General features: G+C 64.0%; 55 protein-coding genes and 2 pseudogenes (1 of these 57 running past the window's edge). 27 read left to right on the plus strand and 30 right to left on the minus strand.

What is annotated here, in order from left to right:
• The 3 genes and pseudogenes from F6X37_RS25805 to F6X37_RS25815 form a co-directional block, all read right to left on the minus strand.
• Window positions 1-211 (minus strand): annotated as a pseudogene (locus F6X37_RS25805) (RND transporter); the annotation flags it as partial.
• A gap of 2 nt (window positions 212-213) precedes the next feature.
• Entirely contained in the window at window positions 214-3387 is a 3174-nt protein-coding gene (locus F6X37_RS25810; protein ID WP_187613253.1) for an efflux RND transporter permease subunit, read from the minus strand.
• Window positions 3384-4472 (minus strand): efflux RND transporter periplasmic adaptor subunit, encoded by a 1089-nt coding sequence (locus tag F6X37_RS25815; protein WP_187613254.1) that lies wholly within the window; start codon window positions 4470-4472, stop codon window positions 3384-3386. Before F6X37_RS25815 ends, F6X37_RS25810 begins: the two co-directional genes overlap by 4 nt.
• 512 nt (window positions 4473-4984) lie before the next feature.
• On the opposite strand from F6X37_RS25815, the gene F6X37_RS25820 reads away from it, so the two are divergent.
• Window positions 4985-5740, plus strand: a complete 756-nt coding sequence (locus tag F6X37_RS25820) for a TetR/AcrR family transcriptional regulator (protein ID WP_187613255.1) — start codon at window positions 4985-4987, stop codon at window positions 5738-5740.
• 118 nt (window positions 5741-5858) lie between these two features.
• Here F6X37_RS25820 and F6X37_RS25825 read toward each other — a convergent pair whose 3' ends face one another.
• Complete coding sequence (locus F6X37_RS25825) at window positions 5859-6914, minus strand: AI-2E family transporter (protein ID WP_187613305.1); 1056 nt, start codon at window positions 6912-6914, stop codon at window positions 5859-5861.
• Between the two features lie 241 nt (window positions 6915-7155).
• Between F6X37_RS25825 and F6X37_RS25830 the strand changes: the two genes are divergently transcribed.
• The 3 genes from F6X37_RS25830 (at window position 7156) to F6X37_RS25840 (ending at window position 8985) form a co-directional block, all read left to right on the plus strand.
• Complete coding sequence (locus tag F6X37_RS25830) at window positions 7156-7659, plus strand: hypothetical protein (protein WP_187613256.1); 504 nt, start codon at window positions 7156-7158, stop codon at window positions 7657-7659.
• Between the two features lie 644 nt (window positions 7660-8303).
• The gene (locus tag F6X37_RS25835) at window positions 8304-8660 is read left to right on the plus strand and encodes a hypothetical protein (RefSeq protein ID WP_187613257.1); all 357 of its coding nucleotides are present in this window, start codon (window positions 8304-8306) and stop codon (window positions 8658-8660) included.
• A gap of 58 nt (window positions 8661-8718) precedes the next feature.
• Window positions 8719-8985: a hypothetical protein gene (locus F6X37_RS25840; protein WP_187613258.1), complete on the plus strand. Its 267-nt coding sequence runs from the start codon at window positions 8719-8721 to the stop codon at window positions 8983-8985.
• A 664-nt stretch (window positions 8986-9649) separates the two neighbouring features.
• On the opposite strand, the gene F6X37_RS25845 is transcribed toward F6X37_RS25840, so the two are convergent.
• Complete coding sequence (locus F6X37_RS25845) at window positions 9650-11941, minus strand: FdhF/YdeP family oxidoreductase (RefSeq protein WP_187613259.1); 2292 nt, start codon at window positions 11939-11941, stop codon at window positions 9650-9652.
• A 137-nt stretch (window positions 11942-12078) separates the two neighbouring features.
• On the opposite strand from F6X37_RS25845, the gene F6X37_RS25850 reads away from it, so the two are divergent.
• Both F6X37_RS25850 and F6X37_RS25855 read left to right on the plus strand, forming a co-directional pair.
• Window positions 12079-12249 (plus strand): hypothetical protein, encoded by a 171-nt coding sequence (locus tag F6X37_RS25850; RefSeq protein WP_187613260.1) that lies wholly within the window; start codon window positions 12079-12081, stop codon window positions 12247-12249.
• 146 nt (window positions 12250-12395) lie between these two features.
• Entirely contained in the window at window positions 12396-12911 is a 516-nt protein-coding gene (locus F6X37_RS25855; RefSeq protein ID WP_187613261.1) for a hypothetical protein, read from the plus strand.
• A gap of 199 nt (window positions 12912-13110) precedes the next feature.
• On the opposite strand, the gene F6X37_RS25860 is transcribed toward F6X37_RS25855, so the two are convergent.
• On the minus strand, window positions 13111-13974 hold the full coding sequence (locus F6X37_RS25860) for an MBL fold metallo-hydrolase (protein ID WP_090811807.1): 864 nt from the start codon (window positions 13972-13974) through the stop codon (window positions 13111-13113).
• A 104-nt stretch (window positions 13975-14078) separates the two neighbouring features.
• Window positions 14079-14603 (minus strand): annotated as a pseudogene (locus tag F6X37_RS25865) (globin domain-containing protein); the annotation flags it as partial.
• A gap of 959 nt (window positions 14604-15562) precedes the next feature.
• Here F6X37_RS25865 and F6X37_RS25870 point away from each other — a divergent pair.
• From F6X37_RS25870 to F6X37_RS25880, 3 genes are all read left to right on the plus strand, one after another.
• Window positions 15563-15814 carry a hypothetical protein gene (locus F6X37_RS25870; RefSeq protein WP_187613262.1) on the plus strand — a complete coding sequence of 84 codons (252 nt, stop codon included), beginning with the start codon at window positions 15563-15565 and terminating at the stop codon, window positions 15812-15814.
• On the plus strand, window positions 15801-16226 hold the full coding sequence (locus tag F6X37_RS25875; protein WP_262420023.1) for a hypothetical protein: 426 nt from the start codon (window positions 15801-15803) through the stop codon (window positions 16224-16226). Before F6X37_RS25870 ends, F6X37_RS25875 begins: the two co-directional genes overlap by 14 nt.
• Before the next feature lie 66 nt (window positions 16227-16292).
• Window positions 16293-16892 carry a hemerythrin domain-containing protein gene (locus F6X37_RS25880; protein WP_187613263.1) on the plus strand — a complete coding sequence of 200 codons (600 nt, stop codon included), beginning with the start codon at window positions 16293-16295 and terminating at the stop codon, window positions 16890-16892.
• Window positions 16893-16934: 42 nt separating this feature from the next.
• Here the strand turns inward: F6X37_RS25880 and F6X37_RS25885 are convergent, their stop codons facing one another.
• Window positions 16935-17276, minus strand: coding sequence for a hypothetical protein (locus F6X37_RS25885; RefSeq protein ID WP_262420024.1), 342 nt, complete (start codon window positions 17274-17276; stop codon window positions 16935-16937).
• A 232-nt stretch (window positions 17277-17508) separates the two neighbouring features.
• Window positions 17509-18495 (minus strand): hypothetical protein, encoded by a 987-nt coding sequence (locus F6X37_RS25890; RefSeq protein WP_187613307.1) that lies wholly within the window; start codon window positions 18493-18495, stop codon window positions 17509-17511.
• 348 nt (window positions 18496-18843) lie between these two features.
• On the opposite strand from F6X37_RS25890, the gene F6X37_RS25895 reads away from it, so the two are divergent.
• The 3 genes from F6X37_RS25895 (at window position 18844) to F6X37_RS25905 (ending at window position 20612) form a co-directional block, all read left to right on the plus strand.
• Entirely contained in the window at window positions 18844-19248 is a 405-nt protein-coding gene (locus tag F6X37_RS25895; RefSeq protein WP_184059155.1) for a DUF427 domain-containing protein, read from the plus strand.
• 398 nt (window positions 19249-19646) lie between these two features.
• Window positions 19647-19838: a hypothetical protein gene (locus F6X37_RS25900; RefSeq protein WP_187613264.1), complete on the plus strand. Its 192-nt coding sequence runs from the start codon at window positions 19647-19649 to the stop codon at window positions 19836-19838.
• Window positions 19839-20111: 273 nt separating this feature from the next.
• Window positions 20112-20612 carry a LysE family translocator gene (locus F6X37_RS25905; protein WP_187613265.1) on the plus strand — a complete coding sequence of 167 codons (501 nt, stop codon included), beginning with the start codon at window positions 20112-20114 and terminating at the stop codon, window positions 20610-20612.
• Window positions 20613-20651: 39 nt separating this feature from the next.
• Here F6X37_RS25905 and F6X37_RS25910 read toward each other — a convergent pair whose 3' ends face one another.
• Window positions 20652-21071, minus strand: coding sequence for a PPC domain-containing DNA-binding protein (locus F6X37_RS25910; protein WP_184023491.1), 420 nt, complete (start codon window positions 21069-21071; stop codon window positions 20652-20654).
• Window positions 21072-21227: 156 nt separating this feature from the next.
• On the opposite strand from F6X37_RS25910, the gene F6X37_RS25915 reads away from it, so the two are divergent.
• The 5 genes from F6X37_RS25915 (at window position 21228) to F6X37_RS25935 (ending at window position 23604) form a co-directional block, all read left to right on the plus strand.
• Window positions 21228-21680: a MarR family winged helix-turn-helix transcriptional regulator gene (locus F6X37_RS25915; protein ID WP_184068532.1), complete on the plus strand. Its 453-nt coding sequence runs from the start codon at window positions 21228-21230 to the stop codon at window positions 21678-21680.
• An 87-nt stretch (window positions 21681-21767) separates the two neighbouring features.
• A complete protein-coding gene (locus F6X37_RS25920; protein WP_187613266.1) occupies window positions 21768-22097 on the plus strand; it encodes a hypothetical protein in 330 nt (109 codons plus the stop codon).
• A 122-nt stretch (window positions 22098-22219) separates the two neighbouring features.
• Window positions 22220-22555, plus strand: coding sequence for an ArsR/SmtB family transcription factor (locus F6X37_RS25925; protein WP_184045227.1), 336 nt, complete (start codon window positions 22220-22222; stop codon window positions 22553-22555).
• Window positions 22548-23027, plus strand: a complete 480-nt coding sequence (locus F6X37_RS25930) for an SRPBCC family protein (protein ID WP_090810571.1) — start codon at window positions 22548-22550, stop codon at window positions 23025-23027. The genes F6X37_RS25925 and F6X37_RS25930 overlap by 8 nt, the downstream gene beginning before the upstream one ends.
• Window positions 23028-23175: 148 nt before the next feature.
• Window positions 23176-23604 carry a VOC family protein gene (locus F6X37_RS25935; protein WP_184045223.1) on the plus strand — a complete coding sequence of 143 codons (429 nt, stop codon included), beginning with the start codon at window positions 23176-23178 and terminating at the stop codon, window positions 23602-23604.
• Between the two features lie 205 nt (window positions 23605-23809).
• On the opposite strand, the gene F6X37_RS25940 is transcribed toward F6X37_RS25935, so the two are convergent.
• The 3 genes from F6X37_RS25940 to F6X37_RS25950 form a co-directional block, all read right to left on the minus strand.
• On the minus strand, window positions 23810-24094 hold the full coding sequence (locus tag F6X37_RS25940; protein WP_187613267.1) for a hypothetical protein: 285 nt from the start codon (window positions 24092-24094) through the stop codon (window positions 23810-23812).
• 236 nt (window positions 24095-24330) lie between these two features.
• Entirely contained in the window at window positions 24331-24657 is a 327-nt protein-coding gene (locus F6X37_RS25945; RefSeq protein WP_090811812.1) for a DUF190 domain-containing protein, read from the minus strand.
• 253 nt (window positions 24658-24910) lie between these two features.
• Window positions 24911-25693, minus strand: a complete 783-nt coding sequence (locus F6X37_RS25950) for an ABC transporter substrate-binding protein (protein ID WP_184023501.1) — start codon at window positions 25691-25693, stop codon at window positions 24911-24913.
• A 461-nt stretch (window positions 25694-26154) separates the two neighbouring features.
• Between F6X37_RS25950 and F6X37_RS25955 the strand changes: the two genes are divergently transcribed.
• The 7 genes from F6X37_RS25955 to F6X37_RS25985 are packed head-to-tail and all read left to right on the plus strand — an operon-like array spanning window position 26155 to window position 31710.
• Window positions 26155-26682 (plus strand): Na+/H+ antiporter subunit E, encoded by a 528-nt coding sequence (locus F6X37_RS25955; protein ID WP_187613268.1) that lies wholly within the window; start codon window positions 26155-26157, stop codon window positions 26680-26682.
• On the plus strand, window positions 26675-26935 hold the full coding sequence (locus F6X37_RS25960) for a monovalent cation/H+ antiporter complex subunit F (protein WP_018422733.1): 261 nt from the start codon (window positions 26675-26677) through the stop codon (window positions 26933-26935). The genes F6X37_RS25955 and F6X37_RS25960 overlap by 8 nt, the downstream gene beginning before the upstream one ends.
• 3 nt (window positions 26936-26938) lie before the next feature.
• A complete protein-coding gene (locus tag F6X37_RS25965) occupies window positions 26939-27181 on the plus strand; it encodes a hydrogenase subunit MbhD domain-containing protein (protein ID WP_018422732.1) in 243 nt (80 codons plus the stop codon).
• A gap of 3 nt (window positions 27182-27184) precedes the next feature.
• On the plus strand, window positions 27185-27529 hold the full coding sequence (gene mnhG, locus F6X37_RS25970; RefSeq protein ID WP_187613269.1) for a monovalent cation/H(+) antiporter subunit G: 345 nt from the start codon (window positions 27185-27187) through the stop codon (window positions 27527-27529).
• Complete coding sequence (locus F6X37_RS25975; RefSeq protein WP_184059171.1) at window positions 27526-28230, plus strand: Na(+)/H(+) antiporter subunit B; 705 nt, start codon at window positions 27526-27528, stop codon at window positions 28228-28230. The genes mnhG and F6X37_RS25975 overlap by 4 nt, the downstream gene beginning before the upstream one ends.
• Window positions 28231-28246: 16 nt before the next feature.
• On the plus strand, window positions 28247-28621 hold the full coding sequence (locus F6X37_RS25980) for a sodium:proton antiporter (RefSeq protein ID WP_184023510.1): 375 nt from the start codon (window positions 28247-28249) through the stop codon (window positions 28619-28621).
• Entirely contained in the window at window positions 28615-31710 is a 3096-nt protein-coding gene (locus tag F6X37_RS25985; RefSeq protein WP_187613270.1) for a complex I subunit 5 family protein, read from the plus strand. Before F6X37_RS25980 ends, F6X37_RS25985 begins: the two co-directional genes overlap by 7 nt.
• 87 nt (window positions 31711-31797) lie before the next feature.
• Here F6X37_RS25985 and F6X37_RS25990 read toward each other — a convergent pair whose 3' ends face one another.
• The 5 genes from F6X37_RS25990 to F6X37_RS26010 form a co-directional block, all read right to left on the minus strand.
• Complete coding sequence (locus F6X37_RS25990; protein ID WP_187613271.1) at window positions 31798-32469, minus strand: hypothetical protein; 672 nt, start codon at window positions 32467-32469, stop codon at window positions 31798-31800.
• Between the two features lie 27 nt (window positions 32470-32496).
• The gene (locus tag F6X37_RS25995; protein WP_187613272.1) at window positions 32497-33987 is read right to left on the minus strand and encodes a cytochrome-c peroxidase; all 1491 of its coding nucleotides are present in this window, start codon (window positions 33985-33987) and stop codon (window positions 32497-32499) included.
• Window positions 33988-34110: 123 nt separating this feature from the next.
• The gene (locus F6X37_RS26000) at window positions 34111-36507 is read right to left on the minus strand and encodes an alkaline phosphatase family protein (protein WP_262420025.1); all 2397 of its coding nucleotides are present in this window, start codon (window positions 36505-36507) and stop codon (window positions 34111-34113) included.
• 630 nt (window positions 36508-37137) lie between these two features.
• Window positions 37138-37812 (minus strand): glutamine cyclotransferase, encoded by a 675-nt coding sequence (locus tag F6X37_RS26005; protein ID WP_187613274.1) that lies wholly within the window; start codon window positions 37810-37812, stop codon window positions 37138-37140.
• A gap of 14 nt (window positions 37813-37826) precedes the next feature.
• Window positions 37827-39056: a helix-turn-helix domain-containing protein gene (locus tag F6X37_RS26010; protein WP_187613275.1), complete on the minus strand. Its 1230-nt coding sequence runs from the start codon at window positions 39054-39056 to the stop codon at window positions 37827-37829.
• Window positions 39057-39223: 167 nt separating this feature from the next.
• Here F6X37_RS26010 and F6X37_RS26015 point away from each other — a divergent pair, with 167 nt between their 5' ends.
• From F6X37_RS26015 to F6X37_RS26025, 3 genes are all read left to right on the plus strand, one after another.
• Window positions 39224-39988: a DUF899 domain-containing protein gene (locus F6X37_RS26015; RefSeq protein WP_187613276.1), complete on the plus strand. Its 765-nt coding sequence runs from the start codon at window positions 39224-39226 to the stop codon at window positions 39986-39988.
• A complete protein-coding gene (locus F6X37_RS26020; protein ID WP_187613277.1) occupies window positions 39985-40818 on the plus strand; it encodes a DUF2182 domain-containing protein in 834 nt (277 codons plus the stop codon). Before F6X37_RS26015 ends, F6X37_RS26020 begins: the two co-directional genes overlap by 4 nt.
• A 198-nt stretch (window positions 40819-41016) precedes the next feature.
• Window positions 41017-41283: a DUF4148 domain-containing protein gene (locus F6X37_RS26025; protein ID WP_090810603.1), complete on the plus strand. Its 267-nt coding sequence runs from the start codon at window positions 41017-41019 to the stop codon at window positions 41281-41283.
• A 151-nt stretch (window positions 41284-41434) separates the two neighbouring features.
• Here the strand turns inward: F6X37_RS26025 and F6X37_RS26030 are convergent, their stop codons facing one another.
• From F6X37_RS26030 to F6X37_RS26085, 12 genes are all read right to left on the minus strand, one after another.
• A complete protein-coding gene (locus tag F6X37_RS26030; protein ID WP_187613278.1) occupies window positions 41435-42877 on the minus strand; it encodes an aldehyde dehydrogenase family protein in 1443 nt (480 codons plus the stop codon).
• A 39-nt stretch (window positions 42878-42916) separates the two neighbouring features.
• Window positions 42917-44104 carry a fumarylacetoacetate hydrolase family protein gene (locus F6X37_RS26035; protein ID WP_187613279.1) on the minus strand — a complete coding sequence of 396 codons (1188 nt, stop codon included), beginning with the start codon at window positions 44102-44104 and terminating at the stop codon, window positions 42917-42919.
• An 84-nt stretch (window positions 44105-44188) separates the two neighbouring features.
• A complete protein-coding gene (locus F6X37_RS26040) occupies window positions 44189-45973 on the minus strand; it encodes an IlvD/Edd family dehydratase (protein ID WP_187613280.1) in 1785 nt (594 codons plus the stop codon).
• 32 nt (window positions 45974-46005) lie between these two features.
• Entirely contained in the window at window positions 46006-47412 is a 1407-nt protein-coding gene (locus tag F6X37_RS26045) for an MFS transporter (RefSeq protein ID WP_187613281.1), read from the minus strand.
• A gap of 181 nt (window positions 47413-47593) precedes the next feature.
• Window positions 47594-48589, minus strand: a complete 996-nt coding sequence (locus F6X37_RS26050) for a LacI family DNA-binding transcriptional regulator (RefSeq protein ID WP_187613282.1) — start codon at window positions 48587-48589, stop codon at window positions 47594-47596.
• A 156-nt stretch (window positions 48590-48745) separates the two neighbouring features.
• A complete protein-coding gene (locus F6X37_RS26055) occupies window positions 48746-49630 on the minus strand; it encodes an SMP-30/gluconolactonase/LRE family protein (protein ID WP_187613283.1) in 885 nt (294 codons plus the stop codon).
• Window positions 49627-50394 (minus strand): SDR family NAD(P)-dependent oxidoreductase, encoded by a 768-nt coding sequence (locus F6X37_RS26060; RefSeq protein ID WP_187613284.1) that lies wholly within the window; start codon window positions 50392-50394, stop codon window positions 49627-49629. Before F6X37_RS26060 ends, F6X37_RS26055 begins: the two co-directional genes overlap by 4 nt.
• Before the next feature lie 65 nt (window positions 50395-50459).
• Entirely contained in the window at window positions 50460-52865 is a 2406-nt protein-coding gene (locus F6X37_RS26065; RefSeq protein ID WP_187613285.1) for a glycoside hydrolase family 3 N-terminal domain-containing protein, read from the minus strand.
• Window positions 52866-53143: 278 nt separating this feature from the next.
• The gene (locus tag F6X37_RS26070) at window positions 53144-54274 is read right to left on the minus strand and encodes an ABC transporter ATP-binding protein (protein WP_187613286.1); all 1131 of its coding nucleotides are present in this window, start codon (window positions 54272-54274) and stop codon (window positions 53144-53146) included.
• Window positions 54275-54343: 69 nt separating this feature from the next.
• Entirely contained in the window at window positions 54344-55174 is an 831-nt protein-coding gene (locus tag F6X37_RS26075) for a carbohydrate ABC transporter permease (RefSeq protein ID WP_187613287.1), read from the minus strand.
• 3 nt (window positions 55175-55177) lie between these two features.
• On the minus strand, window positions 55178-56095 hold the full coding sequence (locus F6X37_RS26080; RefSeq protein ID WP_244144714.1) for a carbohydrate ABC transporter permease: 918 nt from the start codon (window positions 56093-56095) through the stop codon (window positions 55178-55180).
• Between the two features lie 60 nt (window positions 56096-56155).
• Window positions 56156-56387, minus strand: partial view of an extracellular solute-binding protein gene (locus F6X37_RS26085; RefSeq protein WP_187613288.1) — the end only. Its footprint extends 1064 nt past the window's final position; the window shows 232 of its 1296 coding nt (coding positions 1065-1296); its start codon lies beyond the right edge, outside the window; its stop codon occupies window positions 56156-56158.

A 56387-nucleotide genomic window follows, 5' to 3' on the forward strand; every position in this document is an offset into this window, starting at 1 on the left:
AAAGCTGCCACCATTGCGGAACGCCCACTGCGCCGATATCGAACTGCTGCGCCACGCCGCCCGCTGCGACGGTCTTCGCCGGCTGTGCCTCGGCACCGTAGTGCGCAGGCGAAGGCATCGCCGGGGGTGCGCCGTTCGGGCCGAACGTGCAGGCCGTCAGTGCGATGGCCACAGCCACGGCCATCACGGATGTCTTGTAGTCGAAGCTCATCATCAAACCTCCGAATGCTCGGCGACGACCGGTTGCATTCCGCGCTCGTCGTGCCGGACCCTGAAGCACGCCGCGTACAGCGCGGGCAGGAAGAACACGGTCAGTACCGTGGCGATCGTGATACCGCCCATCAGTGCGGTCGCCATCGGACCGAAGAAGCCCGAGCGCAGCAGCGGAATCAGCGCGAGGACGGCGGCGGCGGCGGTCAGCATGATCGGCCTGAAACGCCTTATCGTTGCGCCGATAATCGCGTCGAAGCGCGGCTGCCCTGCCGCGATATCCTGATCGATCTGATCGACCAGAATCACGGAGTTGCGCATGATGATGCCGAACATGGCAATCACGCCCAGCAACGCGACGAAGCCGAAGGGCTTGCCGAACAGCAGCAGCGCGGCCACGACGCCAATCAGGCCGAGCGGTGCCGTCAGCACGACAATGAAGGTCCGCGCGAAGTTCTTGAGCTGGATCATCAGCAACAGCAGCACGGCGATGATCATCAACGGCATTTCGGCATTGATCGACGTCTGGCCCTTCACGCTTTCTTCGACCGCGCCGCCCACCTGAATGCGATAGCCGACCGGCAGCCTGGCGGTTTCCGCCGCGAGCGCACGTTCGATGTCGTGGGTCACGTCGATGCCCTGCGCGTCGCCGCGCACGTCCGCCTGCACCGTGATGGTCGGCTGACGGTCGCGTTGCCAGATGACGCCGTACTCGAGCGTATTGCGCACGTGGCCGAGCGAACCGAGCGGCACCGGGCCGTTGGGCGTCGGAATCGCGAGGCTCGTGAGCTGCGCCGGATTGACACGTTCGCTCTTGGGCGCACGCAGATCGACGTTGATCAGCTTGTCGCGCTCGCGGTACTGCGTCACCGTGTAGCCCGATAGCGTCATCGCGAGGAAGTTCGACACGTCTTCCGACGTGACACCAAGCTGGCGCGCGCGGTTCTGATCGATCTCGAACGAGATCGAGCGCTCCGCCGGCTCGTCCCAGTCGAACTGGACGTTGCGCGTGCGGGGATCGGCGCGGACCTTGTCCGACACCGTCTGCGCAATCGATCGGACGGTCGCGATATCGTCGCCGCTCACGCGGAATTTGATCGGGAAGCCGACCGGCGGACCATTCTCGAGCCGGGAGACGCGCGCTCGCACGCCGGAGAAATCCTTCTCGAGCTTGCCGTCGAGCCAACGCATCAGTTCCTCGCGGTTTTCCACGCTTTTTGCGGTAATCACGAACTGCGCGAAATTCGGCTGTTGAAGCTGCTGGTCGAGCGTCAGGTAAAAACGCGGCGCGCCGGTGCCGACGAAGTCGACGAAGTGGTCGATCCCGGCTTTGCCGTCGAGCACCTTTTCCAGGCGCTTCGCTTCACGCAGCGTCGCCTCGAACGAGGCGCCTTCCGGCAATCGCAGATCGACCAGCAGTTCCGGCCGTTCCGAGTTCGGGAAGAACTGCTGCGGCACGCGCGTGAAGGCCAGCATGGAAATCGCGAAAAGCACGACGGTGACGCCGAGCACGACCCATCGACGCTCGACGCACCACGCAACCCATCCCGACAGGTGCCGGTAGAAGCCGGTGTTGCCGATTTCATGCGGATCATGGTGTGCACCGCCGGGTTCAGGCTTGCGTTCCGGCAGCAGGTGATAACCCAGCAACGGCACCAGCACGACGGCCGCGAACCACGAAACGATCAGCGCGATGGCCGACACTTCGAAGATCGAACGCGTGTATTCGCCCGTGCTCGATTTGGCGAGCGCAATCGGCAGGAAGCCGCATACGGTGACGAGCGTGCCTGTGAGCATCGGAAATGCCGTGCTGGTATACGCGAACGCTGCCGAGCGCGCCCGGCTCCAGCCTTGCTCCAGCTTCACCGCCATCATTTCGACGGCGATGATCGCGTCGTCGACGAGCAGGCCTAGCGCGAGCACGAGCGTACCGAGCGAAACCTTGTCCAACCCGATATTGAACATGTGCATGCAAAGCGCCGTCACCGCCAGCACGATCGGAATCGTGATCACGACGACCATACCGGTGCGCAAGCCGAGCGAGACGAGGCTCACGACCAGCACGATCGCCACCGCTTCGCCAACCGATCTCACGAACTCATCCACCGAGTGCTTGACCGCGTGCGGCATGCTCGAAACCGCCGCGAGTTTCAGACCCGCCGGCAGCGTGGCCTGCAGTTCGGCGGCTTTTGCGTCGAGCGCCTTGCCGAGGTCGATCACGTCGCCGCCCTTTTGCATCGTCACGCCGATGCCGAGCACCGCCTGGCCGCCGACGCGCATCTGGGTCGCCGGCGGGTCGTCATAACCGCGTGTGATCTTCGCGATGTCGCCCAGCCGGAACGTGCGCTTGTTGATGGTGATCAGCATGTCGGAGAGCGCCTGCACATCCTTGAGCGCGCCGCTCGGCCGCACGAACACGCGGTCGTCCGCGGTCGTGATGGTGCCGACTGGCGCCACGGCATTCTGTGCGTCGATCGCCTGCGCGAGCTGTTGCGGCGTGATCGAAAGCCGCGTGAGCTGCGCATTCGATATCTCGACGAAGATGTGCTGATCGGGGTCGCCAAAATAGTCGACCTTCGCCACACCGGGTACGCGCAGCAGGACTGTGCGCAGCTTGTCAGCGTAGTCGTGCAGTTGCGCCGGCGAAAAGCCGTCGCCTTCAAGCGCATAGATGTTGGTGTAGACGTCACCGAATTCGTCGTTGAAAAACGGGCCGACGGTTCCCTTCGGCAGCGTCGCGGCAATGTCGCCGACCTTCTTGCGCACCTGATACCAGGTGTCCGGCACTTCCTTGACGGGCGCGGAGTCCTTCATGGCGAAGAAGATCATCGACTCGCCAGGCCGCGAGTAGCTCTTGATGTTGTCGATGTTCGGCGCGGCCTGTAGCTGGCGGCCGATCCGGTCCGTGATCTGTTCCTGCACCTCGCGCGCACTCGCACCAGGCCAATAAGTCTTGATCACCATCGTGCGGAAGGTGAACGGCGGATCCTCCGACTGCGCGAGTTTCGTATAGCCGATCACGCCGAAAAGCGTGGCGAGCCCGATCAGAAAGATCACGAGCTGCTGATGACGCAGCGCCCAGGCGGAAAGATTGAAGCTGCCTTCGCCAGATTTGTCTGCACCGGAAGACGGGACAGGCGCGCTCTCGCGCACCGGTTCTTGGTCACGGGAGTTCATGACGGGAAATCCTCCCCATGCAGGGGCGCCACCACCTGCACGTGCTGGCCCGTGCTAACGGCGTGTACGCCCTGCACCACGACGCGGTCGCCGTCGCGGAGGCCCGATGCGATGGAGACCGTGCGCTCGTCGTATCGCTGCACCGTCACAGGACGCAGCTCGAGTGTGTCGGTGCCGGTACGCACCACCCAGACAGCAGGTTTCTCGCCCTGATGAAAGAGCGCCGTCACCGGCACAGTGAACGGCTGTGCGCCCGACGCGTCACCGACGACATCGAACGCAACGGTGGCCGTCATGCCGAGGCGCACTGCAGGGCTGGGCGCGTTCAGGGTGAGCTTGACGCGCCAGGTGCGGCTTTGCGGATCAGCGCTAGGCGACACCTCGCGCACGCGGGCCTCGAAGGTCTTGCCGGGTAGCGCGGGCAGCGTTACGCGCGCCATGCTGCCGACTGTCAGCGAGCTCAGCGTGCGCTCGGGCGCGTCGCAGACGATGTCTACGTCGCCCGTCCAGTCGAGGTGATAGATGGATTGGGTTGCCTGAACATTCTGGCCCGTGTCGGCGTCCTCCGAGGTAATCACGCCGTCGTGATCCGCAGTCAGCGTCGCGTAGCGCAGATTGTCCGAGGCGAGCGCCATCTGGGCGTGCGCCGAGTCGCGCTGCGCAACAGCGGAGGCGTACGCGTCCTGCGTCTGTTCGAGCTGCGCCGGTGCAATCAGGTTTGCCTGCGCCTGCGCCTGATCGCGATCGAGCTGCTGCTTCGCGTAGACGAACCGGTGTTCGGCGGCATCGAGCTGCGCTCGCGCGTTGGCCAGGTTACTGCGGAGATCGGTCGGGTCGAGCAGCGCAACAACCTGTCCCGCCTTGACGGCGTCGCCGAGGCGAACGCGCCGTTCGGTGATCTTGCCGCCCACTCTGAACGAAAGCGCCGTGGAGTAGCGCGCCTGCACCTGAGCCGGCAGCGACGCACTTGCCGTGCGCCCGTCAGCGTGGACGGCCAGGGCGACCACGGGCTTCGGCTCTGGAGCGGCGGCTTCGCGCTGGTGGCATGCCGCGAGCATGACCGCGCAGCAAGCCGCAAGCACCATGCGTGCGCACTGCGGAGATTGGACGAGGGAAGGTAAAAAGCGACGCGCAGGCGCCTGCGCGATAGGGCCGGAATGTTTCACGATGTTCACAAGACGGGTGATAACCCTGGTAAGAAAGTTTCCCGATGCCGTGCAAACCCGAGTGCCAGCAAGCACGGTTCGCTATCAGCGCGGACGCATAAAACAAGCTTCGTTGATACGTTAGTGCTACTTATCGACGTGCATGTCGGTACTTGCCAGCTCGATGTGCCTCCACGCAACCAGTACGTGGGGCAGCACCCGTTCATGCCTACCGCCCGGTGATCTGCTGGTCTGTCTGGTCTGTCAGTTCCGGCCGAGGACTTGCGATCGACCGCTAACGGATTCTTTTCGCTCCGTCGGCATCGTTGGGTCCTTCGTACGTCCGGTTGTCGGCGGCTCGGGTGACATTAGACCCAATACTGAGTATCTTGTCAACTATGACATATATATCTAGAATCAGGATATCGAATAACCACGACTACGGAGCCGACATGCCACAAGCCCCCCAACCGCGCGCGAGCCGCGGACGCTCTCTCAAGGCGCCAAGTGCGTCCCGCGACGCGATCAATCGAAGCTATCCGCGCGGTGCTCGTCGCAAACGCGAGACGCGCGCGCGCCTGCTCGACGCTGCGCTGAAACTGGTGGCGGCCAAGGGTTTGAGCTCCGTCACGATTAACGAAATCACCGAGACAGCCGACGTCGGGTTCGGCTCCTTCTATAACCACTTCGAATCCAAGGAAGGCATCTTCACGGCGCTCATCGAATGGCTGTTCGAGGAATTTGCGGATACGCTCGATCGCCTCGCCGCGGGGTTGTCCGATCCAGCGGAAGTGATCGCCGTCTCAGTCCGTCACACGCTCCTGCGGGCCTACCGCGAGCCAGTTTGGGGGCAGCTTCTCATTCGCGAAGGTTTGTCGCCGCGCCTGCTCAGCAGGGGTCTCGGCCTGCGCCTGCTGCGCGATAGCGAGAAGGGCATTTCAGAAAGGCGCTTTGTGATCGCGGACCGGCTCATGTCCGTTATCACCGTGATTGGCACGGTGCTCGCGGGAATTGCCGCCGAACTGCAACTGGCCATCTCGTCGAAGCGGACCGTTCGTGCGCGAAAGGTGCTTCGCTCGAAGGAGGAGAAGTTTGCCCAGCGAACCGCCGCCATTGTGTTGCAGGCGTTCGGTCTCACACGTGTAGAGGCCGAGCGGATCGCGCGACGTCCACTGCCCCCCGTTCCCGATGCTCCGACCTTGCCGTGACAGTGCAACTAGCGCGGCGTTTCCGCACCGTCGCAGGTGCGGCCGCCTGGTGCGCTGTCGGGTTGGTGGGTAGGCGGGGCGGGTGCCCGGACATCGAATCGGGCGATCGCGATGCAGGTCAGCCCTGGTAAAGCGCACTCGCGAGATAGCGGTGGCGCAGTTCCCGCAAGGCCGATGCGAGGATGGCGCTGACCGGCAACGCGAGCAGCACGCCGAAGAATCCGAACAGCCGCCCAAAAGCCAGCAACGCAAAGATGACCGCGAGCGGATGAAGACCGATGCGCTCGCCAACCAGTCTCGGCGTCAGCACAAAGCTTTCAAGAATCTGGCCGACGCCATACACCGCGACCACCACGGCGAGGCCATACCAGTCACCGAATTGCAGCAGCGCCGCGAGGAGCGCGAACGCGAGGCCGGTCGCAAAGCCGATGTAGGGAACGAATACGGCAAGCGCGCTAAACAGGCCGACGGGCACCGCCAGATCCAACCCTGCAATCGTCAGCACAGTCGGGTAGAACACCGCGAGCACTGCAATCACCAGCAGTTGCCCGCGCAGGTACTGCGACATCATGCAATCGATCTCTCCGACGAATTCCCGTGTCTTGCCGAGCCAGCGCCGCGGCACGAAGCTCGCCATGCGCTCGAACGCCTCGTGCCTGTCGTAGAGCAGATAGAACAGGACGAGTGGCATCAGCACCGCATTGCTCACGACATTGATCATCACGTTGCTGCTGGTGCGCAGGTACTGCCATACGGCAAGCATCGCGCCCTGCCCGTCCGCTTTGAGACGGGCCGCCAGCACCTCGCGGATATTCGTCACATCGAGCGAATAATCCAGCCCCAGAAAAGCCAGACGCGGCTTCAGCCATCCATCGAGTTTTGCGACGATAAATGGAATTTGCCTGATGAGTTCCGGCCCTTCCTTCTGGATAACTACGCACATGAGCAGCATGACGAGTGCGACGGACAGAGCAAACAAAGACATCATCACCAGCGCCGCAAGGCCGCGCGGAACGCGATGGCGTACCAGCCACTCCACGCCCGGCTGCAAAATGTATGCGACGAGCGCACCGAGCAGAAACGGCGTGAGAACGGCACGCAGGTTCCATAGCAACACGCCGGCCGCTAGCGCAACGGCGCCCCAAAACAGAGATTGACGATGGTATACAGTCATAAGCGCCCCCACTGGGCGAGTGATCGAGTGGCTTTCGTCGTTGAGCCGAAGCATCGGCGGAAGTGTCCGTCTTAACCGCAGGAGCCGGCGACGCCGGGTCGCCGCGCGGCGCATCCGTCAGATCGGCGTCGCGCCGCTAGCCGCGCTGTGGGTACGCCTGTCGTCACCGTGCTGGCGCGACGGGTCTTGCGGCGTCGCCGGTTTGCTGGTGCCTGTCTGCGATTGGCCACCGGGTTGCCCGGTGACTTCGATCCACAATGGACGCGCCATCGGATCGGGCGGCGACATCATTGCTGGTGCTGGCATCGCGGGAACGACAATCGCGATGACGCGCGGCGTGGGCATCACGGTCGTGGAACAACCGCAGACCGTCGCAACAAGCGGGAACGAGCACAGCAAGGCGAAAAAGAAGCGCGGTCGGCGCGTCATTCCTGCCGCCGATGCAGCGAATCGTTCAGGTCTGGTTGAGCAGTCATGGGTGACATCTCCACGGTTGATTCAGCGTGCGCTGGCATTGCGGCGACTCGCCTACAGCAACTTCGGGGACGGGCCACTATGTGATAATATTATCACATTCGCGCGCCCAGTCAATATTGATTCAAAAGATCGAACCGCGCTGCATCCGCCATCGGCGGTACGCCGTGCGCTGCGCTGCCGGTCCGACTCCCGGCCAGTTCGCAGACGCGCAGCGGGCTCAGTGCGTCAGGACGCTCGGGTGCGCGGCGAGGCGCTCGACCTCGAGTAGCGCCTGACCAAGCACATCGATAGCTCCATTCGTGGTGGAGGCCGTAGCAGCGCTGCGCAACGCCTGCTGAACGATGTCGTGAATGACGTCCGTGTTCGATGAACCGGCGTGGAGCGTAAGTTGGTGTGCCATAAGTATTCCTGCGTAAAAACGAAGCCTGTTTCGTGTGGACGCAGTATAAGCAAAGCGCGCCGCCATTCGACGCGCGCAATTATGAGTTGCGAGATCTTCAATACACGGTTTGCGTGAATCGCGAATCGCTGACATAAGAACAGCAAGCGGACGTATTCCGATACTCACGTAGCGTCTTGTCGACGAACGGCGATGGAAGCGCGCATGCTCGACGGCTGATCTCGTTTGTGCAACGACCAGCGGATACCGTCGAAGCGAATTGCTGCGTGTCATTCAGACAGTCCGCACCGCCCTTGCCTCCGGACACACTAAAGAAGCACACACTGCTTCAGCGCAATCGGCTACAAGCTTGCAGCGACGGCAACTATCCGTTGCCCCGTAGATGCTTGTAAGCCGACCGTAAATGACTAGACTGGCACCAACGAACTGGCAAACAGCACTCATGCCTCGCCAGACCGTTGTTCCCCAAACACCGCGTCTCCTGAATCCGACGCTCGATATTGAGTCTGATCATGCCAAAGTCGAAGACCTTCATCCCCGTCCCTGTTGTCGCGTCGATCTTGTCCTTCTCGACCGCCGCATTCGCTAGCAGCAGCGGTCCCCAGACCTATGAGCAAGCGGCTGTGCAACCGGTTCAGCGTCAAACGGTCAGCTACCATGACCACACGGGCGCCAATACACAACATGCAATGGACTTTCAGGCGGTGTTAGCCCGCGTGGAAGCCCAGCGGCAAGCGTTCAACAACTACGGCGGGGTGACTAGTTCGTCGGCTTTCCTCCCGTCAGGCAACGTAGCGTCGGGTAGCCCCGTCGACTTCAGTACCGCAACAGCGTCCTGGCGTTACAAGGCAACCTTGGCCGCGCGTTGATACGGCTCGCCGCTGCTAATCGCATCAAAATCAAGACAATCAACTGTAGAGAATTGAAATGAAAAAGAGCTTCCTTGTACTGTTCGCCTTCCTTACCAGCACATCCGTGCTTGCGCAAAGCAATCTGCCGCAGCAATTGCCGTCGCAGCAGCCAGCGTCCGCCGGGCAACCGTCCACGAAGCAGCTTTCACAGGGTGGGCCGCAGCTTCCGCAACCTCCACAGCTTCCGCAGATTCCGCAACTTCCGACACAAGCGTCGACGCAACTTCCGAACCAGTTCCCGACACAAGCGTCGACGCAAGTCCCGACCCAGCTTTCGAAATAACCCCGTATGGCTGCGCAACCCGCGCAGCCATACCTGGGAGACCGGCGATTGTCGCGGCTACCCGGATTCTGTTCCTCGCCGTAGGCGCATGTGATGCAAGACGGCGTTTGCCGGCGATTCGTTCATGACGTCGGCAAATCGCTGGCCGCGAGACCCCGGTTGGGTGAACAATAGACTGCTCTCAACCCTTCCTCAGCAATTCGATGAGGCGCGCGCACAGGTCGCGGACATCGCGCATGGACTGCGTGTCGCGTGCGGGGGCTGCCGACGCGATGAAACGGACGATGCCGGGTTGCCGGCAAATCGAACCGCAGCCCGGAGGCAGCGATGGAATGCCATGAACGCTTCTGGAGAAACGCTGTCCCCGAATCCGTAGGCGACGTCGCAGTATCCGAACACTATGTGGCGTCGTGCGCTGTCCTTCAATGCCGGGTAACGCCACAGCCGGTGCGAAACTTTTGGTTCTCGTCCTTTGCCAGCTTGCTGGTTCGGCTCTGTACGCAACTCATGCATTACCAACACCCTGCGCGCCCGTTAAGGGCCGCTGTCCCGACTATGATGGAGATGGGCACGCGCTTATCATGCCCTTCACGCGCTGCCCGGGTGTAATTCAGCGGCCGGCACCGGTAACGATGCCGGCCTCTTTGTATCTACGAAGCACTGATCACCGCGTGGCCGCCAGTACGCGCACCGGAATCGACTTCGCGCCCGGCACCTTGCTCTCTTTCGCGTAGTGCCATAGCGGCAGCAGCGGATTGCATTCCGGGTAATAGCCGCCGATGCATCCCTGCGGCACGTCGAACGGCACGACGGTCAGTCCGTCGACGTGCCGCTCGACGCCGTCGTCCGCGATCGTCTCGAGGCAGATGCGGTCGCCGTGCGCGAGTCCGCGCTTCTCCATGTCGGCCCGATTCATCAGAATCACCATGCGCGAACCCTTGATGCCTCTGAAGCGGTCGTCGAGGCCATAGATGGTCGTGTTGAACTGGCTGTCGCTGCGCAAGGTCATCAACCGCAGCGAATCGGGCTCACGCGCGGGCATGTCCGGATCTTCGCCGATCGAAGTCGGCACCATGAATTCGGCCTTGCCGCTTTTGGTCTTCCACTTGCGCTCCCGCGCCGGCAGCGGCCGGATCACGCCGCCGGGTGTCCACATGCGCGCCTCGAAATCACCGAACATCTCGGGCCATGTCTTCGACATCTCCAGACGCACGCGCGAATAGTCGTCGCGCCATGCATCCCAGTCGACGCTCGAGCGCTCGCCGAGCGTCGCCTTCGCGATGCCCGCGACGATGAACGGCTCCGAGCGGATCGTCGGCGCGGCCGGTTCGGCCATGCCACGCGAGCCATGAAAGTGCGCCGTGCTGTCTTCCACCGACACCGCCTGCGCGCCGCCCGCCTGCCGGTCGATCTCGATGCGGCTCAGACACGGCAGCAGATACGAGCGCTGGCCGTGCACCAGGTGGCTGCGATTGAGCTTGGTCGCCACGTTGACGGTCAACCCGAGCGCGGCCCACGCCGGTTCGGTGCGCACCCGGTCGGGCACCGAGCGCACGAGGTTGCCGCCGAGGTTGATCATCGCGTTGACCTTGCCGTCGAGCATCGCCTCGAAGGCCTCGACGATGTTCATGCCTTTCTCGCGCGGCGGCTCGAACGAAAACTGTCTGGCCAGTTGATCGAGCGGCGCGAGCTCCGGCTTTTCGGTAATGCCGACCGTGCGCTGCCCCTGCACGTTCGAATGCCCGCGCACCGGCGACGGCCCCGCGCCCGGCTTGCCGATATTGCCGCGCAGCAGCAGCAGATTGCACAGCATGCGCACGTTCTGCACGCCCATCCGATGCTGTGTGAGACCCATGCCGTAATGGATGATCACCGCGTTCGCCTTCATGTACTCGTCGGCGGCTGCCTGGAGCGCGTCGCGCGGCAATCCGCTCACTCGCTCGATGTCGTCCCAGTTCGCGTCGCGCGCGTACTGAGCGAATTGCTCGTAGCCGTTCGTATGCTCGCGGATGAAATCGACGTCGACGACGCGCGCGTCGCCCGTGCTCACCGCGCGATCGTCCGCTTCGATGACGAGCTTGCAGATGCCGAGGATCGCGGCGGTATCGCCACCCGTCTTCACCTGGTGGTATTGCGTGCTGATCTGCGTATCGGTGGGTGTGAGCATCTGCAACGCTGACTGCGGGTTTGCGAAATGCAGCAGCCCCGGCTCGCGTAGCGGATTGAACGTGATGATCGGCACGCCGCGTTTGCGCGCGTCCTGCAACTGATGCAGCATGCGCGGGCTATTGGTGCCGACGTTCTGGCCGAAGAAAAACATCAGGTCGGTCTTCTCGAAGTCGTCGAGCGAGACCGTACCGACGCCCACGCCAATCGCTTCCTTGAGGCCGACGCTGGTGCTTTCGTGGCACATGTTCGAGCTGTCGGGCAGATTGTTCGTGCCGTACATGCGCGCGAAAAGCTGCAGCATGTACGAGGTTTCCAGTGAAGCGCGGCCCGACGTGTAGAACACCACGCTGGCCGGGTCCAGCGTGCGCAGCTCGGCGCCGATCGCATCGAATGCTTGCTGCCACGGCACCGGCACGTAGCGGTCGGTAGCCGGGTCGTAGCGCAGCGGCTCGGTCAACCGCCCCGCTTCCTCGAGATCGTGGTCGTGCCATTTGGCGAGCTCGCCGACCGTGTGGACCTCGAAGAAATCGGGCGTTACGCGTTTGGCCGTCAGATCCCACGCGGTCGCTTTCGCACCGCTTTCGCAAAACTCGAACGTATGCGGATCGGCCGGCTTCGCCCACGAGCAGCTGACACACATGAAACCGTCGGGCTTGTTCTGATGCATCAGAACCTGGCTATCCTTCAGCGGTGCTTTTTCCTGCAGCAGGATTGTCGCCACCGCCTTGACCGACCCCCATCCGCCCGACGCGTAGGGATACGCGTCGCTTTTGTCTTCCTTGTTCACGAGTCCACCCATTTGGCCATAAATGTCACGTCATGACGTATGAGCACATCGCGTTCCCGGCTGCGGCGCCGCGTCGCGGTACGATGTTTGCTGCGTCGCAGGCTGACTCGCCGTGCCGCAAGCCAACCGCCAACTTCATGACCGACACCTCCATCCCGCGCGACACGTCCGCCCGTCTGAACGCGATGCGCAGTACGTTGCGCGAAGTGTTCGGGATCAGCCGGCTGCGCCCCGGCCAACGGGACATCATCCGCAGCGTCATTGCGGGCGCGTTCCCGGCAACGCATCGAACTCGTCGTCGTCGATGAAGCGCACTGCGTATCGCAGTGGGGCCACGATTTTCGGCCGGCATTCCTGCGCATCGTCCGCGCGGAACGCGCCAGGCTGCTCCTCGCGCGTACCGCTGTCCGCGATCATGGGGCGTGCGTTTGCGCGCCCGAACCGGAGCCCTGCCATGAAAACGCTCGAGTACAAAATCGGTTCTCCGTGGTATCAGGCCACCCGTGCGACGCTACGCCGAGCCGTCCCATCGGGGCTGTTGGCCGGCTGCATGTCGGCGGCAACAGCCGCGGCGGCATCCACGGACGCATCGGGCAGCCCGCTCGCGCCGATCAATGCCGTCACCCACTGCCTGTGGCCGCAACGCGCGCTGCGTGAACGCGGCTTCAGCATCCGGCATACGGTGACCGGCTTCGCGATCCATCAGGCAGCCGCGATCTTCTGGGCAATGATGTTCGAGCAACTGGTTGACCGGATGGCTGGCCCCGACCCGTCACGACGGCCCGGCGCGACCGCGGTGGCCGCGGCCACGACCGTGGCGAGCGCGTATGTGGTCGACTACAAGGTGGTGCCCAACAGGCTCACCCCTGGATTCGAGGCGCACCTGTCGCGCCGCTCGCTCGGGAACGTCTACGTGGCGCTCGGCGCGGGCCTGCTCGCGGCCGCGCTGCTGCGGCGGCCGGATCGATGAAATGCACTCGCGCAAAAAAGAGCCACCAGCCTTCAACCGGCATGGTCGCCGCAAGCGCATTTGAGAACGATGTCCCCTGGAGACCAAACGGAGGACAAAGGCAGTATAGGAAACGCGCCCCGCCGCGCACGATGCCTGGGCCAGGCGCAAGACGTGAGCGATCCGCGAAGCACCGGGCGCGCTCGCAAGCCTGCGAGCATCACGCCATCTGCTCCGCCGGCACCGCCACCGAACGGCCCGCGAGCCGCTCGAATTCGTCGACGTCGTGGCTGCAAAAAATCGTCAACGCGGGGCTCGCCCGCTTCGCCAGATCACGCAGGCGGCGCTGGTTGTACAATCGCGCCGCGCGATCCTTTTCGAGCATCCACTGATAGAAGCGCAAACCGGGTGCGCAATGCGGACGCACCGGGTCGAGCTCGCCGCTGTCGAAATAGGCGTCGCCCGCGAGCAGCAACCAGCCGCCATCACCGTGTACCGCGACGCCCGCGTGACCATAGGTATGGCCTCGCAACGGCACGAGCGCGATCTCGCTCGCGAGTTCTTCGATCGGATGGACCTTGGCGAAGCCCTCCCAACGCTCGGTGTACTGCGGCGAATGCACGCGCCACATGTTCTGATACGACCACTGCTGCGGCCTGAAGCGCTGCCGGTCCAGCCACGTCTTCTGCTGCGCCGCGTATTGGCGCTCGCTCGCGAGCATGTGCACCGTCGCGTGCGGAAAGTCGTCGAGCCCGCCCGCATGGTCGGAATCGAGGTGCGTCATCACGATGTGGCGCACGTCGGCCGGGTCGAAACCGAGCCGCTCGATCTGCCTGATCGCCGTCATTTCATTTCGGAACTCAGGCTTCAGCAGCCTCAGGAAGAATTTGCCGAGGCGCGAATAGGGATCGGCGACATCGCGCAAACCGAAACCGGTATCGACGAGCACGAGCCCCGCCGGACTTTCGACGAGCAGACAATGGCAGGTCAGATGCCCGCGGCGGATCAACGAATCGGGGTGGCCGTTGAACAGCTTGCCGCACAGCGGGCAAGTCGAAATGCAGTTCAGATGGTGCACTTTCATGCCGCACTCCCGGTCACGGTGACTGCATTCCTGCTTGTCGCTTCCGGGGCAGCCGTCGCGCGGCACGACCGTATGCGTCATTCAGCGAACAGATCCAGTCCGAACACCTCGACGTCATCGTGCAACAGCGCCGACACATAGCCCGGCGGCCGCCCGGCCTCGCCGCTCTCGCGCTTGACCGAAATTCGATAGCTATGGCCGTTCGGCACGTCGGACAAGCTGTATTGCCGGATCTGCTGCAGGCCGAGCGCGGGCACATCGACCGCAATGCCGATGTACTGGCCCGGCTCTAAGTTCGCGACCGGCTGTTCGTCCTTCGGTTCGCCAGGCAAATGTTCGCCGACGATCGGATAGTGCTCCGCCTTCACGTCGAGGCTCGCGTGCTTGTTGGCGATATTGCGCAGCACCGCGGCGAGACTGCCCGGATCCTCGATGTTCTCGGCGTACGCGTACACGGCGCGGGCGAGCGCTTCCTGCTGTTGCCCCTGCTCCTGGTGCGCCATGTTGAACACGTTCTTCAGTTCGGGATGCGCCTCGAAGAGCCGTCTGCAGAAAAGTTGAATGATCGTATAGCCGTGCGCGGTCAGAACCGGGGCCTTGACGATGTCCTTGGTTTTCTGCGTCAGCATTTCTTTCCTCCTGCAATAGGACGACTGGTTGCCTCGCTCGTGCGCGTAAATGGTGGGGTGGAATTGTCCGACCGCGCATACCCCTTCAAGCGTATCCAGGCGACCATGCTCCTCCAACCGATGCTCGCTGTCCACAAGCTGAAGGCCATGGACACGCCCGAGCAAACGCGCGCGCCGCGACACGTCCAACATCGGTCGTCCGATTGCAGACGAACGCGGGCCGGTCAGGAACGTGCCGTGCGCGCCGACACGCGCTGGGAGCGTTTCCGTCAAGGTCCGAAAAACGTGTTGCAGAATTTGCCGGCCACATTGCACGTCTGTTGACCCGAAGGCTGCACATTGGTGCGCTCGGCCGACGTCGCGCACCCGCCCATCATGGCGACGGCAAATGTCATCACGAGCGTTCCGCGCAGCGCTGCCGCGCGCCGATTCTTCGCTGCGTGAGTCGCGTTGCGATCACCATCGCAACGCGCGGATGCGCCGCGCTTGCGTGCATCGGTAGCGCACGAGCCTTGTCCGACATCAGGCATTTCGCTCTCCCTCGCGATAGTCACCACGTTCATCGTGCCACGCACAAAGGGATTTCCAACGAGGGCACCCGAGCGCCGGCGCGATCACCACACCGCCTTTTGCTATTTTGATCCAGATCAGAACTTGACCGGCTAACCGACGACGGCGCGAACTTCGTTTGCACACGCTGTCATCACGACGTCACACCAACAGTCGAGCGTAGAAGCAATCCGGCGCGTCGGTTCGTCGAATGTGGGTCCCGCAAACTGCGGCGCGAGAGTGGACGGGGCTGTCCACAATGCGGCTGTCTCGAACAATTCACTGCGATGTACTTTTTTTTTTGCAAATGCGAGCATGCTGAATCCGGCGTTTTCGGACATGTCATCAAGCCGGTATGACTTACTGTGAACGACGAGTAAGCTGGAGATAACAAAACGGGGAGAGAACCTGTGAAAGCCGCGCGTAATCACAACGACGTCACAAGGAAATTGACGCACATCAGCGCGATTGTCCAGCGCCTCGAACAACTCGTTCAATGCAACCGCGTCGACTGGCAGGGCACGGGAATTGCGACGCCGGCTTACTGGCGCGCGCGCATCGAGGCCAACGCCGAACTGCCGCCGGCGCTGCAGCCGCAAGCGCGGCTCGCTACGCTCGAAGCACGGAGCCAGCGCCGCTCGAGCGCGCATGGCGGCAATTAACGCCGCGCCCGTCGCGCATGATCATCGCGCACCGGCACGATCACACACTCACGCGACGAAGGACATGATGATGAGGCGGACCTACGAATACCACGGGTTCACGATCGAGGTGACCGTCGAGGCGGATTTCACGTTGCGCCCCGCCGGGCGCGCGGCGGTACGCACACGCTACGCGGCGGTGGTTCACATCTATCAGGCGGGCGCTGCGGTCGCAACGTTCTCGCCGCTGCGCGTCGACATTGGAGGCAGCCGGCCGTTCGACACCGAGGCCGATGCGTTGATGGGCGGATATAGCGCGGCGCGGCGAATCGTCGACGACCTGTTCGCCCGTGCGGCGGACGCCGCGGACTCCGCGTTGAGCGCCCTCACGAGCAGCAACGCACTCCGCTCGCGGCAGCCGGCACCGCGTTGAGCGATTGCTGGGCAGCGGGAATGGCGCATGCGGTAACCGCCGGCACCCTTTCCCTGGAGAAACGCCATGTCCAATGACGCCTCATCGCTGTCGCCGTCGATTACGTCGATGATCCGCCTCGACCATATGCACGTGCTCGCCGCTTCGCACCGATACCACGCGTCCACGCCGTGGTGGCGCAAACGCGCGATCGTCAACGGCGTGTGCGACGCGCTCGATATCCACGCGCAGCTCGAGGAGGAAATTTTCTACCCGGCGCTCGAGCGCGCGCTCGGCAATGACGAGGCACTGAGAAAAAGCCGTCCCGAGCACGACGAGATGCGCGCAACGATCGCGAAGCTGCGCGGGATGGGCCCCGAAAACGCCGCCTACGACGGGCTCTTTTATCAACTGATCCGCGAAGTCGCTCATCATGTCGCCGACGAGGAAACCATCCTGCTGCCCGACGCCGAGCGCGTGCTGAAGAACGAACTGCAGTCGCTCGGCGCCGCGATGACGCGCCGCCGGATGCAGTTGCTCGGAGAGCGCCCGATGGACATTGCGGTGAATGCCGCGGGCACGTTTCCGATTGCCACGCTGCTGCTGGGATCGACTGTATTGCTCGCGTTGCGGCATTGGCTGCCGAGGTCGCGTCGCGCGGCACGGACGCGGCGTCAATGGAACTAGCACATTCTACTGACACCACGGGGCGCCGCCCGCGATCGCGCATCAACGATTCGGGCGCGATGCACCCGGCGTGCGCCCGCGCCGCTGTTTCGTCTTCGCCGGTTCACCCGACTCGACGAGCCCGGCCGCGACGCGGCGCGCGGTTTCGGCCGCGATGTCGAGCGCGTCGTCCCATGACACGTGGCCGCACGTCCCGCGTCGCTCGAAGATCGTGTGATGCTCGCCGCCACGCTCCGTCACGACCACGACCCACTGGAAAGCGCCTTCCGAATCCCGGATGACGGTCCAGCTTACGAGGAAGTCGGCAATCTCTATCTTCTGCAGGCGCATGTCCGGCTCGCTGTCGATCCGCTTCGTCGACCGGCTCTGTCCGAGTGTACGCATGGCACGAGGTCCTTCGTTTTGGCCCTTCGTTCAGGGCCTGGTTCTGCTACAACGTGCCCGGCAGATTGCCTACCGGCATCGGGCTGTTTCGGTTCGTCGTTCATCACGGCTCCCTTGATCGATTCATGTCTGGGCCGAGCAAGCGCTATACCGCATGGCCGCGCGAGAACGAGAAGCATTGGATCGCGCGCATGGGTTCGAGCCTCGTTGCTGGACCGGCAAGCTGGCCCGGCTAGAAACTCATCGCGAATCCGAACGACACCCCGTGCACGTTGCGACCGAACACATAGCGCACCATCGCGCGCGTACGGGTGACGATGACGGGATACCTGCTGCTGTCGAGTTCGAGGCCGACTCCCAGCGACGTGAGGTCGTTGAAACCCAGCACGCCTGCACTGTCGCCGAAATAATGCGAGTAAGCAGCTTCCAGCACGTAGCGGACCGGCCGGTCCAGCGCGTGCCAGCCGGTGGGCGCGCGCCAGCGCGTCCATAGGCTCACCTGCTGCGCCATGGCCGAGCCCTGAACGGCCTCTGAAGAACCGCCGAAACTGCGCAGGTAAATATCGGTTGCCCGCAATTCGGCGTCGATTTCGTAGTTTTCGCGGTAGTGTTCGTAGTCGAGCATCAGGGAGCCGCCATAGCCGTAGGCGTTCAGCGAGCCGTTTTCGAGGAACTGCAGGTTGCTGTCGGTGACACGATTGAAGAGGGTCTGCCCTACCTTCAGGTCACTCGAGACACGCCCAATCGTGCCGTTCAAGATCGGACGGAACACCAGTTCGTCCGTGATGCGGAAATCCCACCCCAGGCCGACCGTGCCACTGAAGGTGTTCCACTTCGTCGGCACCGCACGCTGCTGGGCGCCATCCGTGGCAATGAAGATCGGATCGTAGCGGCTGTAGGCGAGCGTGCCCTCCATGTACAACGGAAACGACCTGCTGAGGGTGAAGCCGCCGCCAAATTGCGTCTGCCCGAAGCCGGGATTACCCGTCAGGCCGTTGTTGACCGACAGGTTACTGGTCGTCACGTCCGGGACTGTCGTGTAGGTCATGATCGCGAGCACAGCGTCTGCGTGCTGCTTTACATTGCCGCCAATCACGGTATTGCTCGACAATTGCCTCGGCGCGACCTGTGCGTGCGAAGGGCAGGACAACAGGTTCAAGGCTAGAGCGGCACACGCCCCAAATGCGCGAAGTGACCAACACTTCCGAAGCGCCGGCATAGTCAAACAACCTCGCCATTTGTCGACGAGATTGCAGGCTCACTTGCAGGGTCATACACGGCATATCCAACGAGCATGACGCGCTCCTGTCAGTCGGCTGATCGTGTTCGTCTTCCGCGAAGTCGCCATCCCGTTGCACAAAAGCACGCGCACGCAACTGATGCAATTCCGACGGGCATCGCGCCGCTCACAGCACCTGGAAGGTCTGCGTTAGTATGTGATAGAAATACCTGAAAGGAAGTAGTACGGCAATACGGGCGATCTTCAGTCGCTTGCGTGGCGTTCGGCGACGAACATCGCCGTCGACGCACGAAACCTCGCAGCCCCACTTTCGCAGGGAGCCTCGTTATGTCCACTCATTCGGTCCCGAACGACAAACCCGTCAAGATCCCCGGCCCGGATCATCCAATCATGATTGAGCACCACCACGCGCGCGTGATCGTCATGGCAGGCGGTCACGTGATTGCCGATACGCACGACGCATTGACGCTGCTCGAAGCCCGCTATCTGGCCGTGCTGTACATCCCGCGCAAGGACGTCGACATGACCCGGCTCGAACGCACGGCGCACGCCACTTATTGTCCGTACAAGGGCGAATGCGCATACTTCTCGATTCCTTCGGCCGGCGAGCGCGGCACCAACGCGGTGTGGACCTACGAGCACCCATACGACGCTGTCGCGCCGATCCGCGAGCACCTTGCGTTCTATCCCGACCGCGTGGATTCCATCACGCAGGAGCCGGCCGCGCACTAGGCGAACGCGCGCGCGTCGCCGCGTGCGGGCGCGGCGATCGCGGCGACCGGCATGGCGCGAGCGGCACGGACGGCGGCGCCGCCGCGCGGCGGCCGCTGCTCGCACCACGCAAGCTATCAATCCGAGCGGGTTTCCCTCTCGCGTTCGAAGTAACAGAATCTACCGTCACGCCTGCTCCCTCACTCGGCTTTCATGCCGGCGCCAACCACCCAGATGGGTGCGCATCCGACCGCCGGTTCCGCTCATTCTCTTTGCAGTCGGTATTCAATCCGCGCCACAGAGATGAATCAACATGGCTGAAAAAGTTACATCGACGGAATCCGCGATGACACAGGCCGCGCTCCAGGCGATGACGGCGAACTGCGCCGGCTCGTTCAGCGTTGGCGGCGCGCTGGTCGATGATAACGGGGCTCGCGCCATTTCTGAAGGAAGCGGTGGCCGAAGACCTGAAGAACGGCGGCACGGGGCACGCGGTCGCGATGCTCGACAACCGCGGCTATCTGTTGCTGTGTCTGCCGGGCGTCGAGGGGCTGTCGAAAATTCGGCGCGCCTTTCTCGAAGTCACGCGCGGCTATGCAGCAAGCTGCTGACGCCGCCGCCACCGCTTTATAGTCAATCGATCAAGGTCAGGCCGGTGCAGGTGACGGATCAGGCCTTGATTCATTCACTGGGATGACGCCTGGCGATATTCGACTACCGACCGGCGAAACGGCAGGGTCTGCAATAGCCCGTGCCATTTTTGTGCTTGACGACTCGCGAAAAATCACGCGCGGAATCGAATCAGGTTCACAGCGCATGCGCGTCGAATGGATCACCCCAACTAACAAGACCTTAACACCTCGGCCCGCCACGGAGAATTCTTCTTGCATTCCGTCAACATCCTGCTTGCGCTTGCGGGCGTCCTGTTGCTAAGCGTCGCGAGCCCGGGACCCAACTTTCTGATCGTCACGCACGTGACGTGGCTCAGCGCCGTGCTGCGGATCGCCGGCGCGCTTTACCTGATCTGGCTCGGCATCAAGATGATCGTGACCGCGCGGCGGCCGTTGTCCGCGGACGTCGGCAGCACCGCGTCCGGCTGGGCTGCGACGAAGAAAGGCTATTTCGTCAGCGTGACGAACCCGAAGTCCATCGCGTTCTACGGCAGCATCTTTGCGTTGATGGTGCCCGCGCATGCGCCGTTGTGGCTCGATATCGCGGTCGTGGCGCTGTCGATCGGCATTTCGTGCGCGTGGTACTGCGCGATGGCGTTGCTTGCCTCGCATCCGTCGGTTCGGCGCACGCTGGTTCGGCGCAAGGCCGGGCTGGATACGGCAGCGGGTGTGCTGTTGGTGGGGGTCGGCGGGCGAATGTTGGCGGGGCGTTGAGCGACTTCCGGCGCGCGAGGCGATAGCGCCTTTGCGTGATCAGGCGGAGCCGGACTGCGGAGCGCCGCCGCCGCGAATCACGAGTTCCATAAAACCCGTCTGCGGATCAGGCTCCCGCGCGAACGAATAGCCCGGAACCGACACGAGCAACAACTCGACGGTCGTGCGTACCGTGCAGCCGCGCGCCACATGACCGCCGAATACCTGCCCGCGCGCATCCGCGATCGACATGTGCAGATGAGCGCCATCGGGCGAGACGGAGCCTGCGAGGGTCAATATTTCGAGGTCGCCGCGAATTTCCGTCGGCGCTTGCGCGCCAGCGAACCTCAATGCCGCAACGTGGAGGCTGCCGATGCCCTGGACGACGAAGGCCGCTTGCAGGTCGCGTTGACGAAGTGCGTCTTCGACGGCGACGCGAAGGTCGTCGCCGGGCGCGAGTCGGAGGGGATGAGCTTGCATGCCTGGGCCGGTTGAGACGCGGTGGACTCGGGGATTATGCGTGAATGAGGAAGTATCTCACAGGCGCTTGTTTATGCCGGGTTCGTGCGGACTCGATGGCGAAAATATCTTCAGTTTACTTGTACAGTTAAACTGTATATATGCTATGTTCCCGGCATGTCACGACAATCACCGTCTTCCCAATCTACCGATCTAGCCGCCCTTGCGGGCGAACTGCGCATTGCCGTGAGCAAACTGGTTCGCCGCGCGCGAGAACATTCGCAATCGAGCGACTTTACGTCGGCGCAGAAGTCGGTGCTGTTTCATCTGGAGCGCGGCGGCCCAGCCACAGTTTCCGCGCTAGCGCGAGCGCAGCGCGTAAAGCCCCAGTCCATGCGCATTACCGTTGCCGGTCTGGAGACGCTGGGCGTCGTCAAAGGCGAAGCGGATCCAACCGACGGACGCAAAACTCTTATCCATCTCACCCCCACGTTCAGACGAACGCTCAAGGCAAGTCGGGCGGCCAAAGAGGACTGGCTGATCGGTGCCTTGCAAGCGCAGCTATCGCCGCGAGAACAGGCCACGCTCGCCGCCGCGGTGGAACTGCTGCAGCGACTCGCTGACTCCTGAACGTTTGCAGGTACTTCATCCGAACCGGCATCGAAACAGGCACAGCCCGCGACCTCATCGATTTACTCGATTCAAGGAGCAACTGAAATGGATTGGCCGCATGTCGTCTCTTATTTTTTCGGCGGTGTTCTGTTCGCGAATGCCGTGCCGCATTTCGTCAGCGGTGTGATGGGCGAGCCGTTTCAGAGCCCGTTCGCGAAGCCGTCCGGAAAAGGGCTGTCGTCATCGACCGTCAATGTACTGTGGGGCTTCTTCAATATGGTCGTCGGCTATCTTCTGGTTTTTCGTGTTGGCGACTTTCGGATCGAGGCAACCGGTGATGCCGTGCCATTCGGCCTCGGTATCCTGGCGACGGGCATGCTCTGTGCGCGGCTGTTCGGTCCTTTGCATGGCGGCAACATTCCGAAACGTACTTGAGCGTCTCGTAAACGGTAGTCGGCGCTTGTGTCGAACCTGCGGCATGTCCCTCACGTCGCCTTGACATGCAAGCAATTTCTTGCCTATAGTAAATGCAATAAATTACTTGCCTGTAGCCGTTCATGGCCGAGCGCCCCGACGACACCGACGTGCTATTCAAAGCCCTCGCCGATCCGAGCCGGCGCAAGCTGCTGGATGTGCTGCACGCGCACGACGGCCAGACTCTGAACGAGCTGTGCGACCACCTCGACATGACGCGGCAAGGCGTGACCCAGCATCTGGGCCTGCTGGAAGCGGCTAACCTCGTCGTTACCGTACGCAGCGGGCGCGAAAAGTTGCACTTCCTCAATCCGGTGCCGCTGCAGCAGATCTACGAGCGCTGGATTGCCAAGTTCGAAAAGCCGCGCCTGAAGGCGCTCTCGACCCTGAAACGACGCCTGGAGAAAGGCAATGACTAGATCGACGTTCGTCTATGTGACCTATATCCGCACTACGCCGGAACAGTTGTGGTCGGCGCTCACCGACGCGGAGTTCATCAAGCAGTACTGGTTCGGCATGCACTGCGAAAGCGAATGGACGGCGGGCTCGTCGTGGAAACTCGTGTCGAGCGGCGGCCAGATCTTCGACGCGGGCGAGATCGTGGAGGCCGATCCGCCGCGGCGTCTGGTGATCCGCTGGCAGCACCAGATTCGTCCCGAGTTGCAGGCCGAAGGCGATTCGCGCTGCACGATGGAGCTCGAACCGAGCGGAACGGCGGTCAAGTTGACGCTCACGCATACGATCGAGCGCGATCCATCGAAATTCATCGAGGCGGTGTCGGGTGGCTGGCCGAAGATCATGTCCAACCTCAAATCGCTGCTGGAGACAGGCTCGATCGCGTTGCAGGAGGCTTATCCGGCCAATGGCGGGAGTCATGCCGGGAAGGCCTGATGCCTGATGCGGGGATACGCTGTAGAGCATCAGGTGTGTGGCTTCATCGTGGGGCCGAACGATGCATCCCAGGTTCGACGGCCGGCCGGCCGCGAGATCACGCTGATAGAATCGTCTGCCCGACCCTCGCCCGTCTCAGGAAATCAGCATGGAAATCCAGCCCTATCTGTTCTTCAATGGCCGTTGTGAGGAAGCCATTGAGTTCTATCGTTCGGCGCTCGGCGCGCAGGAGTTGCTGAAGCTGCGCGCGAAAGACGCGCCGCCCGATCCCGCTCGCCCGGTGGCGCCCGAACACGCCGACAAGATCCTGCACGCGACGCTCGTCATCGGTAACACGCACGTGCTGATGTCGGATGGCGATTGCCGCGGCGGCAATGCCGTGCATGCGGGCTTCAGCCTGTCGGTCACCGCCGACGACCAGGCGTCCGGCGAAAAGTACTTCAACGCGCTGGCGGACGGCGGACAGATCACGATGCCATTCCAGCAGACCTTCTGGACCAGCGGCTTCGGCACGTTGATCGACCGCTTCGGCGTGCCCTGGATGGTCAATGTGCGGCACGAGGAGCCCACGGCATAGCATTGAAGCGGGCCGGCGTTCCATATCACACGCACACGCGAGCGCCGCTTCGCCGCGGCGCAACTACCTGTCCGGTCCGTCTTTCAATGAGTCATGTCTGCCAGGAAGGCTGCGCCTGCTGCGCGCGGCGTCGCCATGCGCGGGACCGAGAGCGAGCCTGCGCGCATGGAACGGCGACCAATGCGCCGCCGCGCCTAAGCGACGCTTACTGCGTCGCGGACGCCGTGCTCGCCGGCGTGCTGTGGACCGACGCGGCGTCGCTCGCGGCGGGCGCTGCGCTCGCCGCCGCGCCCGCCTCGGCGTTCGCACGATTTGCCGCGTCGCTATCGCCCGGTGTGCCGCGCGGGCTCGCCGAATTGCTCATGACACCGCTGCTCGCCTGGCCCGTCGAGATACCGCCATTCCCGGCCGTCCGCTTGCAGCCGGATGCGCCCGCCAGCAACGCAACGGCCGACAGCGCGATCAGGATGTTTGCCGAAACCTGCCGCATGATTCGCTCTCCCTGGGATGACTCGGCTCTTGCAGCGAAGCATGCGCCATGCCCAATCGCCACACCGGGCGCGCGTCTACTCGCGCGCGTACGCGGACCAGGTCGAGCAGGACTACGAGGTGTTCCGCCACGCGTGCCGCAGCGGCAAGCTGGAAGCACGCACCGACTCCGACATGGCGGCCGACTTCGTCGCCTGGACGAGCGAGGCGTGGGGCTTGCCATCGAGGCCCGGTCGTTCAAGCCCCGTCGGCCTCGCCGACGACGCCGAACTCGGCGGTCGTCTTCACGTAGAACAGATGCAAACCTTCCGCGCGCAGTCGATCGAACAGCCGATCGGCTTCGTCGCTCGTCACCGCCATCACGACGGACAACGGCTGATCGGCAAGCTCGAAGAAGTGCGCGGAGTGAATGCGATGATGATGGCCGATGCCTTCGCTAGCCGGGATCAGGGTCGCGCCGCGCAGGCCGAGTTCGCTCGCGAGACGCACGAGCCAGTCGGCAAGCGGCTTGCCATGATGGCTGCGCCCCTGCTGGGTGAAGAACGTGATCTGAAAGCCGTGCATGTCGGTGCCCCCCAATGCGGATCGCGCCGTGTGCGCAAGGCGATCCGCACGCGAGCCGGTGGCCGCAGTGCGCCGTCCCCTGCCCGCTTACTTTTGTAAGCGGAAACCTGCAACGCCGCGTGAGGCGCCGGTTGCAACCGATTCGGGCATCCCCGCTTGCCGCAGCACGGCTCAGGACGGTCATGACACAAGTTTAGGTGTCGGGCCGCGCGAGTGCCAGGTCGAAACTGCTCACGTGCGGCGCGGCCCCGGCTCACTGACCGTACACGTCGAAATCGAAATACTTTTTCGCAATGCGGTCGTAAGTGCCATCGGCGCGGATCTCGGCAATGGCTTTGTCGATCTTTTCCTGCAGATCGGTATCTTCTTTACGCAAACCAATCGCTGTGCCGCTGCCGAGCGTTTTCGCGTCGTAAAGCGGATTGCCGGCAAATCCGAAGTCCTTGCCGCGCGCGGTGCGCAAAAAGCCGATATCGGCTTGCACCGCGTTTTGCAGTGACGCGTCGATACGGCCGGCAAGCAGATCCGAATACACCAGATCCTGATCCTGATACGGCACGATCGCGGCGCCGGCCGGCTCCCAATACGTCTTCGCGTAGGTTTCCTGAATCGAGCCCTGCTCGACGCCGATGCGCTTGCCCTTCAGCGCTTCCGGCGTCGGCTCGATCGGCGAGCCCTTCTTCGCGACCAGACGCGTCGGAATGCGGAACACCTTCGACGAGAACGCGATCTGCGCCTGACGCGCGGGCGTCATCGACATCGTCGACAGCACGCCGTCGAATTTGCGGCCTTTCAGCGCGGGAATCATGCCGTCGAACGAATTCTCGATCCACACGCATTTCGCGTTGAGCCGGCGGCAGATCTCATTGCCGAGATCGATATCGAAGCCGACGAGCTTGCCGTCGGCCGCTTTCGATTCGAACGGCGGGTAGCTCGCGTCGACCCCGAACCGCACGGTCGACCAATCCTTGGCGATTGCGCTTCCGGACGAGACGGCCAGCAGCGCAATCGTCAGGGTTGCCAGCATGGCTTTCATTGTTGCTCCTTTATTGGTCATTTGAAGAATTCAAACCGGCGGCACGGCGACACATGCGGACCGCGCGAAACCCGACATTCGACCGGGATCTGGTCGCCGGCGCAAATTCATTAAAAAAATCAATTTATGCAGCGCGCGCATAGATTGGCGACAAGACTTCCAGATTCGGATCAGTCGCAGGTGATTAAAAAACGGTACGGCGCCGCTTAGGGATTCAACGTCGCGTCTTATCGCGGCAACGCAGTCTGTTTCAAAATAAATGCGCGCCGATCGGCGTCGGCTTTTCGCGCGCCATTTTATTGAACGGATCGCAATGACACTAATTCACTCGATGAGCAGCCGATAAGCGCCGCGCGGATTGACGCACACAAAACGACCACCAACGGACAACCGTGCGCCGGTTGCTTTGCCATAAGTTGTCACTTAGAATTTTCCGCAAGGCCTCCCGAGGAACCGATGACATGGCTGCGAACAACGGAAAACCGGTGTCGTCGTTCGTTCCTCGGGGAATGCCTGGCCTCTGGGTCGTCCTGTTCGTCATCTGGATGATCGCCAATGCATCGCTCGCCGTCGAACCCGCACTCGTCGGTCTCGTCATTACCTTCGTCATCGCGCGTGTCTTCGTATCATCGAGCGAAGCATGGCAGCGCCTACGTCTAACGCCAGGCGCACCGTATCACTTCGCCGCGTATAGCGCGACCTTCGTCGTCAAGCTCGTACGCGCCAATCTGAACGTGATGGCGCTGGTGTACTCGCCGCGTATCGACATCAAGCCCGGCATCGTCAAGGTTCGCATGCGCCTCCAAACACCGCTTGGCCGTCTCGCGCTCGCCAATTCGATTGCGCTCACGCCGGGCTCGCTCGTCATGGATATTCGGGACGACATACTATTCATTCACTTGCTCGACGTGAAGACGACCGATATCGACGCAGCGACCGAGGCACTCGTCGCACCGTTCGAAAAGCATCTGGAGAAAGTCTTTGGCTGAGATCATGCTCCGGATCGCCGCCGTGCTGATCTTCTTCGCGATCCTGTTCGGCGTGATCCGTCTCGTGATCGGCAAGACCCTCGTCGACCGCATCGTCGCGATCGACATGCTGACGGTCGTCTCGCTGTCGCTGATCGCGCTGTACGCGCAAGTCTCCGGTCGTTTCGTCTATATCGACGTCGCACTTGTCTATGCACTGCTGAGCTTTCTCGCGGTGCTCGCGATTGCGCGCTTTCTCGAAAGGGGGCTGTGAGCCATGCTCGAACTGCTCCTGCTGCTGATGTGCGCGAGCATCCTCGTGAGCGGCGTACTGGCCGTCTGCCTGAAGAATCTGCTGGCCGCGATGGTGAGCTCGGGGCTCGCGAGCCTGTTCGCCGCGATAGCCTTCCTGCTGCTCGCCGCGCCCGACGTCGCGATGGCCGAAGCCGCGATCGGTTCCGGACTCGCGACCTTCATCTTTCTGTACGCGATCCGCAAAACCGGTTATCAGAAGGGCTAGCGCATGTTCGAACTGATCGGCAGCGTGTTCATCCTGGTGGGCGCCGTCTTTCTGTTCTCCGCCGGCCTCGGGCTGCTGCGCATGCCGGATGCGTATACGCGCATTCAGGCCGGCACCAAGGCGTCGACGCTCGGCAACATGCTCGTGCTGATCGGCCTCGCGTTCTATCACCCGAACTGGACCTTCCAGCTGATCCTGCTGATCTACTTCGTGCTCGTGACCAACCCGGTGTCCTCGCATGCGCTATCGCGCGCCGCCTGGCTGATCCGCACGCCGATGACCTCGTCCACGATCACCGACGCACTCGCCGACGAAGGCGGGCGCACCGCGGGGGAGGCCGAATCATGATGCGTCGCGCGTTTGCGCTGCTGACGGTGCTGCTGTTCGCGGTCGTGTTCTGGCGGCTGGTCGGCGGCTACACGGAGTTGCAGGCGCTGCGCCCGCTCGCCTGGTACTACGTCGTCAGAGGGCCGCTCGAACTCGGCGCGCCGAACATCGTGACCGGCATTCTGATCACCTTTCGCGGCTTCGACACTCTCGGCGAAGTCGCGGTGCTGTTCATGGTCGCGGCGAGCGTCGGCGTGCTGCTGAAAGAGGAAAGCAACGCGACCTCCGCCGCTGCGGCAGACGAATCCGCGCCCGCGCGCCGCCCAGCCGGCGAGATCGTACATACCGGCAAGCAGGTGCTGCTGCCGATGATCCTCACCTTCGGCGGCTACGTGATCGTCAACGGACATCTGTCGGCGGGAGGCGGTTTCCAGGGCGGCGCGATCGTCGCGTCCGCCGTGATGCTGATGCTGCTCGCGCGGCCCCGCTCGACGCTGAACGTCGCGCTGCTGAGCGTCGTCGAGTCGCTTGCGGGCGTGATCTACGTGTGCATCGGCATTCTCGGCCTCGTGCTCGCGGGCGGTTTTCTCGACCCGCGCTTTCTGCCGCGCGGCGAATTCGGCGCGTTCTTCAGCGCCGGCGCGATCCCGCTGATTTCCACGCTGCTCGGCGTCAAGGTCGGCGCGGAGCTGAGTGTCATCATCGACCGGTTCAGAAGCTGAACGAGAAGGAGAGCGCATGAGCACGGGCATCCCGGTTTCGAAGATCCTGCTGATCACGGGCTTCTGCCTTTCCTTGATCGGCCTGTGGGGCATGCTGACCCACCGCAACATCCTGCGCATCATCATCGGCTTCGCGGTGATCGACACGGGCCTGCACATCGTGATGGTCGCGACCGGTTACGTCACGGGCGGCACCGCGCCGATCATCGACGCAGCGCTCAGCAAATCCGCCGCCGCGCACCGCGCGATCGATCCGATTCCGTCGGCACTCGTCGTCACGGCGATCGTGATCGGGCTATCGGTCACCGCCATCATGCTGTCGTTCGCGATCCGTCTTCATGCCGCCAAAAAGACGCTTTCCATCGACGCCTTCACCGAGTCGAAATGGTAGCCGCGCTGTTTCATCCGCTGCACATCTTCATTCTCGGGCTCGGCGGCGGCTTCGCCATTCCGCTGCTGTACCGGCTCGGCAAGCCATGGCTCACGCTCGGCTTTTTCATCGCGCTGTGCGGCATCGTGCTCGTCTCCGGCGTGTCGTTCTACGGCCTGCTCGACGGCGGCGACACGATCGAGGTGCTGACCGCGGGCGCGCTGCCGCCGGTGTCGATCAATCTGCGCTTCGGCCTGTGGGAAGGCTTCTTCACGTTCAGCGTCAATGTGGTCGCGCTGCTCGGCGCATGGCATCTGTGGGACCGTCTGCGCGGCAACTACGCGGCGTTGCTGCTGTACCTGATTCTGGTGATGGGCATCGACGGCATGGTGATGACTCGCGACCTGTTCAACCTGTTCGTGTTTCTCGAGATCGTGTCGATCGCGACATACGGCCTGTTCGGGCTCGAGCGCACGCCCGCCGCGCTCGCCGCCGCGTTCAAGTACATCTTTGCGACCGTGATCGCGTCGACGCTCTTTCTGCTCGGCGCGGTGCTGCTCTACTACGTGAGCGGCACGCTGAACATCGACGAACTGCTGTCGCTGCGCGACCAGCTCCGCGGCCCGATCGGCACGACCGCGATCCTGCTCGTATTCGCGAGTCTCGTGATCGAGCTGAAGCCGTTTCCGGCCAACGGCTGGGGGCTCGACGTCTACGAGACCGCGCCGAGCGGCGTCGGCGCGATGGTATCGGTCGGCGTATCGGCGGGCGTGTTTTTCGCGCTGCTGAAATTGCTGCCGCTGTTCGACGGCCTGCTGACGCTGCTCGCCGTCTCGGGCGGCGTCACGTTCCTGTTCTCGAACCTGCTCGCGATCAAGCAGACGAAGCCGCAACGCTTGCTCGGCTATTCGTCGATCGGGCAGATGGCGCTGTTGATGCTGTCGCTCGCGTTGTTGCGCCAGATCGGCGCGGACGCATCGATCCCGCTCGTCGTCGGCGGGCTCTTCATCAACCATCTGTTCGCGAAGGCGGGGCTGTTCTGGCTGATCGGCGTGCTGCGGCGGCACGGCGACGATGCACGCGCGATCCTGTCGCGCAGCCCGTTGCTGATCGGCCTGCTCGGCCTCTTCCTGGTCGCGATCGCGGGACTGCCGCCATTCCCCGGCTTCTGGGCGAAGTGGGAACTCGTGATGCGCCTGACCGCCGCCGGCAAGCCGTACTGGATCGTGTTGATCCTGACCGGCTCGCTGCTCGAAGCGGGTTATATGTTCCACTGGTTCGTGCGCGCATTGGCTCCGTCCGACGTCGAGGCCAAAGCCCGGCCGAACATTGCCGCGCTGTTGCCGCTGTTCGGCGTCGCCGTGCTGCTGATCGCGGCGGCCTATATGGCAGCCGTGTTCTCGGGCGTCGTGTCGGCGTGGATCTTCTCGCCGCTCGCGGCGGGTGCGCTGTTCTATGCGGCCGATCGTCTGCCGGGGCGCGTGAAAGGCGTGCTCGCGGTGATCGCGATTGGATTGATCGGCAGTCTGCTCTGCGAGGGCTCGCGCGGTATCGCCGGACTGTTCGCCTGGCTGCTGCTCGCGGGCAGCCTCGTGATCGCAGCGGCGAGTCTCTATCGCGACGACGTGCGCGCCGGCTTCTATCCGATGCTCGTCGTGCTGTCGCTGTCGATTCCGGCGCTGCTGCGCTCATCCACCTCGCTCGAGTTCTTCTATAGCTGGGAAATCATCACGCTGTCGTCGTGCTTCCTGATCGCGAAGTGCCGGCGCGCGGGACCGCACGTGCTGACCTTCCTGCTGTTTTCGCTGCTGGCTGCGTTCTTCCTGCTGGCGGGCTTCGCCAACGTCGCGGCGGTCGACGACAGCATCGCGCTGTCGGCGCTGATCCATTCGGGACCGGAGGCAAACCGCGCGTTCGTGCTGCTCGCGGCGGGCTTCCTGATCAAGGCCGGCGCGATCGGCGTGCATGTATGGCTGCCGGGCGCCTACACCGAAGCGGAAGACGACGTGACCGCGATGCTGTCGGCGGTGGTCAGCAAGGTCGCGATGTTCGGCCTGTTGATCGGCACCTATCTGACGATACGCTCGGAGGTCGGCCTCGAACTCGCGCACGCGATGACCTGGATAGGCATGCTGACGGCCCTGTTCGGCGCGCTGATGGCGTTGCGGCAGAACGACTTCAAACGGATGCTCGCGCTGTCGAGCATGAGCCAGACCGGCTATATCGTCGCCGCGATCGGCCTGATGAGCCATCTCGGCTGGGTCACCGCGCTGTATCTGGTCGCCAATCACATGTTCGTGAAGGGCATCCTGTTCCTCGCGCTCGCAGGCGTGATCTCGCGCACCGGCACGCGCAACTTCGCCGATGTGGGCGGCCTCGCGCGCGAGATGCCGCTCACGTTCGCGATGGTCGTGATCGCGCTGGTGTCGATGTCGGGCCTGCCGCCGCTGATGGGCTTCGGCGGCAAATGGCTGCTGCTGAGCGCAATGACCGACAAGGGTTGGTACGGGCTCGCCGTGTGCGGGCTGATCGCGACCTGCGCCGGCTTTCTGTACATGCTGCGCCTGCTGAACGGTGTCTTCCTCAAACCGCGCCCGCCGCAGCGGCCGCAGGTGCGCGAAGCGCCTGTGATGCTGCTGGTGCCGCAGTTGCTGTTCGTGGTCGGTATCGTGATCCTGTCGTTCTTTCCGAAGGTGTTGCTCGAACCGGTGTCGGCCGCGATCGATCCGCAGTTCGCGGCGACACTGGTGTGGGGCGGCATGTCGCTCGAAAGCATCTACGGGTTCTGGAATCCGACGCCGGTCGTGATCGTCGTGCTGATCGTCACGGCGATCGTGTTCGGGCTCGGTGTGCTGTACTACCGCAGCTGCCGCGGCAATGCGCGCAACGCCCCGGATTTTTACCACTTCTACCGGCCGATCCTGAGCCGCACGGTGCCGCCGGTCGCGCAGATGTTCTGGCGCGGCATATCGCACTTCGCGCTCGTGGCGGCGGCTCGGATACGCCGCGTCTATACCGGCAACGGGCAGACCTACGCGCTCTATGTGCTGCTGTATTTTCTCGCGATCTATTTTGCGAGCACGGGGCTGAGTCCAGCGAGGACACCGTAAGGGTGCACCTGGTCCTGGCGCAGCGGCATGGACCGGCCCACGTGCGGGAACGATCGCCTCGGAGCACGGCGTCGGCGAACTCAACGATCATCGAACGAGATATTCTTCCGCTACCCAGCCGTCCTTGGTCAAGCGCACGCCTTCGCGCAGTTGCATGGTGCCCGCGCCTTCGATCACGCGCGCCACCATGGGAAACACTCGCTGGAACTCAGGAGTCCTGGCAAAAGGCGCCGGGTCGATCTTATAGGTGTAGAGCACCGAGGTCCTGGTCTCGCCGTCGTGAGTCTGGGGCGGCTCCCAGCCCACCACCTTGTCCAGGGTCAGCGTGGCCACGCAAAAATCGGCGTCGTGCGTGACCGTCTTGCCGGGCGTCGCCACCACCACCGGCTTGTGCAGGTAGAACTTCTTGCCTTCGTCGGTCAGCGCATACTCGCGTCCCGGCGCCTCGATCCTGGCGCCGTCCTCGCCAGTGCGCTCGACCGTCATGACGGTGCTCTTGACGAGGCCCAGCTTTACCATCACCGGCAATTGCAGCGCATCGCGGGAATGCGTGACCACGATGTCCTGATCGGCCACGTGGATGGGCCAATTGTATTTCGCCACGCACAGGTGGCCGCGATCGGCCAGGTAGTGCGTGATGGTGTTGGTAAAGTTCTCCGCGGTAGGCTCGGCCTTGTTCTGGCAACCGCCCAGCAGGAACGACGCCGTCAGGGAAACCGCAATGGCAGTGCCGCGCACCGGATTCGAAAAATGCATCATCGTGGATAGTTCAAGTATTCAAAGAGATCAATTCACGCAGCTACCGCTCGTGGGCTGGGTCGCGGGAGGCTGGTAGCCGTCGCTCAAAGTATTCAGGAAGCAGATCACGTCCTGCACGTCCTGATCCGATAGTTGCGGCGCCGAATGGACAGCACGCGGCTGCGCACCGTTCAACGCGGTGGTGCCGCCCGCGTCGGTCTGGCCCTGCCCCAGCGGCAGTTCCTCGTCGATATTGCCCTGGTAGGCGGCCGGCAGATCGTTGAACATGTTCACCGTCGCGCCCGCTGCATAGGTGGGTTGCAGCGCATAGCCCGGGTTGCTGGTCAGCTTGGTCGAATCGCCACCCGTGGACGGATACCAGTACTCGGGGTTGGTGTCGCGCGTGTTGTAGAAGCGAACCACCTGCTCCAGCGAGTGGAATACGCCGTTGTGGAAGAAGGCGTTGCGCGCGGCGACGTTGCGCAGCGTCGGCACCTTGAAGCGGCCGCAATACGGATCCGGGTTGTTCACGCCCGTAAAGGGGTCCGGGCCGGCGCCGCTGGTGGCCGAAAGCGGCGTGTGGCTGTCATAGCTGCCGTTATTGATCGGGCCGCACAGCCCCATGTCGTAGTAGCTCGCGTTCAGGTTGGCCGCGATGGGGTTCGGATTGTCCGGGATCGACGTGTCGTTGCGCGGCGCACCGATCGCCTGATAGGTGAAGTCGGTCCCCAGCGCGTTCGAGCCGTTGAAGTTGGCGCCCATGAAATGGCAGGCCACGCAGCCGGCCCCGTGATCGGTATCGTTGAACAGGTTCATCCCGCGCAATTCGGCCGGCGTCAACGTGCCGCCGATCTTGTTGTTCGCATACAGGTCGAACTTGCTGGAATACGGCGCAAAGCTCGGGTCCTCGTTCTGGTAGGCCTGCAGCGCGAGTCCGATGTCCTGGAACGCCGTGTCCGTATCGCCGAACACGGCCGGGCCGTACACCGCCGTGAACTGTGCAGCATACGAGGAGCTCTTTACCGCTTGCACCACCGCGTCCTTGGAGGCGTTGTTCATCTCGATGGGATTGAGCAGGGGCAGCGCCACCTGGTCGGCCAGCGTCTTGCCGCGGCCGTCCCACATGAATCCGCCGCCCGGCGCGTTCGCCGTGATGCCGTCCGGGTTCGAGGCGTTGTCGTCGTAGGCGGGCGTCATGGCCTTGTAGCGCAGCGAGGGAACCGCGCGCTGGCCTTCCGATACGCCATCGGAACCCAGCTGCACCGCCAGGCTGTTGGGCGGGCCGTAGGCATACGCCGGATCGTGGCAGCTCGCGCATGCCTGGTTCTTGCCGCCGGACAGGTTCTTGTCGAAGAACATTTGCTGACCGACCTGGGCCGCAGCGCTCAGCTTGCTCGTGGGCGCCGACCCCGTGGAGCCCGAGGAGCCCGTGGAGCCCGTGCCTGCGTCCGTCGAAGCAGACTGTGACGAGCCCCCGCCCCCACAAGCGGCCAGTGTCGACAAGATGACATACAGCGCCCCCGCATAAACCTTGCGCATCGCTACTCCCCCCGGCTTTGTTCGATAAGACAGCTGGCGGGGGAGCGGCCGAACCGCTCCCCCGCGCAGGCTACTGCTTGATGAATGGCACGCTTGCGCGTGCTTACCGTTTAGTGCTTTTTATTACTTCGTCGCCCACAGGTTCTTCTGGGTCGCGTCCGGACCAACTTGCGCCGGATCGCTCACGTCACCCGTCTGGAACTTCTGCGTGTAGCCGGCCGGAATCACGTAGGCGTGGTTCATCGGACGAACCGCGTCGTAGTGCGTGTCGGCGCTGCCAGCGTACTCAGGCAGGTTGGCGATGTTCTGCGCAATGTACGACTCCGTGTACTTCGAACGGTTGGCGTACGAGGTCGGAACAGCCGGGTCGGCCAGCTGGAACATGTCCTGCACCGTGCGCACGAACGAGAAGTGGCTGTACGTATCGCTGTCGGCGACGCCCTTCGGCGCGGAGCCCACGTCTTGCTGGTTGGTCATCAGGACGAAGATCGAGTTGCCATGGCCCTTGTTGCCGTTGCCGTACTTCGCCTGAACCGGAGTCCAGCTGCCGTCCGCGTTCTGCATCTGCGTAGCCTTGCCACCCACGTCCCAGCCGCAGCACGAGCTGCCGGCACCGTTGGACGTGCCATTGCCTTCGTCGAACATGACCACGATGGCAACGTTGCGCTGCTTGTTCTGCCACAGCGGCGAGGCCTTGATCTTCTGCACCACGGCGTTGGTGTAGTAGTCGGCGCGGGTCAGCAGCGCGTGAGCCGGAACGGTACCCGAGGCGGTCGCGCTGTCCTTACAGGTGCCGTCGCTGCCGGTGCCGTGCAGGTCATCACACTGGTCAGGCATGATGAAGTTCAGGGTGCCGACGTCGCCCTTGGCCAGGTCGGTGCTGAACTGGTCGACGTTGTAGCCGGTCGGAACCTTGTAGAGCGTGGTGTTGGTCAGGTCGGCCGCGTTCGTGTAGTACTGGGTACCGAAGATCGTGCGGTTGTTCGCGAAGAACTCCGGCTGGTTACGCACGTTCTGATAGGCCATGCCCGGATGGTGCTTGGTCTTGTAGAGCGAACCGGGCATGGCGAACGGCGTGCCCGTCACGGTGATGCTACCGTCCGTCTGGTTGTAGGCCTGCGATACACCCGTGTCACCGAGGCTGTCGGCGCGCGGATCCTGACCCGGGTTCATGGATTCGCTGTAGGTACGCCACGTCAGGCCCGCGCTCGAAATCTGCGTGAACAGGTTCGGCGCGTTCATGATGTTGTGGTTGGCGACGGAACCGGTGCCGTCCGTCGAGCACGCCTTGTTGGCGGCCACCGTGTAATTGGACAGCAGCGATCCAACGGCCACGGTGGCGCCGCCGGCGGTGGTACCGATGATCGGGTCGTTCGGCGTCAGCGCGACGTGGGACGGCAGGGGCTGGCCGTCGGAAGCCGTGCCGCCGGCGAAAGCCTTGTCCGTCGGGGCGTTGGCGCCGGTCGCGGCGCAACCCCACCAGTTGTCGTCGCCGATACCGAAGTCGTCGGCGCCGCCCAGGGCGGTGTAGTTCGGCTCGGACGGGCTGCCGGTCGCGAAGTAGGTCGAGAAGTAGTTGCCGTTGGTGATCATCGAGTTGACCGCCGGCATGTACGCCGAACCCTTGACGCGATTCGTGCTGCTGTTCTCCAGCATGATCACGAAGACGTTGTCGTAACGCGGAATCGCTTCGACGTTGAACGCAGCCTGCTGGGCTTGTGCGAAGGTGATCGCCTTACGCGTATCCGTCGGAATGGTTTCGCCAGCGGTGATGCCGGAAACGCCGGTCAGGGTGGGGTCGCCCCCGGCAACGGCCAGCGCATCGGGGTACTTGTCGCCACGATCGAGCTTCGTGGTGGCGTACGTGTAGCGGTTCGTCAGTGCGTTTTCTTCGAACAGCACCGCGTACTGCTCGGCGCCGGACAGGGTGTTGGCGTCGGCCAGGACGTCGCCGGCGGGAACCGTCACGGAGGCGTCGTTGAATGCCGGGCCGGACAGACGGGTCGACAGATTAGCCTTCTCGGTCGCGTACTTGCTGCCGTTGGCTTCGACGAGGCGCTGCACTTCGCTCGACATCGGGCTGATCACGACTTTGGTGGCGCCCTGGTCGGCGATCTGGTCGGCCGAAGCGCGCAGGATCAGGTGGCTGGCGACCTTGGCGGCCGATGCCGTGTTGGTGGCCGAGGTCGTGATGTCAGCGACGAGCGGACCCGTGGCGGTCGTGGTCAACGAGAAATGGCCGTTGCTGTCGGTCTTCGCGGAGGCTTCGCCGCTGTCGAGCACACCGTTGCCATTGGCATCGACGAACACGGTGGCGCCAGAGTAGTAGCCGGCCTTCAAGGTCGGGTTGCCGCTCGAGCTGCCCGGGACGAAGGCAGTTGCGGCGACCACGCCCGAGTAAGTCGTGCCGGCGGTCGTGCCACCGTTGTTGTTGCTGGCAGAGGGGCTATCCGAATTTCCGCCGCAAGCTGCGAGCACGCAGGCAGCGGCAACGGACGTTAGACAAAGCGCTGGGCGCATTTTGTGATGCGATGACATTTGGGGACCCTTTGTTAGTTGTATCGGCAACCGCTTGTGTGGGGCAACACTTGGTAAAACCAGCGAATAATATGAAGGGATTGTGTAAACGGTATGTCTGCACGCGATAAGGATTGGAGTGAGAACCTGGCTTGGTTCTGATCACATCTTCTCGAAAAGCCGCAATGCACGGGCAAGCAACGAAGACGAAAATAAAGTTGAGAACCAACCGTCGTAGTTGTTGCGGATGCAGCGAAAATGCTCTCAATTCCCCGCTACTATTGAAAAACACTCGGAATACTTCGCGTGTGCAGTGCAGCATCCGAGTGTGTTGCGGTTTGGACTTTCGAGTACCGGGTGGTGGCGCATGCGCCGCGTCGGTGGGTCTGATGCGAGCACGGGTGGGGCGAGGCTGAAGAAGCGAGATGACGGGACCGCTATCCGGCGGTGGCTGAGTGCTTTGCCACGGCCTGCTAGAAGTCGCTGCAGGCGGCCCGCGTATGGGGAGTAGTCTCGCGATAAGAGTAACGCAATGGAATACTTCGTTTACCAACGATGACTTACGTTATCGGCGAGTATAAGTGAGCCAAATACCAGCGCCGGATAACGAGGACGCGCTGCTTGCATGACGAATCACTCTCTCGTCGAATCGACCGGCAATTGCGAGTCGCTCTCTCGCAAGGGACGCTGCACGGCGCGAACGAGCCCGCTGCCGCCGCCTCCGCAGAAGAACAGATCCGCGCCGTTCGATTCGAGTCCGGAAATGCCCGCGCCGGCCGGCATCTCGACGCGCTCGAGCACCTCGCCGCTACGCGGATCGAGATGCCGCAGCTCGCTCTCGTCACCTTCCCACGTGCCATGCCATAGCTCGCCGTCGACCCACGTGATCCCGGTCACGAAGCGATTCGATTCGATCGTGCGCAGCACCGCGCCAGTGTCCGGATCGACCTGATAGATTTTTCGTTCGGGATACTGACCGACCCATAGCGAACCTTCGGCCCATGTCAGCCCCGACTGGCCGCCGTCGCCGGGCGCCGCGATCGTCGACAGCACGCGGCCGCTCTGCGGGTCGATCTTCTGGATGCGGCCGTGCGCGATCTGGAACAGGTGTTCGCCGTCGAAGGCCGTGCCCGCGTCGGCGGGCACCGCGATCGAGCGCCGCGTCTCGCCGCTCGCCGGATCGAACGCGTCGAGCCGTTCGCCGGTCGCGATCCACACCTGTCGGCCGTCGTAGGTGACGCCATGCACTTTGTCGACACCCGTAAAGGGCCCATATTCACGGACGATTCTGGCGGCAGAGCGGTTCATGGTGGCCATCCTAATCACGAAGGAAACGGGGAAGGGAGTAACAAAGCCGTCGCGAATCCGGCCAGCGGCGGCGTCATCCAGCGGCGCGCGCGCCCCTCGCCCACTGGCTGCACCTTGCCGGCCGCGGCGAGCGAGTCGAGTGAGCGCTGCACGGTGCGCTGACTCGCGCCGAGCACGAGGGCAAGCGCGGAACTCGACCACGCTTGGCCATCCGACAGAAACGCGAGCAGCGCCGCATGCTCGCCTTCGACCGGCGGCGCCAGCACGACGACCTCGCGGGCGTGACGCGGCGCGAGCGCGAAGCCGCGCGTCGTCGCGCTGACGCTCGCGAGCGTGCCGAGCGCCGTGCGCAGCCGGCCGATCTCGACGCGCAGCCGCGCGCGATGCGATTCGTCGGCGCGTTTGGCGCGGAACGCCCGTGCGACGAGCGCGTCGCGCGGCACGTCGTCGGGCCATGCCTCGCCGAGCATGCGGGCGAGCGCAAACAGCACCGGTCGGCTCGCGAGCGCAACCGCCGCGTTCGCATCGCGGATCGCGTAGCGGCAAGCGTCGACGATCAACGCGCCGCCAGCGCGATTCGAGGTCAACAGCTTCTCGACTTCATCGAGCAGGATCGGTTCTTCTTCGCCATGCGCGATCATGCGCGCCGCCGGTTTGCCCAGTGCCACCGACGCGCTTTCGACTTCCGCGATCAACGCCGGAATGCCGGCCTCGCGTGCCGCGCGTCCGGCCCGCGCCAGCGCGGCACGGGCGGCGCCGCTGCGCAAACGCCGCAGCGCGACTCCCGCGACCACCAGTTCATGCGCGGCACGCAGTGCGGGCGGAAACGGCCGGGGATCGAGCGCGGCAAGCTTGCGCTCCGCTTCGTCGAGACGGCCGATCAGCAGCAGACGCCGCGCCGCGAGATACCGCGCATGCGCGGCATTGACGCGATCGCCGTACGCGTCGAGCGTGGCGATCGCCGCGTCGAGTGTCTTGGCGGGCCATGCGAGATCGCGCGACGCCAGCGCGATCTCCGCTTCGGCGACCACGCATCTCGCGCGCGCCACCGCATGCTGCGCGCCGAACGCGCGCGCGGCGTCGCGCACCAGCGCCTTTGCGCGCCCGAAATCGCCGAGCTGCGCCATCGCGATGCCGCGCAGCGCGAGCGCCGGCGCGTCATCGCGTAACGCGACGTGGTCGAGCGCGCCAAGCGGATCGCCGGCCGCGAGCGCGCGCGCCGCCGCGGAAATCAGCGCGTCCACGGCGTGCGAGTCCGCGCGTAGCACGTCAATGCATCAAGTGAATCCCGCCACACTTGTCACTCCCACCCGATCGATGCCCGGCCCTAATCTAGCACGACCATCAACCGTCACCGACGCCGTCGGGCAAGGGTTCGCGCGGCGCGGCACGACTCACGGAGGTACCCACGATGACTACGCATCCGATCGGAACACGCGAACAGTGGCTCGCCGCGCGACGCGCGCTGCTCGACGCGGAAAAAGCCCACACGCGACAAGGCGACGAGCTCGCGCGGCAACGCCAGGCGCTGCCGTGGGTCAGGGTCGACAAGGCCTACCGCTTCGATACCGACCAAGGCAGCGCGTCGCTCGCCGATCTGTTCACAGGACGTTCGCAGCTGCTCGTCTACCACTTCATGTTCGGCCCCGACTACAAGGCGGGCTGCCCGTCATGCTCGTCGATCGCGGACGGCTTCGCCGGCTTCGCCGTGCATCTCGCGCATCACGACGTGATGCTGACGGCGGTGTCGCGCGCGCCGCTCGACAAGCTGCAGACGTACAAGCAGCGCATGGGCTGGACGTTTCCATGGGCCTCGTCGGCCGGCGGCGATTTCAATTTCGACTTCAACGTCGCGTTCACCGAGGCGCAGCAGCGCAACGGCGATATCGAGTATAACTACGCACGCAACAGTCACGCGATGGACGTGAGTCCCGCGCCCGAACCGGTCGCGCAGTTCGCGGCGACCTGCGGCACCGACGCGGCCACCTATTCTCGCGACCGGCCAGGCATGAGCGCGTTCGTGCTCGAAGACGGCGTCGTCTATCACACGTACTCGACTTACGCGCGCGGTGTCGATGCGCTGTGGGGCATGTACCAGTGGCTCGATCGCGCGCCGAAGGGGCGCAACGAGACGGGCATCTGGTGGCGCCGTCACGACGAGTACGAGCGGTCATGAGCCCGCTCGTGCGCGCTGTCTGCTTGAGCGGGCAGCGCCTTGCCACACGGCGCGCGGCGCGCTCATCGCAGCGCGTGTTCGTCGGCGTCTGCGTGCTGATGTTCGCCGCGAGCGTCGCGGCGACATTGGCCCACGGCGCGTCGATGGCGGCGATGGGCGCGTTGCCGATGCCCGGCGGCTGGTCGATGTCGACGCTGTGGATGCCGACCTGCGGGCGCACGTGGGCCCGCGCCGCGGCATCGTTCATCGGCATGTGGATCGTGATGATGGCGGCGATGATGCTGCCGTCGTTGATGCCGACGCTGCTGCGCTATCGCGACGCGATCGGCTCGCGCGCAAGTGCGCAGCGACTGGCCCTGCTGACGATGCTCGTGAGTGGCGCGTATGCGGTCGTATGGACGGTGCTCGGCGTGGCCGTGTTTGCACTGGGCGCGTCGCTCGCGGCGCTCGAGTTGCGGTGGCCAGCGCTCGCGCGTTCGATGCCGCTGGCGGTCAGCGTGGTCGTATTGCTCGCGGGCGCGTTGCAGTTCAGCACATGGAAAGCCCGCCGCCTCGCCTGCAGCCGCACGACACCCAGCCTTCCCGCCGATGCGCCGAGCGCGTGGAGATACGGTCTGCGCATCGGCATCGATTGCGCCGGTTGCTGCGGGGGTCTCACGGCAATTCTGCTGGTCGTCGGCATGACGGATTTGCGCTTGATGGCCGCCGTGACGGCCGCCATTACGGCCGAGCGACTTGCGCCGGACGGCGCACTCGTCGCCCGGGCGAGCGGCGCCATAGCCGTCGCCGGCGTGGGCTTGCTGCTCATCCAGGCCCTATCAGCCGGCTGACTCATGCGCGCCAGCTGTTGCGGATCGCTTCGCAAATCGACGCTCGACGGCCTTGCTGTCGCATTATTGTTTTGGTTTCGGAAACAGTGAGTTCAGAAATTAGGTATTTACCCTACTTTCCGCTCCCCCTAGACTGTCATCACTGCTGCAAACAAATGATTTCGCAGCCTAACAAGACAAAACCTGGAGGTAGTAAAAATGAAATCGCTCGTTCAAGCTGTCGTTATCGCCGCTACCCTCGCTGCTCCGGTTGCCGTTTTCGCTCAATCGAACCAGCCGCTGACCCGCGCGCAAGTCCGTGAAGAGCTGGCTCAGATCGAAAAGGCCGGCTACAACCCGGCACGTTCGAACCCGAACGAATATCCGTCGAACATTCAGGCTGCCGAAGCCCGCGTCGCGGCGCAGAACGCCGCGGTCGGCGGCGTGACCAGCGGTTCGTCGCAGCAAGGTCACGCAGCGCAGTAAGGCGTTGCAGGTTGGAAAGTTGCTGTTGATGTAGTTGTACCTGCCGGAGCGCTCTGCCTTAGCGCTTTAGCAGCTTCCCCTACTGGCCCGCCATCGCGACTGAATGCGATGCCGGGCCAGTTCCGTTTTGGGGAGCTCTGTTAGTTCTGCGTCAGACCGCGCCCGGGTTGATATACGCGGTCTTCACCGACGTATAGAACTCGCGGGCGTAGGCACCCTGCTCGCGCGGACCGTAGCTCGACCCCTTCCGCCCGCCAAACGGCACGTGATAATCGACCCCCGCCGTCGCGGTGTTGACCATCACCATGCCGGCCTGCACATGGCGGCGGAAATGACTCGCGTACTTCAGCGATGTCGTGCAGATGCCGGCCGACAACCCGAACTCGGTGCCGTTGGCAACCGCGAGCGCTTCCTGGTAGTCCTTGACCTTGATGACCGACGCCACCGGCCCGAATACCTCTTCACGGTTGATGCGCATAGCCGGGGTCGTCTCCGTGACCAGCGCCGGCGCGAGGAAATAGCCGCGCGTCGAGCCTTCGACGCGCTCGCCGCCGAACACCGTGCCGCCCTCTTCGCGCGCGATCGCCAGATAGCGCTCGTCCTGTGCCAACTGCTTGTCGTCAACGACCGGGCCGATGTGCGTGCCGTCCGCGAGCGCATCGCCGACCTTCAGCGCGCGCATGCGCGCCTTCATGCCGTCGATGAAGCGGTCATAGATCCCCGCGGTCACGATCAGCCGGCTCGATGCCGTGCAACGCTGGCCCGTCGAGTAGAACGCGCCGTTGATGCACGCTTCGATCGCGACATTGAGATCGGCGTCGTCGAGCACGACCATCGGGTTCTTGCCGCCCATTTCCAGCTGAAATTTCTTGCCCGAATCGAAGCACTTCGCGCCGATCGCGCGGCCCGTCGAAACGGAACCGGTGAAGCTGATCGCATCGACATCCGGCGACGACACGAGCGCCTCGCCAACCACCGAACCGCGCCCCATCACGAGGTTGATCACCCCCGCCGGCGCGCCCGCCTCGGCGATGATCTTGACCAGCTCCCACGTGCTGCCCGGCACCAGATCGGCCGGCTTGATCACGACCGTGTTGCCGTACGCAAGCGCCGGCGCGATCTTCCACGCCGGAATCGCAATCGGAAAATTCCACGGCGTAATCAGGCCGACCACGCCAACCGGCTCACGCGTCATTTCGACCGTCATGCCCGGCCGCACCGACGGCATCACTTCGCCGCCGACGCGCAGCGCTTCGCCCGCGAAGAACTTGAAGATCTGCCCGGCGCGGCCCACTTCGCCGATCGCCTCGGGCAGCGTCTTGCCCTCTTCACGCGCGAGCACCTTGCCGAGCTCCGCCTTGCGCGCGAGGATCGCGCTGCCCGCCTGGTCGAGCACGTCGAAGCGCTGCTGCGGCGTGGACAACGACCACTGCGCGAAGGCCTTGCGCGCGGCGCTGATCGCGCGATGCGTCTGCGCGGCGTCGGCTTGCGCGAATTCGCCGATCGCGTCGTCGAGATTCGACGGATTGACGTTGCGCGACACGCTCGCGCCGTCGACCCACTGTCCGTCGATGTAGTTTGCGAACTGACTCATGTCCTGATTCTCCTTTCGAAAAGTGCAGCGACAATCCGGTTATTCAGCAACGAGCAGGCCACGGGCCGCGAGATTGCGATACAGCGCGCGCACGCCGAACGTCCACGGCTCGATTTCGGTGGACAGGCGCACCGTGTTGGTCAGCGCGCCGAGCTGCGGCGTCGAAATCGTCACGCGATCGCCGAGGTGGTGGGTGAAGCCGCCGCCGGGCGCGTCGCGGTCCTTGATCGGCGAGAACATCGTGCCGAGGAACAGCATGAAGCCGTCCGGGTACTGGTGGTGGCGGCCGCAGGTCTGCGCGACGAGGTCGGCCGGGTCGCGGCTGATCTCGCTCATGTGGCTCACGCCGTCGAGCACGAAGTCGTCGTCGGCGCCTTCGACGCGCAGCGACACGCTCGCCGCGCGCACCGCGTCGAGCGAGAAGGTGTCGTCGAACAGCCGCACGAACGGACCGATCGCGCACGAGCCGTTGTTGTCCTTGCACTTGCCGAGCAACAGCGCCGAGCGGCCTTCGATGTCGCGCAGGTTCACGTCGTTGCCGAGCGTCGCGCCGACGATGCCGCCGCGGCTATTCACCGCGAGCACGATCTCCGGCTCCGGGTTGTTCCACACCGACGCGGCGAGCAGACCGACGTCCGCGCCGAAGCCGACTGCCGACATCGGCTGCGATTTCGAAAATACTTCGGCGTCCGGACCGATGCCGACTTCCATGTATTGCGACCACGCATCGCGACGCTCGAGCTCGGCCTTCAGCTTCATCGCCGCTTCCGATCCCGGCTTGATCTTCGACAGATCGGTGCCGATCGTCGACGCGATCGTCTCGCGCACTTCCTTCGCCTTCGCCGGATCGCCGCCGGCCTGTTCCTCGATCACGCGCTCGATCAGGCTCACCGCGAACGTGACGCCGCAGGCCTTGATCGCCTGCACGTCGCACGGCGCGAGCACGCGCACGGCCGGCGCGCTCGCGCCCGGCAGGTTCGCCTCGATCAGCTGCGCGACCGGCCCGAGCGGCACGCCCGGCGCGCTGCGCGCAAATTGCGCGGCATCGTCGCGCTCGAACAGGTCGGCGGTAGTCGGCACGACCGCGGTGATGTCGAACACCTCGCCGCCGCGCACGACGACCACGCACGGTCCTTCATGCTGCTCGGTCTTGCGCCACACGCGGCCGATCAGCAGTGCGTCGTTCAGATCGCCGGGAAGAAAGCTGGAGGGGAAAGTTGCGGACATGGGATGGGCTCTTTCGGATAAGTGGGAAAACGGGCAAGGCCGGGCGTCGCGTTGCGTGCGAAGCCCGGCCTTGTCACCCGCGGGTCAATGCGAATGCCGTGGGTTGCCGCGCTCGGCAATCACCTTCAGATACAGCGTCGCCGGTTCGAGGCAGCCGCCGGTCGAAAGCTGGCCGACCGTCTTGCGATACAGCTCCTGCCACGGCGTTTGCGCGGGCGGAATCTCGAAGTGCACGGTTTCGCGACGTCGCGCGAGTTCTGCTTCCTCGACCAGCACTTTGACGCTACGCGAGTTCAGATCGACGCGGATGCGGTCGTTCGTGCGCAACAGCGCAAGACCGCCGCCCACCGCCGCTTCCGGCGACATGTTCAGAATCGACGGGCTCGCCGACGTGCCGCTCTGACGGCCGTCGCCGAGCGTTGGCAGCGAGGTGATGCCCTGGCGCACGAGCGCCGCCGGCGGCGCCATGTTGACGACCTCGGCGCTGCCCGGATAGCCGACCGTACCCGTGCCGCGAATCACGAGGATGCAATGCTCGTCGATTTCAAGCGCCGGGTCGTTGATGCGCGCGTGATAATCCTCGGGGCCGTCGAACACGATGGCGCGCGCTTCGAAGCTGTTTTCTGCGCCTGGCTCGCTCAGGTAGGTCTTGCGGAACGCATCGCCGACCACCGACATCTTCATGATCGCGCTGTCGAAGAAGTTGCCGGACAGCACCATGAAGCCCGCGCCGTGCTTCAGCGGATCGTGGGTCGTCCTGATGACCTCGCGATCCGGCGCGGGTGCGGCGGCCGCGATTTCGCCCATCGTGCGGCCCGACACGGTCAGGCAATCCTCGTGCACGAGGCCGCCTTTCGCGAGCTCGCGCATCACGGCCGGTACGCCGCCCGCGCGATGGAAGCTCTCGCCGAGATATTCGCCGGCGGGCATGCAGTTGACGATCAGCGGCACCTGCTCGCCGACGCGCTGCCAGTCTTCGAGACTCAGCTCGACGCCCATGTGCCGCGCAATCGCGATCAGATGCGGTGGGCAGTTGGTCGACGCGCCGAGCGCCGATGCGACGACGATCGCGTTTTCGAACGCTTCTTTCGTCATGATCTTCGACGGCCGCAGGTCCTCGCGCACGAGGTCGACGATGCGCTTGCCGGTCGCGTAGGCCATCTGGCCGCGCTCGCGGTAAGCGGCCGGAATGCTCGCGCAGCCGGGCAGCGACATGCCGAGCGCTTCGGCGAGGCTGTTCATCGACAGCGCGGTGCCCATCGTGTTGCAGTGACCGATCGACGGCGACGACGCGGTAGTCAGCTCCATGAAGCCTTCGTAGTCGATCTCGCCGGCCGCCAGCAGATTGCGTGCATGCCAGATCACGGTGCCCGACCCGACGCGCTTGCCGTCGTGCCAGCCGTCGAGCATGGGACCGCCGGACAGCACGATCGCCGGCATATCGACGGTGGCCGCCGCCATCAGGCACGCGGGCGTGGTCTTGTCGCAGCCGGTGGTCAGCACGACGCCGTCGAGCGGGAAGCCGTGCAGGATTTCGACGAGGCCCAGATACGCGAGATTGCGATCGAGCGCGGCGGTCGGCCGGCGGCTCTGCTCGGCGAGCGGATGCACCGGAAACTCCATCGGAATGCCGCCCGCGTCGCGAATACCGGCCTTCGTGCGCGCCGCGAGCTCGATGTGATGCCGGTTGCACGGCGCGAGATCGCTGCCGGTCTGCGCGATGCCGATGATCGGCCGGCCCGACTGCAGCTCTTCGCGCGTCAGACCGTAGTTCATGAAACGCTCGACGTACAGTGCCGTCATATCCGCATGCGAGGGATCGTCGAACCATTCCTGGCTGCGCAGCCGGCGCGGGGTGGATGCTGACATGATGCTTGTCTCTCTGTCTGGGTGAGGGTTTCTTATGCGTGCTCTGCGTGTTTCTGTGCCCGCGCTGTCTCGCGGCCGGGGCCGCTGCCTTCATTCGAGGCGGCCCGCGTCAGCATCGTGCGCGGCACGAGCAGGATCAGCACGCAACTGACCAGCAGACACGCACCGAGTGCGTAAGTGCCGTTGTTGATGTCGCCGGTCAAATCTTTCGCCACGGCGGTGATCATCGAACCGGTAAAGCCGGACAGATTGCCGATCGCGTTGATCATCGCGATGCCGGCCGCCGCGGCGGCGCCCGACAGCAGCTGTCCCGGGAACGTCCAGTAAATCGGCATCAGCGCAAGGATGCCGGCGGTGGCGATCGTCAGAAACGTGATCGCCCACACCACATGATGCGCCAAAGCCGCGCTCATGATCAGACCGATTCCGCCGATCAGCGCCGGAATCGCCGCATGCAGGCGCCGCTCGCCGGTTTTCTTCGAATGCGCGGCGTTCGCGAGCGTCGCAATGATGGCCACGCCGTACGGGATCGCGGTCAGCAGGCCGATATGCAGCGGATCCTGCACGCCGGTCGCCTTGATGATCGACGGCAGCCAGAACGCGAGGCCGTAGAAGCCGGTATTGAACGTGAGCAAAATCGCGACCAGCAGCCAGACGCGCGGATCGCGCACCGCCGAGCCGAAGCGCGCTGTCTTGTGCGCGCTTTCGCGCTGCAGATTCGCCGCGAGCAGGCTTTTCTCCTGCGGCGTGAGCCAGCGCGCGCGGTCAATGCCGTCGTCGAGCGAGAAGTACACCACGAACGCGGTCAGCAGCGACGGCACGCCTTCGATCAGCAGCATCCATTGCCAGCCCTGATAGCCGAGCAGGCCGGCCGTATGGTCCATCAGCCAGCCCGACACGATGCCGCCGAGCATCAGGCTGACCGGCATTGCGATCAGAAAGCCTGACATCACGCGACTTTGGCGCTGCGACGGAAACCAGAAGTTCAGGTACAGAATCACGCCGGGGAAGAAGCCGGCCTCGCAGAGCCCGAGCAGAAAGCGCAGGCTGTAGAACATCGTCGCGGTTTCGACGTGCGCGACGCGCGCGAGCGGCGCGACGAACGCGAGCGCCATCGACACGAGCCCCCACGTGAACATGATCCGCGCGATCCAGAAGCGCGCACCGTAGCGATGCAGGAACACGTTGCTGGGCACTTCGAAGATGAAATAGCCCCAGAAGAACACGCTCGCGCCGATCGCGTACATCGTGTCGGACAGGCCGAGATCGTCGAGCATCTGCAGCTTCGCGAAGCCGACGTTCACGCGATCCAGATACGCAACCACATAGCACAGCAACAGTACCGGCAGCAGCCGGCGCACGACCTTGCGATAGGTCCTTTCCTCGAACTCGTCGACGCGCGCGGCGGGCGCGACGATGGCGGGCGGCACAGCGGTCATTCGTATCTCCATCAGCGTATTTTTGGTCGGAAATGCCGTTGCCTCGCGGCTCGTGCGATTTGGCACCGCCGGTTAAGTTACCGGTAACATTTCTAGCTGTGGATGTTACGCCCGGCTTACCAGCCGGACAACCGAGGGATATCCCTGATCTGTTTAATTAAGGGGAGTGCTAGTGCGCCATCTACGCGCTATCGCGTGCAATCACCGTGAAATCGATCTTCACCGCTTTCCTGCGCTGCACCTCACCCGCTTCGCGATCGGCGAGCGCCGCGAGCAGCGTTTCGCCAGCGCGCAGGCCGATGCCGTACGCGTCGACCGACACCGTCGTGATGCTCGGTTGACAGCACCACGACACCTCGAAGTTGCCGAACCCGGCGACCGCGATGTCGCCCGGCACCGACAGCCCGCGCCGGTGACACTCCATGATCGCGCCGAACGCCGACATGTCGCTCACGCACATCACGGCCTCGGTATCGGGCCACGCGTCGAGCAATGCGCCGATCGCCGGTGCGCCGTGGCTCATCGTGATCGGCGAATCGCCGAGCCGGATCACGCGCGGCTCGCCGAGGCCGAGCGCCTTGATTTCGGCGACGTAGCCGCGCATCCGGTCATGCCCGCGCCGGTCGCGCTCGCTGGCACCCGCGATGAAGCCGATCCGCCGATAACCGCGCGCGTGCAGATGCCGGACCATCGCGCGCGCCGCCGCCGAGTTCGAAAAGCCGACGACCGTATCGATTGGATCGCTGGGCAGATCCCACATTTCGACGACCGGAATGCCGGCGCGCTGCAACAGCATGCGCGTCGCCTCGGTGTGCCGGCCGCCCGTCAACGCGACGCAGCGCGGCTGGTGACGCAGCATCGAGCGCACCAGCAGTTCTTCCTGTTCCAGACGGTAGTCCGTGTCGCCGAGCAGCAGTTGCAGACCGTGCGGGCCCAGCGCGGCATTCAGTCCGCGCACGGTGTCGGAGAAGTTCGAGCTGGACAGCGACGGCACCAGCACCGCGACGAACGCCGAGCGTCCCGACGACAGCGCGCCCGCCGCCGCATCGGCGACGTAGCCGAGTTCGTCGATGACCTTCTGCACGCGTTCGCGAGTCGCCTGCGACACGTTGCGGCCGGCGAGCACGCGCGACACGGTCATCTTCGAGACGCCCGCGCGTTCGGCGACATCGGACATGCGGGGCGGGACTGGCGGCCTGGACGTCATGATAGGTATCGGGGCGAATGCGCGAAAGTCATGGAACGCACATGATAGCGGGCCGCTCCTTGCGGAGCGACCAGGCAACGTCAGGGTCGCGTTTTGCGGCTTGTCCTGTCGCTGTGTTTTTGTCGTCTAGCGCTCGAAGCCCACCGTGCAGCGCGCCTGAGCCTGCCCCGCCGCCGGCGCGCGGAACGAGAACAGCCCGCCCGCCTGCGGTTGATGCTGGCGCTCGACCGCCGTCAGTCCCTTCCATGCGGTGGACACATAGACGGTTTGCAGATCGTCGCCGCCGAACGCGAGCTTCGTCACGTTCGCGCACGGCAACGGCACCTGATCGACCAGCTCGCCCGCCGGCGAGTAACGCTCGATCCGCCAGCCGCCGAACAGCGCGATCCACACGAAGCCGTCGGCATCGACGGCCATGCCGTCGGGATGGCCGTCGCCGGAGATGGCGGCGAAGATGCGCTTGCCCGACAGCGTGCCGTCCGCGGCGACGTCGAAGGCATAAACCACGCGCCGCATCGTGTCGTTGTGATACAGCGTGCGGCCGTCCGGGTTCATCGCCGGGCCGTTCGTGATCACGTAGTCGTCGTCCTGCGCGATTGCCGCGCCTTGCTCGTTCACCCGATACAGCGTGCCGCTCGGCGCCTCTTCCGCATCGTCCATCGAGCCGAACCACAGGCGTCCCCGTGCATCGACGAAACCGTCGTTGAGGCGGTTGCCCGGCAGATGCGGTTCGACCTCGGCGAGCTTGCTGAACTCGCCGCTCGCCGGATCGAAGCGATGCAAGCCGGATGGCAGCCCGCATACGAACGTGCCGTCCGCGAGCGGCGCCAGAAAACCGGGCTGGTCGGGCGCCTGCCATGTTTGCTGCTCGCCGGTCGCGACGGACAGCCGATGAATCCGGCGCCCCTTGATATCGACGAAATACACCGCGTTTTCGGCGGCCTGCCATAGCGGCCCTTCGGCCAGTTCGGCGCCGACCGCCCATACGCACACTGGGACCGGCATGCTCATTCTCCGTACCACCCTGCGTCGACGAAGTAATCGCGGCCGGAGCAGCGTGACGCGTCGTCGGACGCGAGGAACAGCGCCATACGCGCGACGTGCTCGGGCTCGATGCGCAGTTGCAGACACTGACTCGCGACGACCTTCGCTTCGCTCTCAGCCGATTGCCACAGCTGCATCTGCCGCGGCGTCTTCACCGCCCCGGGGATGATGCAATTCACGCGGATGCCCGCGCTGCCGAGATCACGCGCGAGACCACGCGTGAGCCCTTCGATGCCGGCCTTGGCGGTCATATAGATCGCGAGGTTCGGCAGCGCGACATGCCACGACACCGAGCCCAGATTCAGGATCACGCCGCGCCCCGCGCGACGCATACCGTTTGCGGCGGCCTGCGCGCAGAAGAACTGGTGGCGCAGATTCACCGCGATACGGTCGTCCCAGTAGCTCGCGGTGAGTTCGCCGATTTCGTGCCGGTCGTCGTTGCCGGCGTTGTTGACGAGCACGTCGATCGGGCCCACCGCATCGACGATGTCGGCGAACGTGTTTTCGATCGCGTCGACATTTTTCAGGTCGCAGCGGCGAAACAGCGGCGGATGCTTCGCGTGGCGAAGCGTTTCCTGCAGCGCGAGCGAATCGTGCTCGGCGACGTCGAGGAAGAACACGCGCGCGCCTTGCTGCGCGAAGGCCTCGACGATCGCGGCGCCGATCCCGCCGCCGCCGCCGGTCACGACGATGGTTTCGTCCGACAGACTTGGATAGGTTGCGTACGACATCAGATTTTCCACTTGTTACGAGTAGGACCACATACAGGACGGCGCTCGCCGCCCTGACCCGCCGCTCAGGCCACGATCTCGACCTCGCTCAGCATGCGCCAGTTGCATTCGAGCGTTCTCGTCGCGGAGCCCGCGACGGCGACCGTGCCGCTCAGATGAATGTCGCGGCTCGAGCTGCCGACCAGCAGATCGAAGTCACCGGGCTCGACGATACGCTCGCCGCACGCGTCGGTGAAGTTCAGCATGTCCACCGGCAGTTTCACGCGCACACGCGCCGACGCACCGGCCGCGAGCGGCACGCGCGCAAACGCCTTCAGCTCGCGGACCGGCCGCGCGACCGACGCGTGCCGGTCGCGCACGTAGATCTGCACGATCTCGGTGCCGTCGCGCGCGCCGATGTTGTCGACCGTGAAGCTCAACTCGATCGTACCGCTTTCGATCGGCACTTCGCTGTGCGCGAGCGCGAGACCGCCGTAACGGAACTGCGTATAGCCGAGACCGAAACCGAACGGATAGCGGCAGCCGAAATGGTATGCAATCGGCGTTCCCGCGCTCTTCAGACGATGGTTATACACGTACGGCACGGCGCCCGCGCTCTTCGGCACCGACAGCGGCAGACGGCCGCTGAAATTGGCGCGGCCCACCAGCAGATCGGCCAGCGCCTCGGCGCCGCGCTCGCCCGGCGCGAACGCCATGATCTGCGCGGCGATGCGCTCTTCGAGGCCGCCGAGATTGTACGGACGGCCGCCCGTCATCACGACGACCGTCGGCGTGCCGCTATCGACCACTGCCTGCAGCAACGCCTGCTGCACACCCGGCAGGTCGAGGCTGTCGGTATCGGACCCTTCGCCGACCGTGCCGGACTGGAACAGGCCCGCCAGATCGCCGACGAACACCAGCGCGACGCCCGCTTGCCGCGCGGCCTCGACCGCGGACGCGATGCCGTCGGTGTCCTTGCTGATCAGCTCGTCGCAATGCGCGTCGCCGGTCAGATCGAGCGACACGTCGCCCGGGAACACTGGCGCGCCCGCGCGGCGCTCCTTGATGATGTCGCAACCCTGCGCGTGAATGACGCGCTCGTCGCCGAGCAACGCGCGCAGCGAACGCAGCGGCGTCGCGATCGAAGCAATGGACTGCTCGCCGCTGTTGATCAGGTGCACCGGGAAGCTGTAGCCGGCGAGCAGCGCGAGCGGATCGTCGGCGGTCGGGCCGATCACCGCGATCTTGTCCGGGCCGTGCGCGTCGAGCGGCAGCACGTCGCCTTGATTGCGCAGCAGCACCGCCGATTCGAGCGCGACCTGATACGCGGTATCGCCCGCGGTCGCGCTTTTCACGTCGACGCGTTCGGGATCGACGTACGGATTCTCGAACAGGCCGAGCTGGAATTTCACGCGCAGCACGCGCGAGACGGCGGTGTCGATCGTCGCTTCGCTGATCTCGTTGCGCTCGAGCGCTTCCTTCAGATGCACCGCACACTCGTGACCCGGCAGCTCGACGTCGAGGCCGGAGTTGAACGCGAGGGCCGCAGCCGACGCGCTGTCGCGCGCCACCGCATGATGGCTGAACAGCAGGTCGACGCCCGCGTAATCGGCGACGACGAGACCGTCGAAGCCCCATTTCTCTCGCAGCGTGTCGTGCAGCAGCGCGCGATCGCCATGACAGGGTACGCCGTCGACGTCGTGATAGGCGGGCATCACCGAGCCCGCGTTCGCGAGCTTCACGGCCATTTCGAAAGGCAGCATGAACACGTCGTTGAGCTCACGCGGACCGACATGCACCGGCGCATGATTGCGGCCGCCTTCGCTCGCCGAATGACCGACGAAATGCTTGAGCGTCGCGAGCAGATCGCGCTGTTCGCCCTGCAGGCCCTTCACGTAATGACACGCGAGCACGCCAACCAGATACGGGTCTTCGCCGAGCGTCTCCTCGGTGCGGCCCCAACGCGGGTCGCGCGACACGTCGAGCACCGGCGCGAGCCCCTGATGACAGCCGATCGAGCGTGCCTGCTCGCCGATGATCGTGCCCACTTCGCCGACCAGTTGCGGATTCCACGTCGCCGCATAGTTCAACGGCGACGGGAACAGCGTCGCGTCCTTGATCATGAGCCCGACGAGGCATTCCTCGTGTGACATCACCGGAATGCCGAGGCGCGTGTCTTCGACCATCTTGCGCTGCAGCTCGTTGAGCGCGCGTACGCCTTCTTTCGGATCGACCGTATGCGTGCCGAGCGGACGCGTGATCTGGCCGAGGCCATGCTGCAGGATCTCGTCGACCGTGATCTGGTTGGCGCTCTGTGCGAAATCGATGCTACGCGCCTTGTGATTGCCATCGGCCGACAGCTTCAGCCACGCGGCGTGAAGCTGCGCAATCTTTTCGTCGAGTGTCATGCGCGCGAGCAGATCGGCCACGCGCTCTTCCACAGCTGCGGCTGGATTGCGGTAGAGCGGGACCTCACTTTGGCGAAGCAACATCGAAAACTCCTTTTTTTATCGTGGTGTACGAAGCGCATGAAGCGCCGACAAATCCGTTGTTTCTGACAAGCGTGCGGCATGGCGTTGCTTCAGCCCGGATGCCATCCCTTCTATTTCAGATACCTTTCCAGACTTCGCAGTCCTGCTAATCGATCGAACGCAGCCGCGACTCGAATTCGCCGTGTTTGATCGACTACGGGTCGTTCGTCGCGTCTAGCGACGCGATGCAACGGGACCGCGCTTGCTCGCGTCGTGCAAGCAGCGCGATCGCAAGCGGATCAGTGCAGACGCGGCAGCGCGAAATCCTTGTCGTCGAACACGTGGCACGCGTGTGGTGCGAACGCCAGTTCGACGCGTTCGTCGTGCGTCACGCCACCGTCGCCGGGCAGCTTGGCGATCATCGCGTTGCCGTCGCGCACGCCACCGTCCACATGCACGTAGCTGTGCTCGCCCATCCGTTCGACCAGGCGCACGGCGCAGCGGATCGTCTGCACGCCGGCCTGCGCCGACGGCAGGGCAAGATGCTCCGGCCGGATGCCGAGCGTGACCTGCGAACCGGCGCGCTGCCTGCGGCCGTCGACCTCGGCGCGCACGCGCTCGCCCGTGGTCAGCTCGACCTGAATGCCCTTGTCGTCGACCGCGAGCACCGTGGCCGGCATGAAGTTCATCTTCGGCGAACCGATGAAGCCTGCGACGAAGCGGCTCTTCGGCCGGTGGTACAGATCGAGCGGCGCGCCGATCTGCGCGATGCTGCCGTGCTTTTCCATGTCCGCGCCGGCGTGCAGCAGCACGATCTTGTCGGCGAGCGCCATCGCTTCGATCTGGTCGTGCGTGACGTACACCGCGCTCGCGCGGTTGAACTCGCGATGCAAACGGGCGATTTCGGTGCGCGTCTGCACGCGCAGCGCGGCGTCGAGATTCGACAGCGGCTCGTCGAACAGGAACACGCCGGGCTCGCGCACGATGGCGCGCCCGATCGCCACGCGCTGGCGCTGGCCGCCGGACAACGCAGCGGGGCGGCGTTCGAGGTAGCTGTCGAGTTGCAGCGCGGCAGCGGCGCTGCGCACCTTCTTGTCGATGGTGGCCTTATCGACCTTTGCCTGACGCAGGCCGAATGCCATGTTCTCGTACACGCTCATATGCGGATAGAGCGCGTAGTTCTGGAACACCATCGCGACCTGGCGCTTCGCGGGTTCGACGTTGTTCATCAGTTGACCGTCGATGCGCAGTTCGCCGTCGGTGATCGATTCGAGACCGGCGATCATGCGCAGCAGCGTGGACTTGCCGCAGCCCGACGGCCCGAGGAACACGCAGAATTCGTCCCTGCCGACTTCGAGGTTGGCGTCGCGGATCACCGAGTTACCGCTCGTATAGGACTTCTGTATGTTAGTGAGAGAGATGCTTGCCATATCGTTTATGCGAAGTTCGGTGTGCGGGCCACTTTAGCCCGCACGATTCGAGGTGGTGTGCGATGCGGATCAGCCCTTGAGCGAGCCGGCCATCATCCCCTTGATCACGCGCTCCTGACCGAACGCGTAGGCAACGATCAGCGGCAACGACGTGAGCACGAGGACGGCCAGCATCGAGGGTATGTTCGACGCGTATTGCCCCATGAAGTCCCAAATCGCGAGCGGCAGCGTACGGTGCTCGGCCGTCGACGTGAGCATGTACGCGAAGATGAACTCGTTCCACAGACCAATGCCGTTGAAGATCGTCACAGTGGCGAGCCCCGGTGCCGAAAGCGGGAAGAAAATACGCCAGAAGATGCGGAACGGACTGCAGCCGTCGAGCTGCGCCGCTTCTTCGAGTTCGCGCGGAATCTGGCGCATGAACTCGGTCAGGATGAAGATCGACACCGGCAGACTGAGGGCCACATAAGGACCGAGCAGCGCGAACGCGGTGTCGTAAAGGCCGAGGTTGCGCGTGAGCAGATAGATCGGCACGAGCGTCGCATGCAGCGGCACGATCATGCCGGCGACCACCAGACCGAACAGCGTCTTGTTCAGCGAGAAGCGCAAGCGCGCAAACACGTAGGCCGCCATCGCACTGATGATGACGATCAGCAGCACCGACACGCCCACCGTGAACACGCTGTTACGGAAATAAGTGAAAAACGGCCCCTGCAGCACAGCCGCGTAGTTACCCCAATACAGGTGGCTCGGCGGCGCCCACACTGACGTCGCGAAGGTCTCTTCCTGGCTCTTGAAGCTCGATGCGACCATGAAGAGAAACGGAATCGTCGTGACGGCCAGCCAGATCAATGCCAGCAGAGGAACCCCCAGGCGGGGGAAGCGTAGTTTCTTGTTCATGGTTCAGACCTCGGTTGCATAACGGCGGGTGAAGTACATCGACACCGCCGCCACCGTGATGACGATAAGGAACATCGCCGAGCCGATGGTGCTGCCGTAGCCGAGTTGAAACGAACTGAACACCGTGCGATACATGTAGGTGGCCATCACCTCGGACGAGCCTTCGGGGCCGCCACCGGTCATGACGAAGACGAGATCGAAGTAACGCAGCGAGCCGAGCACGGACAGCAGCACAGCGGTGCGCACCGTGCCTTGCAGGTGCGGCAGCTTGATGCGCCAGAAAATGGTCCACTCGGATGCGCCGTCGAGGAGCGCAGCCTCGTTGACCTCGGCCGGCATCGACGAGAGGCCGGCGAGAAACAGAATCATGTAGAAAGGCGCGTTCTGCCAGATGATCACGGCGATGGTCGCAGCCAGCGAAAAATGCGGATCGCCCAGCCAGTCCTTCGCGAGGCCATCAAGCCCGAATGCCTGCAGCGCGACGTTGATCGGACCGAAATTCGGATCGTAGATTTGCTTGAACAGCACACCGATCGCCACGCTCGACATCAGCAGCGGCAGGAAATAGAGCACCTTGAGCAAGCGCGAGCCACGACCGGCCTTCTCGAGCAGCACGGCGAGCGCGAGCGCGATCGGAAGCTGGACGACGATCGACGCGACAGCAAGAATCACGTTGTTCTTCAGCGATTGCCAGAACACCATGTCGTGCGCGAGCCGCGCCCAGTTCGCGAGCCCGATATAACGGGCAGTGTTGCCGAGGCCGTTCCAGTCGAGCAGCGACAGCCGCAGGCTGGAGACGAGCGGATAAAGCAGGAACACGGCCAGCAGCAGCAGCGACGGCGCAAGAAACACAACCGTGACGAGCGTTTGCGATGAAAATCTCAGCCGGCGTTCGGGTGTAGCGGAAAGTGCGATATTCACGGGCTTGTATGCCGACCGGCACCTCGCGGTGCCGGTCGGACTTTTCTTTAGGACTGTAGATCAGCCGCCCTTCTTCGAAGCGGCTTCCATTTGCTGCGCAGCAGCCTCAGGCGTCAGCGACAGACCGAACAGTGCTTGCGTCGTGTCCTTGTGCAATTCACCGAGGGCCGGCGGCAGTGCCTGGTCGTACCAGAGCTGCACGCTCGGAGCGGCGGCAAGCATTTGCTGCAGACGCTGCGTGAACGGATCGTCGATCTTGACGTGATTGACCGGCGGGAGCTTGTGGTCATCC

It is taken from the genome of Paraburkholderia sp. 31.1, from assembly GCF_014397645.1.
Lineage (GTDB): Bacteria > Pseudomonadota > Gammaproteobacteria > Burkholderiales > Burkholderiaceae > Paraburkholderia > Paraburkholderia tuberum.

Coding starts and splice junctions, on each gene's coding strand:
- F6X37_RS25810 (WP_187613253.1), bottom strand. CDS start 3,387: ATGAACTCCCGTGACCAAGAACCGGTGCGCGAGAGCGCGCCTGTCCCG.
- F6X37_RS25815 (WP_187613254.1), bottom strand. CDS start 4,472: ATGGTGCTTGCGGCTTGCTGCGCGGTCATGCTCGCGGCATGCCACCAG.
- F6X37_RS25820 (WP_187613255.1), top strand. CDS start 4,985: ATGCCACAAGCCCCCCAACCGCGCGCGAGCCGCGGACGCTCTCTCAAG.
- F6X37_RS25825 (WP_187613305.1), bottom strand. CDS start 6,914: ATGACTGTATACCATCGTCAATCTCTGTTTTGGGGCGCCGTTGCGCTA.
- F6X37_RS25835 (WP_187613257.1), top strand. CDS start 8,304: ATGCCAAAGTCGAAGACCTTCATCCCCGTCCCTGTTGTCGCGTCGATC.
- F6X37_RS25840 (WP_187613258.1), top strand. CDS start 8,719: ATGAAAAAGAGCTTCCTTGTACTGTTCGCCTTCCTTACCAGCACATCC.
- F6X37_RS25850 (WP_187613260.1), top strand. CDS start 12,079: ATGACCGACACCTCCATCCCGCGCGACACGTCCGCCCGTCTGAACGCG.
- F6X37_RS25855 (WP_187613261.1), top strand. CDS start 12,396: ATGAAAACGCTCGAGTACAAAATCGGTTCTCCGTGGTATCAGGCCACC.
- F6X37_RS25860 (WP_090811807.1), bottom strand. CDS start 13,974: ATGAAAGTGCACCATCTGAACTGCATTTCGACTTGCCCGCTGTGCGGC.
- F6X37_RS25875 (WP_262420023.1), top strand. CDS start 15,801: ATGGCGGCAATTAACGCCGCGCCCGTCGCGCATGATCATCGCGCACCG.
- F6X37_RS25880 (WP_187613263.1), top strand. CDS start 16,293: ATGTCCAATGACGCCTCATCGCTGTCGCCGTCGATTACGTCGATGATC.
- F6X37_RS25885 (WP_262420024.1), bottom strand. CDS start 17,276: ATGCGTACACTCGGACAGAGCCGGTCGACGAAGCGGATCGACAGCGAG.
- F6X37_RS25890 (WP_187613307.1), bottom strand. CDS start 18,495: ATGCCGGCGCTTCGGAAGTGTTGGTCACTTCGCGCATTTGGGGCGTGT.
- F6X37_RS25895 (WP_184059155.1), top strand. CDS start 18,844: ATGTCCACTCATTCGGTCCCGAACGACAAACCCGTCAAGATCCCCGGC.
- F6X37_RS25900 (WP_187613264.1), top strand. CDS start 19,647: ATGATAACGGGGCTCGCGCCATTTCTGAAGGAAGCGGTGGCCGAAGAC.
- F6X37_RS25910 (WP_184023491.1), bottom strand. CDS start 21,071: ATGCAAGCTCATCCCCTCCGACTCGCGCCCGGCGACGACCTTCGCGTC.
- F6X37_RS25915 (WP_184068532.1), top strand. CDS start 21,228: ATGTCACGACAATCACCGTCTTCCCAATCTACCGATCTAGCCGCCCTT.
- F6X37_RS25920 (WP_187613266.1), top strand. CDS start 21,768: ATGGATTGGCCGCATGTCGTCTCTTATTTTTTCGGCGGTGTTCTGTTC.
- F6X37_RS25925 (WP_184045227.1), top strand. CDS start 22,220: ATGGCCGAGCGCCCCGACGACACCGACGTGCTATTCAAAGCCCTCGCC.
- F6X37_RS25930 (WP_090810571.1), top strand. CDS start 22,548: ATGACTAGATCGACGTTCGTCTATGTGACCTATATCCGCACTACGCCG.
- F6X37_RS25935 (WP_184045223.1), top strand. CDS start 23,176: ATGGAAATCCAGCCCTATCTGTTCTTCAATGGCCGTTGTGAGGAAGCC.
- F6X37_RS25940 (WP_187613267.1), bottom strand. CDS start 24,094: ATGCGGCAGGTTTCGGCAAACATCCTGATCGCGCTGTCGGCCGTTGCG.
- F6X37_RS25945 (WP_090811812.1), bottom strand. CDS start 24,657: ATGCACGGCTTTCAGATCACGTTCTTCACCCAGCAGGGGCGCAGCCAT.
- F6X37_RS25950 (WP_184023501.1), bottom strand. CDS start 25,693: ATGAAAGCCATGCTGGCAACCCTGACGATTGCGCTGCTGGCCGTCTCG.
- F6X37_RS25955 (WP_187613268.1), top strand. CDS start 26,155: ATGGCTGCGAACAACGGAAAACCGGTGTCGTCGTTCGTTCCTCGGGGA.
- F6X37_RS25965 (WP_018422732.1), top strand. CDS start 26,939: ATGCTCGAACTGCTCCTGCTGCTGATGTGCGCGAGCATCCTCGTGAGC.
- mnhG (WP_187613269.1), top strand. CDS start 27,185: ATGTTCGAACTGATCGGCAGCGTGTTCATCCTGGTGGGCGCCGTCTTT.
- F6X37_RS25975 (WP_184059171.1), top strand. CDS start 27,526: ATGATGCGTCGCGCGTTTGCGCTGCTGACGGTGCTGCTGTTCGCGGTC.
- F6X37_RS25980 (WP_184023510.1), top strand. CDS start 28,247: ATGAGCACGGGCATCCCGGTTTCGAAGATCCTGCTGATCACGGGCTTC.
- F6X37_RS25985 (WP_187613270.1), top strand. CDS start 28,615: ATGGTAGCCGCGCTGTTTCATCCGCTGCACATCTTCATTCTCGGGCTC.
- F6X37_RS25990 (WP_187613271.1), bottom strand. CDS start 32,469: ATGATGCATTTTTCGAATCCGGTGCGCGGCACTGCCATTGCGGTTTCC.
- F6X37_RS25995 (WP_187613272.1), bottom strand. CDS start 33,987: ATGCGCAAGGTTTATGCGGGGGCGCTGTATGTCATCTTGTCGACACTG.
- F6X37_RS26000 (WP_262420025.1), bottom strand. CDS start 36,507: ATGCGCCCAGCGCTTTGTCTAACGTCCGTTGCCGCTGCCTGCGTGCTC.
- F6X37_RS26005 (WP_187613274.1), bottom strand. CDS start 37,812: ATGAACCGCTCTGCCGCCAGAATCGTCCGTGAATATGGGCCCTTTACG.
- F6X37_RS26015 (WP_187613276.1), top strand. CDS start 39,224: ATGACTACGCATCCGATCGGAACACGCGAACAGTGGCTCGCCGCGCGA.
- F6X37_RS26020 (WP_187613277.1), top strand. CDS start 39,985: ATGAGCCCGCTCGTGCGCGCTGTCTGCTTGAGCGGGCAGCGCCTTGCC.
- F6X37_RS26025 (WP_090810603.1), top strand. CDS start 41,017: ATGAAATCGCTCGTTCAAGCTGTCGTTATCGCCGCTACCCTCGCTGCT.
- F6X37_RS26030 (WP_187613278.1), bottom strand. CDS start 42,877: ATGAGTCAGTTCGCAAACTACATCGACGGACAGTGGGTCGACGGCGCG.
- F6X37_RS26035 (WP_187613279.1), bottom strand. CDS start 44,104: ATGTCCGCAACTTTCCCCTCCAGCTTTCTTCCCGGCGATCTGAACGAC.
- F6X37_RS26040 (WP_187613280.1), bottom strand. CDS start 45,973: ATGTCAGCATCCACCCCGCGCCGGCTGCGCAGCCAGGAATGGTTCGAC.
- F6X37_RS26045 (WP_187613281.1), bottom strand. CDS start 47,412: ATGACCGCTGTGCCGCCCGCCATCGTCGCGCCCGCCGCGCGCGTCGAC.
- F6X37_RS26050 (WP_187613282.1), bottom strand. CDS start 48,589: ATGTCCGATGTCGCCGAACGCGCGGGCGTCTCGAAGATGACCGTGTCG.
- F6X37_RS26055 (WP_187613283.1), bottom strand. CDS start 49,630: ATGAGCATGCCGGTCCCAGTGTGCGTATGGGCGGTCGGCGCCGAACTG.
- F6X37_RS26060 (WP_187613284.1), bottom strand. CDS start 50,394: ATGTCGTACGCAACCTATCCAAGTCTGTCGGACGAAACCATCGTCGTG.
- F6X37_RS26065 (WP_187613285.1), bottom strand. CDS start 52,865: ATGTTGCTTCGCCAAAGTGAGGTCCCGCTCTACCGCAATCCAGCCGCA.
- F6X37_RS26070 (WP_187613286.1), bottom strand. CDS start 54,274: ATGGCAAGCATCTCTCTCACTAACATACAGAAGTCCTATACGAGCGGT.
- F6X37_RS26075 (WP_187613287.1), bottom strand. CDS start 55,174: ATGAACAAGAAACTACGCTTCCCCCGCCTGGGGGTTCCTCTGCTGGCA.